Raw genomic sequence first — 57,671 nt, 5'->3', positions numbered from 1 at the left:
ACCGGCTCGGCCGCCCAGGCCTCGCGAAACGCCGCGCGGGCCGCGTCGTACACCGGGCCGGTGGCGTCGATGGCGTACGGCTCCCCCAGATCGCCCGGCGTGACCGTCACCTGCGCACCCCACGGCGCGTGCGCCTCCAGATGGCTTGTCAGCGCGGCCAAGTGGGCGGCGGCGTCACCGCCGGGAGCCACCCGCATGCTGACCTTCGCCCGCGCCCGCGGGATCAACGTGTTCGACGCCGAGGCGATGGGCGTGGTGTCTATGCCGATGACCGTGATCGCCGGCTTGGCCCACAACCGTTGCGCAGTCGAGCCGGACCCGATCTCGGTAACGCCGTCGAGCACACCGGTGTCGGCGCGCACCCGCTCGGCGGGGAACTCGACGTCGGCCGCGGTGGCTTCGTGCAGACCGGCCACCGCGACGTTGCCCTCGTCGTCGTGCAGGCTGGCCAGGAGTCGCACCAGCGCGCTCAGCGCATCCGGCACGACCCCGCCCCACATGCCCGAGTGCAGGCCGTGGTCGAGCGTGGCCACCTCGACGACGCAGTCGGCGAGCCCGCGCAGCGATACCGTCAGCGAGGGCTGCTCGGTGCTCCAGTTGTCCGAATCCGCGATGACGATCACGTCGGCAGCCAGCAGCTCCTTGTGCGCGGCGAGAAGCGCGCCCAGAGACGGCGAGCCCGATTCCTCCTCGCCCTCCACGAACACCGTCACGCCGACCGGCGGGCGACCGGCGAACGCGCGGATCGCGGCCAGATGCGTTGCGATACCGGCCTTGTCGTCGGCGGTGCCGCGACCGTACAGCCTGCCGTCGCGTTCGGTCGGCTCGAACGGCGCCGACTCCCACTGCCCGCGATCACCTTCGGGTTGCACGTCGTGGTGGGCGTACAGCAGCACGGTCGGAGCTCCCGGCGGTGCGGGGTGGCGGGCGATGACCGCGGGCGCCCCTCCCTCGCTGACGATGCGCACGTCGCCGAAACCCGCCTCCGAGAACAACTTCGAGACGGCCTCGGCACTGCGCTGAACCTCACCGCGGCGGGCCGGATCGGCCCACACCGACTCGATGCGGACCAGATCCTCGAGGTCGGCCCGCACCGACGGAAGCACGTCGCGGACCTTCTGAACCAACTCGCTCATGAGGCCAGGCTAGTGGGTCGCCGACGGTCCCCTGCGGCACCGAAACGGTTACTCGCCTGCCTCCAGCACCGCGACGGCGGCCGCGGTGTCACCCTCGTGGGTAAGCGACAGGTGAATCGCGACGTCCTTGAGGTGCTCGGCGATCGCCCCGCTGAGCCGGACCTTGGGACGTCCCCACATGTCGGTGACGATCTCGATGTCGCGGTGGATCCCCTCGGGCAGCACCGGCCGCTTGGAGAACCGCGACCCCGACCACGCCTTGATCACGGCCTCCTTGGCCGCCCAGCGCGCCGCGAGATGCCGCGCCGCCGAGGAACTCTTGTCCGCGGCGTCGCGGCGCTCGCCCGGTGTGAAGGTCTCGGCGAACACCGTGCCCGGCTGATCGACCTGCTCCGCGAAGTCCGGAATGGATACCAGGTCGATGCCGACCCCGACGATGCTCACGCGGAGAAGCTACCGCAGCTGATCATGTGTTAGTACCAACCGTCCTCGCCCAGTCGCGAATCGGCGTTCAGGAGCATGCTGGCCTCCTGGCGCTTCTCGCTCTCGGGTGCGTCGTGGTTGAAGCGACGATCCGCCGGCTTCTCGTACAGCGCGGGTCCACCGGCGATCGCCGACGCCAGCCTGCGCTGACCTTCGAGCACGCGCTCGCCCGACCGGCGCTGGTAATCCGCACGCTGCTCGGGGCTGAGCGCCGCGAGGAACGCCTGCGGATGGACCAGTGCCACCAGACCGGACACGTGCCCGAAACCGAGGCTGGTGATCAGCCCCGCCTTGAGCGGGAAGCGCTCGCGCATGTGCAGGGTCTCGCGCACCCACACGAAGTGCGACGCGTGCGCCAGTTCCTCGTCGACGCAGTCCAGGCTCCGGTTCGGCGGGATGACCCCGTCGCGCAGGATCTGGCACAGCCCCATCATCTGGAACGCCGCCGCACCGCCCTTGCTGTGGCCCGTCAGGCTCTTCTGGCTGACGATGAACAGCGGGTTGCCGGGCGAGCGACCCAGCGAGGCCGCCAGCCGCTCGTGCAGCTCGGTCTCGTTGGGGTCGTTGGCCAGCGTCGACGTGTCGTGCTTGGAGATCACGGCGATGTCGTCGGCGGTGACGCCCAGCTGTGCGAGCGCCTTGGCCAGCTTCGAGTCCCTGCCACCGCGACCGGCACCCAGCGCGCCGAGTCCCGGTGCCGGGATCGACGTGTGCACACCGTCGCCGAACGAGGAGACGTAACCGACGACGGCCTGGACCGGCAGTCCCATGGCCAGTGCCAGATCACCGCGGGCCAGCAGGATGGTGCCACCGCCCTGACCCTCGACGAAGCCCAGCCGGCGCCGGTCGTTGGCGCGGGAGAACTTCCCGTCGCTGATGCCCTTGGCGCGCATCACCTCGGTGTCGGCGGTGGCCGACATGTCGCCGAAGCCGGTGACGGCCTCCAACGTCAGGTCGTCGTATCCGCCGGCGACCACGAACTCGGCCTTGCCGAGCCGGATCTTGTCGACACCCTCCTCGACCGAGACCGCCGCGGTGGCACATGCGCCCACCGGGTGGATCATCGCGCCGTAGCTGCCGATGTAGCTCTGCACGACGTGACCCGCGAAGACGTTCGGGAGCACCTCCTGCAGGATGTCGTTCGGCTTGTTCACCCCGAGCAGGTTGCCGTGGTACATCGTCTGCATCGACGTCAGGCCGCCCATGCCAGTGCCCTGCGTGCTGGCCACCAGGCTGGGGTGCACCCACCGCATCAGCTCGGACGGCGTGAAGCCCGCCGAGAGGAACGCGTCGACGGTGGTGACGAGGTTCCACAGCGCCACCCGGTCGATCGAGCTCGCCATGTCCTGGCTGACGCCGTACACCATCGGGTCGAACCCGGTGGGGATCTGCGCGCCGACGGTCCGCGACATCTTGACCTTGCGTGGCACCCGAATCTCGGTGCCCGCCTTGCGGGTCACCTGCCAGTCGCCGCTGTCGGGCACCGGCGCGATCAGCGTGTGCTCGGGATCGGACTGCGCGAAGCTGCGGGCCTCCTCCTCGGACGACACCACGAAGGAGAAGTCCTTGTCGAGGAAGACCGAGACCAGCAGCGGTGCAGAGTGATCCGCGGGGATCGCCCCGTCGTCGACGAACTCGCGGATGCCGACCCGTTCGATGACGGCGTCGTGGTAGCGCTCCACCAGCTCACCCTCGTCGACCAGATCGCCCGACGCGGTGTCGTACCAACCCGGCTTGGGATCGTCCTCCCACTTGACCAGGCCGGTGGTCCAGGCGAGCTCCAGCACGCCCGCCGCCGACAGTTCGCCGTCGACCTCGACCTCGAAGCGCGTGCGCGACGAGCCGTACGGTCCGAGTTCCGCGCCGCCGACGATGACGACGAGGTCCTCGGGGGCGACGTCCAGATCCGCCCACTGCGGCGGCGGCGCAGCCGCGTAACCGCGCGGCGGCGAGGGCAGGGCGCGCACGGTGCCCAGCTCCTCCTCGTCATCCGCAGCGCTCTCGGTGACCATCTCCTCGCGCGCCTTCGCGGCCAACTCGGCCATGTCGATGTCGATCTCGCCCAGACCGCCGGTCAGGTCGACGTGCAGCGGCTCACGCGCCGCGGCGACCTTCGACTCGATGTCGCACAGCGCCAACAGCATCGACGCCATCTCCTCGGTCGTGTAGGTGGTGACACCCGCCTCCTCGACCGCTCCGACGATGGCGTCGTTGTGACCCATCAGCCCGGTGCCCTTGGTCCAGCCGATCAGCGCGTGCGCCATCGACACCCGCTGCGACCACGACGTCTCCGCCTTCCAGCGGGTCACGACGGCATCGAGCGCGGACTTGGCCTCGCCGTAGGCGCCGTCGCCGCCGAACATGCCGCGGTTCGGTGAACCCGGCAGCACGACGTGCAGACGCGACGCGATGTCACGCTCCGACCCGATGTGCGACAGCCCGCCGATGAGCCGCTGCACGGCCCACAGCAGGACCTTCATCTCCATCTCGGAACGCGAGCCCGCCTCGGACAGGTCGCCGGCCACGCGCGGCGCGGCGAACGGGAACAGCAGCGTCGGGGTCAGTGCGTCCTTGAGGTGCAGTGCCTTCGGCCCGAGATTCTCGGACTGCTCGTTGCCGACCCACTCAACGAGTGCGTCGATATCCGAGTACGACGCCATGTTGGCGGGGACCACCCAGAGGGTGCCGCCGAACCGGGCGTTGTCGCGGTAGAGCTCCTTGTAGAACGTCAGCCGGTCGTCGTCGAGCTTGGACGTGGTGGCGATGACCGTTGCGCCGCCGTGCAGCAGCTGAGCGGCCACCGACGCGGCGATCGAGCCCTTCGAGGCACCCGTCACGACGGCGATCTCGTTGCAGTACTGGCCCGTTGCGGGGTTCTCGGCACCGGCAGCGGCGCGGCCGTACAGCGTGGCGTGCACGTTGCGGCCTGCGGCCAGGGCCTTGCCCTGCCACCAGTTCGCTTGTGTCGCAACGACATGGCCCGCACCTTCGAAGCGCTCTGACAGCTGCGCCCAATCGGTGTCGATGTCGCCCTCGTCCAGCAACCACAGCCGCGCGAGGTCCTCGCGGGCACTGGCCCACCGGTCGTCGAACAGCACGGCCTTGCGGCCGTCGAACGCCGGTGCGACGAGACGCGGCCAGTCCGATCCGAGTTCGGTGGTGACCAGGTCGATCAGGTCGGCGTCGCTGACGCTCTCACCGACGTTGACCGGGTTGTCCACGCCGAGCTGGCCGAGGATCATCCGGGCGGCGTTGGCGAGCACGCCGTCGCGGCCGGTGACCTTCTCCGCGAACTCGGTCAGCGCGGCGGAGTCGACGACGCCGCCCGCTGCCGCACCCGACGACGGCAGCGACACCGGGATGCCCCTGCGCGCGCCGACAGCGGCGACGGCGCTATCGACGACTTTGTCGAACGTGCCCGCGTCGGGCAGCGCACCGGGGTGCAGTCCGCCGAGGTCGCCGCCGCGGACGCTGCTCCCCTCGCGGGTGCCCAGCGCCAGCTCGGCGGTGACGTGCTTGACCCAGCCCTGGCCCAGCTCCCACGTCTTGGTGACGCGCTCGGCGATGGCGGCGGGCCGCTTGCCGGACGGCCCGAGGACCGTGCGCAGCTGGTCGTTGATCGCGTCGGACAGCACCGGGCCGAACGGCTTGTAGGTGCGGGCCAGCTTGGTCACCTGCCCCTTGAGGCCGGCCAGGTCCGCCTCGGCGGCACCGTCGATGGCGCCGAGGTTCAGTTCGGAACCGAGGTCGACGAGCAGCTGGTTACGACGGGACGACGCGCCGTCGGTGATCGACTCGATGGAGTCGAGCGCCTCGATCTGCTCGATCCGCATCTTCGCCGACAGCGCGATGAGAACCATCGTCGCGTCCGAGGCGTCGAAGGTGATGTCGTCGGGACGCGGCCCGCCGGACGGCGCCGCGGGGGGCGCCGCCGCCGGAGCGGCCGCGGCGGGTGCCGCCTCCGCCGCGGGGGCGGCCGCAGGCGTCGGCTCGGCCGGCTCGTCCTCGGGCTCCGGATCGGTGTCCGTGGCGAACAGCACCGCGGCATCGCGCTCGGAGTTGAGCACCTCGGTGGTGTTGTGCGAGTACTCCGGCAGCTTCAGCGTGTTGGTGGCCAGGCCGGCGACCGTCGGCGCGTTCTTCACGCCGATCTCGACGAACCGCTCGATGCCGAGTCCGCCCGCGGCCTCCTCGATGAAGAGCAGGTCCTGGGTCTCGATCCAGCGCACCGGGCTGGCGAACTGCCACGCCAGAAGCTCGATGACGATCTTGCGCATCAGCTCGCGCGGCCGCTCGTTACGCCAGGTGTCGTAGTCGGCGAGGATCTCGTCGAGAGGCTCGGCGGGCACCAGGTCGCGGATCTCCTGGACGAAGTCGCGATCGAGCGTGAACGGTCGCGGCACCAGGTTCGGGATGTACTTGCCGATCAACAGGTCCGGATCGGCGTCCTGGGGCATGACGCGCTCGAGCGAGCGACGGAAGTCGGCCACACCGACCCGCAGCACCTCCGAGTGGAACGGCACGTCGATACCGGGCACGAGGATGAACGACCGCTTGCCGCCGCTGATTTCGCGACGCCGCTCGATCTCCTCCTCCAGCGCTTCGAGGCCGCGCACCGTGCCGGCGATGGCGTACTGCGAGCCACGCAGGTTGAAGTTCACGATCTGGAGGAACTCTCCGGTGCGCGCACTGATCTCGGCGACGAAGTCGGTGACGTCGTCGTCGTCGAGATCGATCTGCGACGGGCGGATCGCCGCCAGCCGGTAGTTGGACCTGCCGTGCTCGTCGCGGGGCACGATGTCGTGCATCTTGCTGCCGCGGTGGAACACGACCTCGAGCAGTGCCTCGAGCTCGTAGACGCCCGATACGCACGCCAGGGCGGTGTACTCGCCGACCGAGTGACCGCATGCGATCGCCCCCTCGACGAACGCGCCCTGCTCGCGCATCTCGGCGACCTGTGCGGCCGCCACGGTCGCCATCGCGACCTGGGTGAACTGCGTCAGGTACAGCACGCCCTCGGGGTGGTGGTAGTGCACGCCGCTGGCGATGAGGCTGGTCGGGTTGTCGCGCACGACGTGAAGCACCGAGAAGCCAAGCGTGTCGCGAGTGAACCTGTCGGCGGTGTCCCAGACCTTGCGGGCCGCCTTGGACCGAGCCCGGACGTCCATGCCCATGCCCTTGGACTGAATGCCCTGACCGGGGAACGCGTAGACGGTCTTCGGCGCCGCCAGCTGCGCGGTGGCGGCCATGACGAGGTCGTTGTCGACCTTCGCGGTGACCTCGATGATCTCGGCGCCGCGGTCGATGCCGACGCGGTCGACGCGGAACTCGATCTCGTCACCCGGCAGCACCATGCCGAGGAAGCGCGACGTCCAGCCGACCAGTCGGGCGGGCGGGGTGGCCCGGCCGTCGGTGGCGGTGACGACGTGCTGCGCGGCGGCCGACAGCCACATGCCGTGCACGATGGGCGATTTCAGCCCGGCGAGCAGAGCAGCGGCCCGGTCGGTGTGGATCGGGTTGTGGTCGCCGGACACCACGGCGAACGCACTCATGTCGGTGGGCGCGGTGACGACGGCGTCGCGGCGCCGACGGCGCGGCGTGTCGGTGGCGTTGTCGGTGATGGCACCGCCGGCCTTCAGCGGGTCGGTCAGCTCGACGGCGCCGGTGCGGCCGCGGATCGCGAACCGCTCCTCGAGGGTGGCGAGTTCGGTGCCGTCCGCGTCGCTGATCGTGACGCTCACGGGGATGACACGACCGACCTCGGTGTCGAACGCGGTCGAAGCCGTTGCGGTGACGGTCAGTTCGGCCTTGCCCTTGGGCATCGGCGCCAGCAGGTGCGCGGCGTGGTCCAGGTGGACGAGGCTCAGCAGGCCCTCGATGACCGGGAAGCCGGCGTCGGTGGCCGCCGACCCGATGACCGAGAACACCGCGGGCCAGCACCGGCCGACGAGTGCGTCGGGAACCAGGGTGAGACCGGGCGCCAGCGGAGCACCGAACGTGGCGGTCACACCGGTGTGGTCGGCGACCTCCTCGGGATCCCACGAGACGGTGACCGTGGTCGAGCCGTCGACAACGGGCGGAAGCGCCTCCGGCCCTTCGACGTTCGCGGCGATCGCCAGCACGGCGCGCATGGCCGACGCGGCGTCGTCGGCGGTGACGAGCGGCATACCGCCGTCGACGGTGCAGTCGGGCAGCGTGAAGCGGATGGTGATCCAGATGTCCGACAGCGGCACCGACAGCGTGACCACGCCGTCCGCGAGCTCGAGCCGCGAACCCGTCGAAGGGTGTGTCGCCGTGCTGGCATCCCCGGTCGCTTCGCTCCTGCCCTCCGAATCCCGGTTCACGTGCACTTGCCACTCGCTCGGCTCGCCGATGCGGTGCACCGGGTTGATCGAGGTGCGACCCGCCCACAGCACGTCGGGCGAATCGAGCACGACGGCGAGCGGCCCGGTGATGTCGGCGCGCGCCTGCCTGCGCGAGACGGCCTGCACGGGCGCGGCGCCGGTCGCGACCACCTCGTCGATGGCGGCCTGCTCGAAACGGTCCAGCAGCTCACCCACCGGCTCGTCGACGCGGGTGATGCCCGCGACCGCCGCCGTGCCGGGGATGATGCACACCTGATCGGCGTCGTAGCGAGCGTCGTGCGCCTGCCACAGGGAGTCGCTGCGCCACCAACGGCGCACGTCCTTGTCGATGACCGGCACGAAGTTGACCGGCTTGCCGAGCGTCTTGCAGAGCGTGATGAAGAACGGCACGTCGGCCGGGTGCAGCTTGACGGTCTCGGCGTCCGGGTAGCGGCCCAGCAGCGCGGTGATCGCGGCTTCCGGATCCTCAAGCAGCGCTTCGCCGTTGGCGTCAACGGTGTACAGCGACGGGATCGGCCCCGAGTCCTGCGGGTGCAGCCGCGCCTCCGCGCGCTGCAGCATCTCCTCGAAGCGGTCGCGCCAGCTGATGTCCAGCCACGGCGAGCCCGCCTTCTTGGTGTCGGCCGTGCTGGAGCCGTCGCCGATGGCGAGCTCGACGTAGCGCCGCAGCCACTCCAGGTAGGTCATGTCGGCCACGTCGCCGAAGTACGGCTTGGCGGTGTCCGCCATCGCGGCGATGATCTCGTCGCGGCGCTCGGCCACGGCGTCGCCGTCACCGGCCACCTCGTCGAGCAGGCGACCGCAGCGCGAGGCGGTGTTGTCGATCTCGTGAATGTCGGCGCCGAGCTGACTGCGCCCGGATGCCATGCCGCCCTGGGCCTTTCCTGCGCCCACCCACACGTCGGTGCCGTGCGTGTCGACCAGCAGCTGCTTCACCTGAGGCGACGTGGTGGCCTCGAGCGTGGCCATCGCCGCGGTGCCGACCAGGATGCCGTCGACCGGCATGTCGGGGAAGCCGAAGCGGCGCGCCCAGCGGCCGGAGAGGTACTCGGCGGCCTGCTCGGGCGTGCCGATACCGCCACCGACGCAGACGGTGATGTTGGGGCACTTACGCAGCTCGCCGTACGTCGAGACCAGGAGGTCGTCGAGGTCCTCCCAGGAGTGGTGGCCACCGGCGCGGCCGCCCTCGATGTGAACGATGACCTCGCGGTCGGGCACCTCGGCGGCGATCTTGATGACGGACTTGATCTGGTCGACGGTGCCCGGCTTGAAGCACACGTGGCTGATGCCGACCTCGTTGAGCTCCTCGATGATGTCGACGGCCTCTTCGAGCTCCGGGATGCCGGCGCTGACGACGACGCCGTCGATCGGTGCACCCGACTGACGCGCCTTCTGCACCAGGCGCTTTCCGCCCACCTGCAGCTTCCACAGGTACGGATCGAGGAACAGCGTGTTGAACTGGATGGCGCGGCCCGGCTCGAGCAGCTGGGTGAGCTCTTCGACGCGCGCGTCGAAGATCGGCTCGGTGACCTGGCCACCACCTGCGAGCTCGGCCCAGTGGCCGGCGTTGGCGGCCGCCGCGACGATCTTGGCGTCGACGGTCGTGGGCGTCATGCCTGCGAGCAGGATCGGCGACCGGCCGGTGAGCCGGGTGAACTTGGTCGATAGCTTGACCGAGCCGTCGGGCAGCGAGACCGTCGACGGCGCGTAGCTCGACCACGCGGGGGCCACCTCGGGCGCGGCGCCGACGGTGAACAGGTTGCGCTGGCCGACGCGCGTCGCGGCGGGCACCAGGCCGACACCGAGACCGCGGACCACGGGTGCGGTCACCCTGGTGGCGACGTCGCTGGGGCCGAGGTCGACGATCCACTTGGCGCCGGCGTCGACGACGCGCTCGATCTCGCTGACCCAGTCCACCGGGTCGACGAACACGGCCTTCGCGAAGTGGTGGGTGAGGTCGGCGTCGATGCCGGGTGTCCGTGCGGCCCAGGTGTCGATGAGGTCGACGGCGTCGGCCAGGCGCGGGGTGTGGAAGCCGACCTCGACCTGGATGGCGTTGAACACGGGCGAGAAGACGGCGCCGCCGCGCGACTTGTTCTTGCGCTCGGCCTCCTCCTTCTCGGTGATCTTGCTGCAGTACAGCTCGAAACGGGCCAGCTGCTCGGGCGTTCCGGTGATGACGACCGAGCGCCTGCCGTTGCGGATCGACAGCACCGGCGGCAGCACCGTGCGGACGTCGGTCGAGAAGTCCTCGAGCAGTTCGACGATCCGGTCGGGGTCGGCGTTGGTGACCGACACCATGGGCGACTTGTCACCGCGTCCGACCATGCCGCGCCGCCGCGACATCAGCGAGCCCGCGGCTCCCATCAGCTGCAGGATGGCGAGCAGCTCGGCGTCCCTGGTGCCCTTGGCGCGGACGGCCTCGCACGCGACGATGCCCTGCGAGTGCCCGGCCATGGCGACGGGAGCGGCGCCGTAGAGGTCGAGACCCTGCCGGACGACGGCGCGGGTGGCGGCGATCTGCGCGAGCAGGATGCCGGGGCCGGAGATGGCGGTGCTGATCAGCTGCTTGGTGGTGGGCAGTGGCTCGTCGGACGCCAGCGCGCGCACCCACTTCATCGGCTCGAAGCCGATCGGGCGGACGACGACCAGTTCGCGGGCCACCGGCTCCAGCAGCAGCTCGGCCTCACCGACGACCTCGCTGATGTCGGATTCGATACCCGCCGAGCTGATCAGCTCTTCGAGGTTCTCCAGCCAGTTGCCGCCCTGGCCGCCGAACGCGACGGCGTAGGGCTCACCCGCGTTGAGAAGGTCGACGAGCGCGTGGGCGCCGGCTGACGTGGCCTTGTTCGGTCGGCCGGTCGTCACTCTGTCATGTTCGTGGATCGTCACGTCTTGCCATCTCCTCGGTGCGCTCTGGCGCGTCTCGCTCGTACTCCGGCGTGTCGTCTGTGTGGGCCTCGACCCCGGCTCCGTGGGCGGGGTCGTGCGATTCGGCGTCGAATCCGTGTTGGCTCCCGTCACCCACCGGGTCCCGACCACCCCCGTGGGAGCGCCCGGCGGACAGGTCCAACCTCAATAAGGTTGTCATAAGAGCTAGGACCATTTTCGGGTCTTGAATGGTTACTGGCGAGTTCTACGCTCGGGTAACCACAACTTGGATAACGTCGCATTCCGAAGGTGCTGACGGCTTGCGGGACAAACGTCCTGCGTGCGGGTGGTTACGCTTGAGTAGGGATAACAGTGCAGATCAAGGCATTACTGTTACCAAATCGTTATGTTGATTTTTCGACTGTCGTTACGCCGCTCGCCCGCGCCGCAAAAGACGACAATCGGCGCCCGGCTGTCTACCGCCGCGTACCATTTGCGCCGTATTGTTTGCTGAGCTTTATTACTGATCGGTAAGGTTTAGTCCCACTGGCCGAACCGCGGCTTCAGAACGTGGTTGATGTCGACGCCGATGCCGGCTACGGACCGCTTGTCGATCTCCACCTGATGCAGGGCCGCCGCGGGATGCGTGTAGCCCTTGGGCGAGCCCCAGTTGTGCTGCCAGAAGTACGCGCCGAGACCGTCCTGGGCAGCCCACTCGATCGTTTTCGAGTTGGCGTATACACCTACCCTCTGGTGCCCGAGCACCGATTCCCAACCCCGCAAATACGGGGCCACCTGCTCCCTGTACTGCTTCAGCGACGGGTCGTCGTCGATCGAGGTGTAGATGGGAGCACCGTAGGACCCGCCGGCGGCGACGTGCAGGGCCCACCCGCGCTTCGCGTGCGCGACCCCGGCGCTGTGACCTCCCAGCCAGTCGGCGGTGTCCTGCTTCCCGTACTGGTAACAGGACACGATCTTCATGCCGTTCCGATAGAGATCCCTGGCTTCGGGCAACTGGATCGGCTTGCCCAGCATCCACGCACCGCCCGGCCTGCGGTCCGACACGTAGCGAATGGCACCCGCCGCCCCCGCGGCCTTGATGTCGGCGGCTTTGATCACTCCGGCCGCGTAATCGAGCAGGATCCCCAGAGGCGCGGCCGACGCGGTCGCCGGCGTCAGCGTCGCCGACAGTGCGCCGCCGAAACCCGCCACCGCCGGCGCCGCAGCCACGTACTTCAGCACGTCGCGCCGGGATACGGACATGACCCCAGGGTATGACAATCACCTCAGTATTCTCGTGAACGCCACTGGTCACATGTATCTCAGCTTTCTCAGAAACCACCCGACTCACAGCTGACCTGCTAGCTGTGCGAGTTAGCCGAGGTCGGGTTGGAGCACGCTACTGCTGGGCGAGCGCCCAGCCCAGCACAGCGCCGGGTGCGGATCCCGTCGAGGAAGTTCACAGGTTGCGCGGAATGCGCGACTACGCTGCGCGTTGGCTGAGGAATTCTTAGGATCAGCGCCATGCCCGCCGACGTCCCCGCCATCCCGCGCATCGAATTGGCCGGGGTCCGCAAGGTGTTCGGCGACCGTGGCGGCGACATCATCGCAGTCGACAACGCGGATCTGACGGTGGACGACGGTGAACTGTTCGCGATCCTCGGCCCGTCCGGCTCCGGCAAGACCACGGTGCTGCGGATGATCGCGGGCTTCGAACAGCCCACCTCCGGTGTCATCCGCCTCGGTGGCGTCGACGTCACCGGCGTGCCGGCGCGACTGCGCGACGTGAACACGGTCTTCCAGGAGTACGCCCTCTTCCCCCACATGACCGTCGGACAGAACGTCGAGTACGGCCTGCGCGTGCGCGGCGTCGGCAGGGCCGAGCGGCGCAGTCGCACCGCGGACGCGCTCGACATGGTGTCGCTCACCGACCAGGCGTCCCGGCGGCCCGCACAGCTGTCGGGCGGCCAGCGCCAGCGGGTCGCGCTGGCCCGTGCCCTGGTGGGCCGGCCGCGTGTCCTCCTGCTGGACGAACCGCTCGGCGCACTCGATCTCAAGCTGCGCGAACGAATGCAGTTGGAGCTCAAGGCGATTCAACGGGAATTGGGCATCACCTTCGTCATCGTGACCCACGATCAGGACGAAGCGCTTACCCTGTGCGACCGGCTCGCCGTGTTCAACGACGGTCGGATCGAGCAGGTGGGGCGAGCCCGCGACGTGTACGAGCGGCCGGCCAACCGCTTCGTCGCCGACTTCGTGGGCACGTCCAACGTCCTGGACGGCGACGCCGCCGAATCGCTCGTGGGCAGGTCCGGCCCGCTCGCCGTGCGGCCGGAGCGCATCACCGTCCTCGCACCCGGCGCACCCGCCGAACCGGGCGCGCACGCGGTGCAGGCGACGGTCCGCGAGGTGATCTACGCCGGGCCGACCACACGCGTGGCCGCGGCGACCGCCCCCGGCGTCACCCTCACCGCAACGGTTCTCAACGCCAGCGCCTCGCTGCCGCCCGACCTGGACCACGGCAGCTCGGTCACGCTCACCTGGTCCGACGCCGCCGTCCACGACCTGTCCAGCTGAACCCGGTCGGATCAACCGAGATTGGAGCTCTCCATGAAACCCACACGTCTGCTGCGACTGGGCTTCGCGCTCACCGCGTGCACCGCCCTGGTCGTCGGATGTTCCAGCTCGGACACGGCGGGCGGCGGCGAGAACCCGCCGTCGATGGAACCGCAGTCGTCGGTCGGCGACGGCGAGGGCCAGCTCAACCTCATCGCGTGGGCGGGCTACGCGGAGAACGGATCCAACGACCCGGCGGTCAACTGGGTGACACCGTTCGAGCAGAAGACCGGTTGCAAGGTCAACGTCAAGGTCGGCAACACCTCCGACGAGATGGTTCAGCTCATGAGAACCGGTCAGTACGACGGTGTTTCGGCGTCCGGTGATGCGACGCTGCGGCTCATCTACGCCGGCGACGTCGCTCCCGTCGACACCAACCTGGTGCCCAACTACGCGACGATCTCGGAGTTCCTCAAGGATCGGCCGTGGAACTCGGTGAACGGCCAGATGTACGGCATCCCACACGGGTGGGGTGCCAACCTGCTGATGTACAACATCGCGGTCGTGACCGACGCGCCCGACTCCTGGGGCGCCGTGTTCACCGATGCGGGCAAGTACAAGGGCAGGGTCACCGCGTACGACTCACCGATCTACATCGCCGACGCCGCGCTGTACCTCTCGAAGACCAAGCCCGAGTTGGGCATTGAGGATCCCTACTCGCTGACGCCCGAACAGCTCGACGCCGCAGTCGAATTGCTCAAGGCGCAGCGCGAGAACATCAGCGAGTACTGGTCGGACTACACCAAGGAGGTGCAGGCTTTCGAGTCCGGCACCTCGGTGATCGGCACGACGTGGCAGGTCATCGCCAACACCATCGGCGCCGACAACAAGGTTCAGGTCAACACCGTGCTGCCCAAGGAGGGCGCCACCGGATGGTCGGACACCTGGATGGTCTCGTCGAAGGCCGCGCATCCCAACTGCATGTACAAGTGGATGGACTGGATCGCGTCCCCCGAGGTCAACGCCCAGGTGGCCGAGTACTTCGGTGAGGCACCCGCGCAGACCAAGTCCTGCGACCTCACCGCCGAGAAGGACTTCTGCGAGATCTACCACGCGACCGACCCGGACTACGCCGAGAAGATCCACTACTGGACCACACCGCAGAAGCAGTGCGTCGACGGCAGCGGTGACGGTTGTACGACCTACGACGAGTGGGTCGACAAGTGGCAGCAGATCAAGGGGTGACGGTAGCGCCACCGCGGTCGGTCGGCCGTAGGGCGGCGCTCGCCTTCCTGCTCGTTCCGCCCATGGCCTGGCTGGTGGTGGCGTACCTGGGTTCGCTTGCGGTGCTTCTGGTTTCCGCGTTCTGGAGCAAGAACGCGTTCACCGGGGCGGTGGTGCACACATTGACGGTCGACAACGTCAGCAGGCTGTTCACCGAGGACGTGTACCGCGTGGTGACCCTGCGCACCATCGGTGTCGCCGCACTGGTGACCGCCTGCTGCATCGTCCTCGCGGTGCCGCTCGCCCTGTTCATGGCCAAGGTGGCCTCGCCACGCCTGCGGTTGGCCCTGGTGGTCGCGGTGACCACGCCGCTGTGGGCGAGCTATCTGGTGAAGGCCTACGCGTGGCGCGTACTGCTCTCACCGGAGGGCCCGCTGCAGTGGGGTACCGGGTACACGCCCGGCTACGGCTTGACCGCGACCGTCATCACGCTGACCTACCTGTGGTTGCCGTACATGGTCATCCCGGTGTTCGCGGCCTTCGAGCGGGTGCCGGACAACCTCATCGACGCCAGCTCGGACCTCGGGGCGTCGGATGGCGCCACCCTGCGAAGAGTACTGGCGCCGTTGGTGTTCCCCGGTATCGCGGCAGGCTCGATCTTCACGTTCTCGCTATCGCTCGGCGACTACATCACCGTGCAGATCGTCGGCGGTACGAACCAACTGCTCGGCAACCTCATCTACGAGAAGATCACGAACAACCAGCCGATGGCGGCGGCGCTGTCCCTGATCCCGTTGACGGCCATCGTGCTGTACCTCTTCGCGATGCGGCGCACCGGCGCATTGGAGAACGTCTGATGCTCTCCCCCGGCGGCCGTCGGGCCCTGACGGTGTGGGCCGCACTGGTGATGGTGTTCCTCTACGCACCGCTGCTGCTCGTCGTGCTCAACGCGTTCAACGCATCACGCACGTTCGCTTTTCCTCCGAGCGGATTCACCCTGCGCTGGTGGAGTGTCGCCTGGAACAGCGACGGAATGTGGGAGTCGTTGGCCAACTCGGTCGTGGTCGGGCTCGGGGCCACCGCGATAGCTCTGGTGCTGGGCACCATGGCCGCGTTCGCCGTCCAGCGGTACGACTTCTTCGGCCGCAACACCATCAGCTTTCTGATCGTGCTGCCGATCACCCTGCCCGGCATCGTCACCGGCATCGCACTGAACGCGACCTTCACCTCTGCTCTGGGCGTCACGCTCGGACTGGCCACCGTCATCATCGGACACGCGACGTTCTGCGTCGTCATCGTGTTCAACAACACCCAGGCCCGATTGCGCAGGCTGGGAACGCATCTCGAGGACGCGTCGGCCGACCTCGGTGCGACGACGTGGCAGACGTTCCGCTACGTCACCTTCCCGATGATGCGCGGCGCCCTGGTCGCCGGCGCGATCCTGGCGTTCGCCCTGAGCTTCGACGAGATCGTCGTGACGACGTTCACCGCGGGGCCGTCAGTGCAGACGCTGCCCATCTGGATCTTCGGAAACCTGTTCCGCCCCAATCAGGCCCCAGTCATCAACGTCGTCGCCGCCGCACTCACCATCGTCGCGATCATCCCGGTGTGGCTGGCGCAGCGCTTCGGCGGCGACCCCGCCACCACCAGAGTGTGACGCTCACAGCGACGCCGCGTCGTCCTCGCTCGCGATGATGTCGGTTGTGTAATCGGACATCGCCTGCACCAGCCGCCTACGCAGCGACGTGTTGAGATGGACGGCGATCACCCTGGTCGCCAGCTTCCGGTAGTCCCGCACCATCTGTTCCAACTCGGCCATGTCGTCCGGCATCGGCACGTACTTCGGCCCGAAACGCTCCACGACACCGGCGCGGAGCGCGTCGACCACCGCCACGGCCACGTCGTCGAGCAGCGCGGCGGTGCCGTCCGACACCCGCAGCATCGTCTTCAGGTAATCGCGCGGGTCCTCGACGCCGGCGAGGATGTCCGCGGTTCTGGCGTCCCGCCACTGCAGTTCGCCGCCGTCCTCCTGCGCGAGGCCCCTGTCCACGAGTCGGCGTACGTCGGCATCGGTCGGGTCCACATTGCCCGTGCCGTCGCGCTCCCTCGGGTGCACGGTCTCACCGAAGAGAGCCTGCTGGAGGCCGAGGATGTCGGCCAGATTGTGGCCTCGACGCATGGACTCGAAGAACTCGAGGATGTGCGCCGAGGTGTAACCCTTGCCCAGCAGCTCGTTGATCGTCCTGAGCTGAGCCAGGTGGTGGTCGTCGTAGAAGGCGGCGCGCCCCTCGCGCCGCGGCGGATCCAGCAAGCCGCGTTCGCGATACGCCCTGACGTTGCGGGCGCTCACTCCGGACGCGGTGGCCAGTTCGCTCAACCGGTAGTCAGCCAACTAGATTTATAACCTAACTTATGGTCAGGATGCGGGAAGGCAGTTCTCGCTACTGGGCACGATGCTTACTGTAACCCGTAGCGGATGTTTGCGAGAACAACACGGACCCGTAATCGATTAGCGCTGGAGCCTATCCGTAGGAGAGCATGCGTCAAGTGCGCGCGTGGATCATCTGGGCGACGGGGCTACTGGCCTACATCGTCGCCGTTCTGGATCGCACGACGCTCGGCGTCTCCGGCCTCAACGCCGCGGACAGGTTCGCTGCGACCCCGAGTGTGCTCTCCACGTTCGTGGTTCTGCAGGTGGTCGTGTACGCAGCCGCTCAGGTCCCCGCGGGCGTCCTGCTCGACCGGTTCGGGTCACGCACACTGATCGTCGCGGGCGCACTGCTGATGGCGACCGGCCAGTTCGCGCTCGCCCTCACGACGTCCCTCCCCCTGGCCATCGGGGCGCGCGCCGTGGTCGGGCTCGGCGATGCCGTCACCTTCATCTCGGTGCTGCGCCTGGTGCCGCACTGGTTCGCTCCGAGACGGGTGCCGCTGCTGACGCAGCTCACCGGCATCTGCGGCCAACTCGGGCAGGTGCTCTCGGCGATCCCGTTCCTCGCGCTGCTGACGGGGACCGGCTGGGCGCGCGCCTACCTGTCCGTCGCGGCGCTCGGCGCACTCGGCGCGGTGCTCGCGCTGATCGTGGTCAAGGACACCCCGAGCGGCCGCGTCGTCGCGGCCGAGACGATGTCGATACGGGCGACGCTCGCCAGCGTCAAGACGGTGTGGTTGCGACCGGGAACCCGACTCGGCTTCTTCACCCACATGGGCACGCAGTTCTCGGTCACGGTGTTCGCGCTGATGTGGGGTGTGCCGTATCTGACCGTGGCACAGGGACTGTCGACGGCGGTCACCGGCGGTCTCCTCACGGCATCGGTGGTCGCCGCGATCTCGTCGGGCATCCTGATCGGCCTGGTGACCGGACGTTATCCGCACCGGCGGTCCTGGATCGTGCTGGGCATCATCGTGAGCAACGCGCTGGCCTGGTCGGTGGTGCTGGCGCTCCCCGATCGGGCGCCCCTGTGGCTGCTGCTGGTGCTCATCCTGGTGATATCGGTCGGCGGGCCGGGGTCGATGGTCGGATTCGACTTCGCCCGCACGTTCAATCCCAGTGCGACGCTGGGCACCGCGCAGGGCATGGTCAACATGGGCGGCTTCATCGCCTCGCTGCTCGTCATGCAGGCGATGGGGCTGATTCTCGATGCGGCGGGCGGGTTCTCGTTCGAGTCGTTCCGCGTGGCGTGGACGGTGCAGTACGTGATCTGGGTGTTCGCGATCGTCGGCATCGTGATCACCCGGCGCAAGGCGCTGAAGTCGATGCGGGCCGCCCCGCAGACCGACGAGGAGCGCTCACTGCTGGAGTTCTTCGAGAACCGCTAACGCCGCCGCGCGGTCTCCCTGCGGTTGGCCTTCTTGATCGCGTCCACCAGCTCGGCCTTGCTCATCGACGATCGACCCGCGACGTCGAGACGGCGAGCGAGGTCCATCAGGTGCTTCTTGGTCGCGTTGGCGTCGACGCCCTCCTCCGAGTCGCCCCTGCCGCTGAGCCCGCCGATCTCAGCGCGCTCGTCGGAGGGGCCCTTCTCGTCCTTGGGTTCCCAGTGATCGCCGACCTTCTCGAAGCTGTGCTTGACGGCGCTGAACGCGACTCGGTGGGCGCGCTCCGGATCGCCGTACTGCTCCTCGGCCGCGTCGTGGGCCTTGGCGAAGGTGCGCTGCGCTTTCGGCGGTGACTTGCGCAACGTGCTCGGCAACTCGGACTTCTTGGCTCGGCCGCCTTTTCCGGTCTTGGGCATGACGTCGGCATACCCTGCGAGCAGGCGCCGAATCAGTGCGCGTCGGACAGGCGGGCCTCGATGGCGGCGGCGGCGTGCCGGTGCCCGATCCATTCGAAGCCGACGACGCTGACCACCGGGGCCGCCGTCGCGATGAGCAGGCAGACCGCCATCGGCACGCCCGCGGCGGCGGCCACCACCGCCCCGACGAGAACCGCGCCGGTCAGCGCGAGCAGCACCAGGTGGAAGGCATCCCACGTCTTCACCATGAGCGCGTAGACGACGTAGACCAGCGCGACGAAGACCCCGATCGGAATCACCACCGAGAACACCGTGCCGATCGAACCGATGTCCGAATGCCCCTCGACGTAGTAGGCCGCCGTGTGCAGGCCGGCACCGGTGGCGACGATCGCGGCGAACAGCGGAATGTGCACATAGCCGAAGGCGAACGACCGCTCTCGGCGCGCGTGCAGCAGGTCGGCTGCGGGCACGGCGAAGTAGACCCACCACAGGGCGAAGGTCAGCCCGGTTCCGGCGACGACCAGGAAGACGGCGTCGGTGGTCCAGCCGTGCTCCTGGACAACCGCGGTCAGGGACGCCACCGTGCCCACCACGCCTTCACCGAGCGCGATGATCGCGAGCAGTCCGTACCGTTCGGCGATGTGGTGCGCGTGCCACGGCGTGACCACGTTCCGCCGCTCGGCCAGCCACGGCCCCAGCATCTCGAGGACGGCGAGCACGGCGAAGGCGATCAGTCCGGGGACCACCGTCAGCGGCAGGAAGATCGTCGCAATCCACCCGATCTGCAGGACCGTGATGACTCCTGCGTACGTCAGAGCCGCCGACCGGTGCTGGGGATCCTGTTTCGCCGCGCGTAACCACTGCCCCACCAACGCGATTCGCATGACGACGTAGCCGGCGACGACGACCTCGTTGTGCAGCCGCTCACCGTGTTCGATCGACGCGAAGAACTCCGGTATGCCGAGCGCGAGGATCACCACGCCGACCATCTGCACCATGGTCGCGAGTCGGTAGATCCAGTCGTCGGTGTCGTAGGCCGAGGAGAACCAGGTGAAGTTGATCCAGGCCCAGCACACCGCGAAGGTCGCGAACAGGAAGGCGGTCACCCCGACGCCGACGTGCCCGGCGGCCAGTGCGTGCGCCAGTTCGGACGCGGCGATCCCGAACGCCACGACGAAGGTCAGGTCGAACAACAGCTCCAGCGGGGTGGCGGCACGATGGTGCTCGTCGGGGTCCCGGCCCGTCATCGGCGTCAGACGATGCGCTGTGACACCGGTCGGCGGACGGCCGGCGCCATCTCCGGGATCGCTCATGTTCCTACTCCCTCCAGCCGCGGTGACGGTACCGGGTCGCGTAATCGCCCGCTGAAGCAGGTAGTGCGCTACGCGTGTGCTCTGCGCAGCGCGGATGGACCATCGGTTCATGACGAACTTCGCTTCCATCGGGACCCGCCCGTGAGCGGCCTGATCGCGGCGGTGCTGACCGCCGTCGCGGTGCTGACCGCGATCACGGTCTTCCAGGTGCAGAGCCGTCTGGAGGAGTGGGACTACGAGCGTCACGTCGAAGACTGACGCCTTGCGCGCGGCCGGGGCGTTGAGGGGGCGCCCCGGCCGCGACCCGCGTCCGGCTCGGTTCGGCGGCGCCGCGCGCTAGCGTGAACGCCATGAGCGATCGGGCCGGTGCCGTCGGCGTGGTGCTCGCCGCCGGGATGGGGACCCGCGTCGGCGCGGACGGCAACAAGGCCTACCTCCGGTTGGCGGGCCGCAGCATGGTGTCCTGGTCGGTCGAGGCGGTGGCGCGCACACCCGACATCGACCGCACCGTCGTGGTGTACCGGCGCGGCGAGCTCGATCTCATCGCCGGTACGCTCTCCACCGAGTTGCCCTCGACCGCAATCGAATTCGTCGAGGGTGGCGAGACCAGGCACGGCTCCGAATGGAACCTGCTGCAGTATCTGGCCGACGCCGTCGACTCCGGTTCCGTTGACGTCGTCTTGATCCACGACGCCGCCCGCCCGCTGGCCGATTCCGGGTTGATGAGCACCGCGCTGGCGACGGCCCGCGCCCACGGCGGCGCGATTCCCGGCGTCCCGGCGTACGACGCCATGCGCGTCACCGCCGACGGCCTCACCGCAGCCGGTCCGCTGGTGCGCGTGCAGACCCCGCAGGCGTTTCTCGCGCGCCCGCTGCTGCACGCCTACCGCGCAGCCGACGCTGCGGGTTTCGAGGGCACCGACACCGCATCGTGCATCGAGCGCTTCGCCGATATCGCCGTTCACGTCTTCGACGGCGCGGCAGCCAATTTCAAGGTGACGTTCGCCCCCGACGTGCTGGTCGCCGACCGGCTGCTGAGCGGCCGCGTCACCGACGGCTGGTGATGATCGCCTCCAGCAGTGCGGCGTCGGCGGGTAGGGTGAAGCGACCCGCGTCTGCGTGACCGTCGACCGTCACGACGGACTCGCCGGCGTCCAGAGCGGCCGCGACGGGGTCCGCGCCGCGGGTCAGGAGGTCGGCCAGCGTCGCTGCGGCGAAACCGCGCGGGTACTGAACGTTGCGTAGCGTCGAGCGGTCGACGGTCGCGATCACCGCGCCGTCGGCGTCGACCTCCTTGACGCTGTCGGTCACCGCCGTCACCGGTACCACGACCCGGTGACCGGCCGTCAGCTCCGCGACGACGCGGTCGGTCACGTCGGGAGGGACGAGGGGATGCCGCCAGTCGTGCAGGAGAACGGGCGAGAGCGACTGCGCAGCAAGATAATCCAGCCCCGCACGGGTCGACGCGCGCCAATCGCCCGCCGGATCGACGGGGATGACGACGCACAACGAACCGACGAGTTCGGTGACAGCCGCCCGGAAGGGCTCGGCGACGGCCACCACGATGCGGGACGCGACCACTCGGTGCAGCGCACCCAGCGCACGCACCACCGACGCCTGTCCGGCGATCGGCACGCAGGCCGACTCCGGGTTCAGTTCGAGCGACAGGGGAAGGACCGCGGAGAGTTCCGGTGCCGAGCGCTCGGTCACGTTCCCGCCGAACGGAACCGGCGCCGATACGCCGCCCAGTTCCACGTCGACAGGAAGTCTCGGCCCGCGGCGTACCCCTTCGCGTAGAGCGCCTCGACGTCGGCATCGGAGATGTCGAAGTCGAGGAATCCGACGTCGGTGGAGTCGACCCGGATGGTGCGGGCACTGACCCACGGCTGACTGAGGTAGGCCTGATCCCGACCCACCAGCACCGTCGTGATGACGTCCTCGAGCACACGCGGCGGACCGAGCCACCGCAGCGCGTCGAGGGCCGGGATCAACCTGTCGTTGCCCTGCGGCAGGTTCGGCAGGACCGTGACGCCGAAACTCGGCCACCGGGGTGCGCCGCCGTCGCGACGGTCCAGTGAGTCGATCGGGAAGTTCGACAGCAGCCCGCCGTCCATCAGCGTGGAGGTGAGCCCCGCGGCGCTGGTCAACGTCACCGGACGGAAGAAGAACGGTATCGACATCGAGGCGCGCACGGCGTCGGCGACCGACTGCTCGTCGGGGTCGAGCCCGTACACCCGACGGTAATCCCATGGCAGCCGGACCAATTGACCCGTGGTGACGTCGGAGACCGTGACCACCAGGCGGTACCGCTGTTCGGGCGGCAACTCGTCGTCGTCGATCGCGAGGTCGCCGAACGTCGTGACACCGAGGCCTCGCAGTTGGTCGTGCACCCAGTCGCGGGCGTAGTCACCCCGGTAGATGCCGTTGCCCCTGACGAGGGCCAGCGACGGTCCGAGGAGAGGTACCCGCTCCAGCGTGCCGGGATCGGTGAACCTGCGGTAGTCGAGCTGCAGCGCAAGCTCTTTGACGTCGGATCCGGTGAGCTTGCCCGACTGCGCTGCAGCCGCGACGACGGCACCCACGATGGACCCGGCCGAGGTCCCCGAGACCCGCTGCACGGCGTAGCCGGCGTCCATCAGCGCGACAACCGCGCCGACCAACCCGACGCCCTTCACACCACCGCCCGACAGCACCAGGTCGGCGCGCTTGGGTGTGCGGGGCATGACGGGTGCGAAGGGGGTTTACACCGGGTCGAAGGACGAGATCAACCAGTCGTTTCCGACCTTGGTCAACTCGACCTTGACACTGCTCGCGGTGAACGAGCCGTCGGGGTTCTCCTTGCTGACCGTCTGCTGGTTGATGAACAGCAGCACTTGGGCCTTCGTCGGTTCCAGGTTCGACAGTGCCGAGCGCACCACCACGGCCAACGTCTTCACGGACTTCTGCTTGGCCGCCGGGGTCACGATCTCCTGCGTGAACCGCGTGTAGTAGTTCAGAAACTCGCCGGTGAGCTTCGATTTGGCGGCCGTGAAGTCCTCGTCCAGCGTCTCCGGCGTGTACGACAGCAGCGCGACGGCGCCATCGGACGCGGACTGGATGACGCGGGCGGCGACCGCCTGATCGACCTTCTGATCCGGCTGGTAGGTCGCGAAGTAGAACCAGGCCGCCAGGGCGGCGGAGGCGAGGAGCGCGACGGCCAGCGCGATCGGCAGGATGAGCCGCCGTGACGACCGTCCGGTTGCCGCGGTTCCCTCGTCCGCGTTCTGCACGGTGTCTTCATCGACGGCCGCGGTGTCGTCGACGTCGGTGGTCAGAGTGTCGTTGTCTTCGGTCACGGCACGAACTCGACTTTCGCAAGCTTGATCTGGTCGCCGTCGCGGGCCACGTCGACCGACAGCCGCCACGCTCGCGGTTCCTGTTTCTCGCTGGCGGTGTTCGACACCGTCGAGATCGCGGCGATCGCCACGGTGGCGGTGTCGTCGGTCATCTTCTGCACGGCGATCGCGTTGACGGTGACCGTCGTGACGACCTTGTTCTGCACGGCCACCGTGACCATGTCCGCGGCCTGGCTCTCGAAGTCCTTCTTGAAGTCACCCGTCGTGATGGCGATGATCCGGTCGACGTCCTGCTGCGCCCTGGTGTGATCGAGCGACATGAGGGTCACCACACCCTGTCGCGCCGCGGCCTCGAACTCTGCGGACTTCCGCTGCTGCGTCTGGACGTTCCGGTGGCTGACGTACATCGCGGCACTGAGGGCCAGCAGTCCGACGATGACGATGGCGGACACGACCGTCGCGGCCACTTTCCACAACGCCGCAGGCGGGCGGCGGCGAAACCGCCGTCGCATCGGCGTATCGACGACGTCGGGGTCGGCCGAAGGCACGGCATCGGTCGTCTCGACATCGGCATCGGACGTCTCGACGACCGGCGTCTCCGATGACGTGTCGACCTCGGTGGTCGCGCTCGACTCATCCAGCGAGATCGCGCTCGACTTGTCCAGCGAGATCGCGCTCGGCTTGTCCAGGGAGACCGTCGAGGACACCACGTCGGTGGCCCCGGTGCCGGTGGCCTCGCTCTCCGCGGCTTCGGTCTTCGCGGCCGCGGCGTCGGCTTCCCTGCGCAACCGCAGCGCTCGCGCTCGAGCCCGTGCGGCGACGACCACTGCCTCTGCTTCAGCGGCCTCCGCCTCGGCCGCTTCGGCCGCGGCGAGGGCGTCGTCGGCGTTGGTCACGGAAGAGGCCTCCAGGATGCTGAGATGAGAATGGCGTTTTCAATTTTCGCTATCGACCCGACGATACCCCATCGGCCAACGGGCCCATTCAGCGTTCTTTCCTGCGGAAATGCTATTTCCGCGCTGTACGTGCCGCTAGCGCAATCGGTCCTTGACGACCTTGCCCGTCGCGTTCATCGGCAGTTCGTCGAGGAACTCTACATAGCGCGGCACCTTGTAACCGGCCATTCGGTCACGACACCAGGCTATGAGCTCATCGGCTGAGGACTGCGTGCTGGCACCGTCGCGGAGGACCACGAACGCCTTACCGACCTGGCCCATCCGGTCGTCGGGCACACCGATCACCGCGGCCTGCGCGACGGCGGGGTGCTGCAGCAGGAAGCCCTCGATCTCGGCCGGATAGGCGTTGAAACCGCCGACGATGTACATGTCCTTCTTGCGGCCGACGATGCGCAACCGGCCAGTCGCGGTGAACTCGCCGAGGTCGCCGGTGTGCAACCACCCGTCCGGATCGATGGCCTCGGCCGTCGCCGCCGCGTCGTCCAGGTAGCCCCGCATGACGTTGTACCCGCGCACGAGCACCTCGCCGTCGTCGGCGATGCGGACCTCGACGCCCTCGCACGGGACACCCGCGGTGGTAGCGACGTCTTCAGCGCTGTCGCCGGGCCGCGAGAGCGTGACATTGCCCGCCTCGGTCAGGCCGTAGCCCGTCATCAACGACTGGAAGGGCAGCTCGTCGCGGATACGCCGAATGAGTTCCACGGGGATGTCGGCGGCTCCCGTGACGGCCGCGCGCAGCGACGCGAGCCTGTCTTTGTCGGCCACCGTCAGCAGCGAGTGATACAACGTCGGTGGACCCGGCAGCATCGTGATGCGCTCGCGCTCGATCAGATCCACCACGGCGTCGACGTCGAAGACCGCGACCGGCAGCATCGTCGCACCCCGCAGGAACGAGGCGACCAGACCCGCCTTGAGGCCGAAGGTGTGGAAGTACGGGTTGATCATCAGGTAGCGATCGCCCTCGCGCAGGTCGGCGAGCGTCGCCCACTCCTCGTACATCCGCAGGGTCTGCGAGTGACAGAGCATCGCGCCCTTGGGCCTGCCGGTCGTGCCCGAGGTGTAGATGACGTCGGACACGTCGTCACCGGCCAGCCATTCGGCCGGCGCGCGATCGAAAGGCGCTGCGCTGGTGAGGAAGTCCGACTTCAGGTCGATCGTCGGTACGTCGAGTGCCATCGCGTAGTCGTCACCGAGGAAGCCCCGCTGGACGAGTACCGCTTTCGCCCCGCTGCGAGTCACCACGTCGGCGGCCTCGTCGGCCTTGAATCGGGTGTTGACCGGCACCAGCACACCGCCCGCGGTCATCACGCCGAACGCTGCGACGATCCACTCCGCCGAGTTCGGCGCCCAGAGCGCGACGCGATCGCCCTTGCGCACCCCGAAGGCGGCTAACGCGCCCGCCGCCGTGCGAATGCGATCGGCGACCTCGGCGAAGGACAGCCGCAGCGAACCGTCGACGACGGCCTCGGCGTCGCCGAACCGGTCCGCTGCGCTCAGGACCATCTCGGGGATGGTCCGCCAGGTCATATGTCGCTGCTCCTCAACGGGCGCTGGGCGCCCTTGGTCGTCACAGCGAGTGTCACGTGGTGACGAGGCGACCCAGGTTGCCGCCCATGATCTTCGCCTGATCGTCGATCGACAGGTGCTCGAGGGCGGTGACGTAGTGGGTCGGTTCGGCCAGGCCCTCGGGATGCGGCCAGTCGGAGCCGTACAGCACCTGGTCGACGCCGATCAGGTTGATCAGGTCGTCGATGCCCTCTTCGTAGAACGGGCTGACGTAGATGCGGTTCTTGATCTCCTCGATGGGATTGCCCAGGAACGCCTCCGGCGCCTTCTTCCAGACCTCGGCCATGGAGTCGAGCAGCGGGAACATCCACTTGGAGCCGGCCTCGACGATGCCGACCTTCAGCTTCGGGTGCCGGAAGAGCGCGCCGTGGATCACCCAGGAGGCGACCGCGTCCTGGATCGGGCGCCACTCGTTGAGGATGGACATCGCATTGGTCTGGAACGGCAGCATCTCCTGCGCCGCACCGTCCCATTCCGAGGTGTAACGCGAATAGCCGCTGTCGGACGAGTGCATGCCGACGAACACGTCGTGGGCGACGCAGCGCTCCCAGAACGGGTCGAACTCCGGCAGCGCGAAGGACCGCGGGCCGCGGAACCCCGGGACCGGCGCGGGGCGGATCAGGATGGCACGGGCACCGCGAGCGACCGCCCACTCCAGCTCCTCGATCGCCTTCTCGACGATGGGCAGCGTGATGACGGGTGTGGTGAAGATCCGGTTCTGGTAGTTGAAGCCCCAGACCTCGTCGAGCCACTCGTTGAGCGCGTGCACGATCACGTGGATGGCGACCGGGTCGTCGCTGAGCCGTTCCTCGATGAGGCTGGCCAGCGTGGGGAACATGAGCGTGCGATCGAGGCCGAGCTCGTTCATCTTCTCGATGCGCGGGCCGGGCTCGAAGAACGCCGGGATGGCGCGCATCGGCTCGCCGAACAGCTCGCGCTTGCTCTTGCCGTCGGGGTTGCCGAACTTGAAGTACTCCTCCCAGGCGCCCGGCTGGGCGACCACGGAGAACGTGGGGTTCGGGATGTAGTTGCTGATCTGGCCCTTCAGGGCGATCTTGGTGCGGCCGTTGATCTCCACGTACTGGACGATGTCCTTGTACTCCTTGGGGAGGAACTTGGTCATCGCCTCAGGCGGTTCGTAGAGGTGGTTGTCCGCGTCGAAGAGCGGAAACGGGATGTCGACTCGGTGTGAAAGCTGACCCATTGGAATACTCCTTATCCTCTTGCGAGAATCCTATTCTCCTGCTGCCACCGTAACAAGGTTTTCGGTCGTAGTGGTAACGAGGTTCTCACTCACGGCCCGCGGCCCGGCCGCGGATGTCCTGGCGGACGCGGAACTTCTGGACCTTCCCGCTCGCGGTACGGGGGAAATCGGTGTCCGCCGGCACCTCGTGCAGTTCCTCCGGCCATTTCTGCCGGGCCACGCCGGAGGCGTCGAAGTGCGCGCGCACCGCCTCGAGGGTGGGCATCGACGCACCCGCGCGCAGCCTCAACACCGCGGCGGTGCGCTCCCCCAGCCGCTCGTCGGGGGCCGCCACGACCACGGCTTCGACGACCTCCGGCATGGCGAGCAGCACCTCCTCCACCTCGAGCGCGCTGATGTTCTCGCCGCCGCGGATGATCACGTCGGCTTTGCGGTCGGTGATCGTCAGGTAGCCGTCCTCGTCGAGCACGCCGATGTCGCCGGTGTGGTACCAGCCGTCGGCGTCGAACGCCTTCGCCGTCAGCTCGGGGTCGGTGTAGCCGAGGCACAGATCCGGCCCGCGGCTCACGATCTCGCCCTCGTCGGTGAGCTTCAGCTCCACGCCCGGCCGAGCGTTGCCGTCGGTGTAGAGCCGCTTGTCCTCGGCGGCGTCGGCGCCCGAACCGGTGATCGACGGGTGCTCGGTGCTGCCGTACGAGCGGAACACGAAGACGCCGTAGTCGGCCAGCCGCCGGGTGACCGCCGCGGGCACCGTCGACCCGCCGAGCCCGCACGTCTTGATGTGCTGCCGGTGCTCGTCGGTGCAGTCGGGATGGTCGAGCAGGCTGGTGACGAAGTACGGCGGGCCACCGCCGATCGTGATGCCGTCGGACTTCATCAGGGCCAGCACCGCCGTCGGATCGAACACGTCGGCGAGGTCGATCGGCGCACCTTCGAGCACCGGGATGAGGAACGCGCTGAGCATTCCGATGAAGTGCCCGACGGGCGTCGCGGTGAGCTGCCGCCCTCGATCGGCCGGGTAGTTGGCCAGCAGCTGACGGGTCTCGAACCCCAGGGTCTGGTGACTGTGCACGACGCCCTTGGGGTCACGCGTGGTGCCCGAGGTGAAGGCGATGAGGGCAGGCGCGGCGGCGTCGGTGCGCAGCGTCCCCGCCATCGGCTCGTCGGCGAGGACGTCGTCGAACGCCGCCTCGTTGCCGCGTTCTGCGGTGCCGTTCACCAGGACGACGATCGGCACGTCCGCGCAGAGATCGGGCTGGTAGGCCATCCGCCCGAACTCCGGCGTGGTGACGAACACCTTCGGCCGCGCGGCCGCGACGATGTGCCCGACCTCCTTGCGCCCGTAGAAATGGACGATCGGCACGGTGACCGCGCCCAGCAGCGCGGACGCCCAGAACGCGGCGGCCGCCTCCATCCAGTTGGGCAACTGCAGCGCGACGACGTCGCCCGCGCCCACCCCGCGCTCGCGCAGTCCGGCGGCGAGCCGGCGTGCCACGGCCTCGACGTCGCGGAAGGTCCCGGTGTACGGCCGCACCTCCGAGTGCACGTGGAAACCTGCCTCGGGAGCCGCGGCCAACCCCCGTGCCACCAGGTCACCGAGGGTGTCGGGGGTCCACCACCCCTCGGCCTCGTATCTGGCGACCAGGTCTGCTGGGATGGTCCGGAGGGTGCTCCAGTACGCCCGGTTAGACACTCCGATGATGCTATTCTCCCGAAACGAGAATGCCAATACCGCAAAGGGAGAACGACTTGGCGAGCAGCCCGATGGTCCGTCTCGAGATCGAGGACGGGTTGGCGGTCGTGACCATCGACAGGCCGCACGCGCGGAACGCGATCTCGCTGGAGACGATGGACCGTCTCGACGAGGCCCTCGACGGCGCCACCGGTGCCAGCGCGCTGGTCATCAAGGGCGCGGGTGACAAGGCGTTCGTCTCCGGCGGCGACCTCAAGGAGCTCGCCGCGTTGCGCACCGAGGAGGACGCCGCGGCGATGGCCCGACGCATGCGGGGCGTGTGCGATCGGATCGCGGCGTTCCCCGGCCCGGTACTGGCGGCGCTCAACGGGCACGCGCTCGGCGGTGGCGCCGAAGTCGCGGTGGCCGCCGACATCCGGATCGCCGCCGACGACGTCAAGATCGGCTTCAACCAGGTGGCGCTCGAGATCATGCCCGCATGGGGTGGCGCGGAGCGACTCGCCGCACTGGTGGGCCGAAGCACGGCGCTTCTGCTAGCCGGCACCGGCCAGATCCTCACCGCGGCCGAGGCCGAGCGCGACGGCCTCGTGCAGCGCGTCGTGCCGCGCGCCGAGTTCGAGGACGCGTGGCGCACCGTCGCGCGCAAGTTGGCGCACCGCGCCGCGGGTGAGATCAAACGCGTCGTGTCGGGGGCATCGCCCGAGGAGGCCGTCGCGGCGTTCGCGCGGTTGTGGGTCGACGACGCGCACTGGGCCGCTGCCGACAAGGTGATGAATCGCCCGAAATAACGGGTCGGATGTTTTCACACGGTCGCAGAGAATTGGACCGGCAAAATCACTGATAGACTGCGTACACGGTCGGCTTTCTATGTCGGCCGAGGAAAATCAAGAAAGTAGAAAATCAGCATGACGCAAGGCACTGTCAAGTGGTTCAACGCCGATAAGGGCTTCGGTTTCATCACCCCGGACGGCGGGACCGAGGACGTGTTCGTCCATCATTCCGAGATCAAGAGCGAAGGCTACCGCTCGCTCGACGAGAACCAGCGCGTCGAGTTCGAGGTCACCGCAGGCGCCAAGGGCCCGCAGGCCTCCAGCGTCACCACGATCTAGAGCAGTAAAACGGTTCTGCGCCGCTGTCGAAATCGCTCATGCGAAATCCAGCGGCGCAGAATTTTTTTGCGCCTCCAGCAAACGCAATTCCGTGCTCATTTCTCGGTGAGCAAACGCAAAATCAGCCCATCAACACGCGGATCGGGTCGCTGCCGTCCCAATCGGCCGCAGCCGAGCGCACCAGCTCGGCCAGGCCGACGGTCGCGTCGGTGCGGGCGGTGATCTCCGCGATCGGCGCGCCGACGGGCGGCTCGGCGTAGGCGAACCGCACGCTCTCACCCTCACCGCCCTCCCAGACCACCGGCCAACCGGCGGCCCGGACCTCTGCCATCGTGGCGTCGAAATCGTCTGTCCACCAGCACAGCTGGTTGAATCCGGGGCCGTACTCAGCGAGGAACTCGGTGAAGACACTCGGAGTGTCGTCGGTCTGGTGGATCAGCTCGAGTTGCATGTCGCCGCTGTTGGCCCACGCCAGCGACAGCGTCACCGAACACGGCTCACTGCGGTAGCGCACGGTCTGCTGTAGCCCGCGCATGACGAACCACGGCCCGACACCCAGCGCCAGCCAGTCCGCGATGGCGGCGTCCAGGTCGGTGACCACGTAACCGATCTGCTTGATCGGGCCGGGCAGGATGGGAGACATTGCGGGACGGGTCCTTTCGTCAGCCCGGATGGACGACGACGCGGGGCGGCCCCTGCGAGCGTCGCACCTGATCGATCGCGTCGGGCACGTCGTCGAGGCCGATGGTCCGGCCGATGCTCGGCAGCGGATCCAGCCTGCCGTCGGCGACGGCGTCGAGCGTGCCGTACCAGTCCTGCGGCAGTGGTCCCCCGCCGAACTGCATCGTCATGCCCTTGTGCGTGGCGGCGGTGCAGTCGATGGTGCCCGCGTCGTACCAGCCTCCCGCGGCGTAAACGCGCGCCATGAACTCGCAGGAGTCGACGACCTGCTGCAGCAGTCCGTTGGCGCCGACGCACTCGAAGATGACCTGCGGGGTCTGAATGTGGTTGGCGTGGAACGTCTCCCGATAGACGTCGTAGGGATTGCGGTCAGCGGGGTTGACCAGCACGTCGGCACCGAAGGTCGCCGCGTAGGCCAGTCGGTCGGCACTGAAGTCGGCGACCACGATCGGTCCGACCCCGCGGGCCTTCAATGCGGCGACCGCGGACAGCCCGATGGCGCCGGCACCGATGACCAGCGGCAGGTCGCCGGGTCCGACGCCCGAGCAGCGCACGTAGAACTCGCCGACCGCGAAGGCGTCCACCAGCGCCACGGCGTCGTTCGGAACACCGTCCGGGACGGGCCGCGACATGATCTCCGAGACGATCATCAGCTCGCCGAACGCGCCGGGCGCATCCGGGTGGTGTCCGATGACGAGCGGCTCGACACCCGCGCGGATCAGGATCGGCATGCTCGTCACCCGCGACCCGACGGGGAACTCCTCGGAGCAGCCCGGTCCGTGCCCCACCACCTCGCCGATGAACTCGTGACCCATCACGGTGTCGCGGTCGGCGTCCCACACGAAGCGCTCGGCGGAGTTCGGATGGTCCATGTAGTGCACGTCCGACGCGCAGATCGCGGCGGACAACGGTGTGATCAGCAGCTCGCCCGGACCGGGTACGGGGTCGGCCGTCTCGCGGACCTCGAGTTCGTTGTGCCGCAACACGACAGCACGCACGTCAGCCCCTCCGCTTCGCCGCGAAGTCGGTGGACGCAGCGCTCATCATCGTGACCAGCGCACGCCGATCGATGGTCCAGACCTGCGAGGCGATGGCCCGGTTGTGCTCGCCGACGACGTACACGGGACCGTCGCCGATGTGCTCGACGATCTCGCGCGCGACGTCGTCGGCGGTCATCTGCGCGGCCTCGTCGCGCTCGACGCCCATCCGCTCCAGCGCCGGCGTCCAGGTCATCCCGAGCGGCGTGCACACGACGTCGACGCCGTGCGGCGCCAACTCCGCCCACAGCCCTTCGGAGAAGTTGTGCTGGAACGCCTTCACCCCCGAGTACATCGCGAGCGTCGCCGACCCCGCCACGCACGCCAGCGACGCGACGATCGCGATGCCGCCCCTGCCGCGGTCCCGCATCGCCGGGCCGAAGTGCCGCGCCAACGCAACGGGACCGACGACGTCGAGCTTGATCTGCTTGAGCGAGTAGTCGATCTCGTTGTCGAGGAACTCCGAGGTGCGGTCCGACGCGCCCGCGTTGTAGACCAGCAGGCCGATCTCCAGGCCGTGCGTCGCCGCCGCAACGCGTTCGGCGACGTCGTCGACGGTCAGGTCGAGCACCAGGGTCCGAACCTCGACGCCGTGCCGCGAGCGCACCCCGGCGGCGACGTTGTCGAGGAGTGCGCCGTTGCGCGCGATCAGCACCAGATCCACTCCGCGTGAGGCGATTTCGTCGGCCAGACACGCGCCGATCCCCTCGGACGCGCCCGCGACGATCGCCCAGCGGCCGTACTTCGCCGCGAACTCGGTCACGCGCCGCCCCCGGTCGTGATCCGCGGTGTCCTGGTCACTCGCTTGCGGATGCGCCAACCGTCGGCGGTGCGGGCCAGTACGTCGTCGTAGTGTCCGACCGCCTCGACCCACTGCGCGTTCGGGTCGTCGGTCATCATCAGCACCGCCCGGACGTAGGTACGCGCCGTCGCGGTGTCGCCGCCGACCTCGACGACGAAATTGGACAGCCGGTGGTACGTGGGCCCCATCGGATCGTGCAGTTGAGAGAACAACTGCGTGAACGCATCCGGGTCGGTGAAGTGGCCGACGTCGCCGTAATCGAGGTCGACCTCATCGGTCCAGCAGGACCGGAACAGCGGCCAGTCGCAGAAGTCGATTCCGGTGGCGTATCTCGTCAGAACCTTGATGATCTCAGCTTCATCAGGATGCACGGCTCCCGACGCTAAACGATAAATTAGACTTCGGTCAACACTGAACTGGACCTGGAAAGCGGCTCACATGGCGATAACTGCGCGCAACGGCGAAGCTGACCGTGGTCAACGTCGCGCCTCGTTCCATCAGGCGCGCGCCCACCAGACGAAGCAGGCGCTGGTGGAGTCGGCGTTCATGCTGTGGCGGGCGAACGGATACCAGGAGACGACGGTCGCCGACATCTGCCGCGCCGCCGGGGTGTCGAAGGCGTTGTTCTACTTCTACTTTCCGCGCAAGGAGGACGTGCTCTTCGAGTTCGTCGCCGTCTCCAGGGAGGCGGCGTACGCGGCGACGCTGCCGCTCCTCGACCGCCCCTACGAGCTCGCCGATGTCATCGCGGCCGCACTGACGAGCCTCGAGTCCCACATGCGCCGCAACACCCCGGAACTCATCATCCGGACGATCGTCGAGGGTTACCGCCGCGTCGTCGGCGAGGGCTCCCCTGGAACCACCCGCCCCGAGTGGACCGGCGACCTGTTCGGCGCACTGTTCGAACGCGCCAGGGCCGACGGCAAGCTACCCGCGCACCTCGGCGCGGCAGACGTGGCGCACCTCGCGGGAGTCGCGCAGTCGCTGGTGTCCGAGGGGGCTCGGAAGTGGGCCGCCGGTGCCTACGGGACTCGATCGTTCGCCGACGTCGTCGGCCGCGACATCGGCGCTCTGGTGGCGGGGTACTCGATAGCGCCGCCGAGCCGGGACGACGCAGCCGACGACCCGGCGTTCGCGGCCAAACGGACCCGCCCACGCGAACGTCGTTCTAAAATTCGGAAATGATGTTCACGCGTGGTCTCGCCGTGTCCGCACGGGCGCTCGTCGGTGCCGTCCTGGCGACAACGCTGCTGATCACCGGGGTCGGTGCACCGTCCGCCGCGGCGGAGCCGCCGCTGCGCCACGTCAAGTACACGGTCTTCACCGAGACTCCGTACGCCGGCGCCGAGATCTACTACCGGGACGTCGACCCGCCCAACTTCGCGGAGTACAGCCACAATCCGTATCTCTACAGCCCGAACGTGGAAGCGGACCTGGGACCGAACCAGATGTGGACGCTGGACGTGATGCTGGCCAACCCCGACCAGTGGGCGATGGTGACGGCCACCAGTCTCGACTCACCGCAGCGCCCGAACTTCCACTGCGTGCTGGCGGTCGACGGCGTGGTCGTGGCGACCAATCAGGGGCCCAAGGGCGCGCTCTGCTCCATTCGGCACTGGTAGCGACGTCAGGACTGGATCGGGTCGCCCTCCAGGGCGCGGATCTGGTCTTCCAGGAACTTGAGGATGTCGGTGTGCCCCTCGGTCATGCCGAGACTGCGCTCGAAGACCAGCACCTGCGAGGCGCCGGTCGCGAAGAACGTCCACACCACCGCGGGCACGTCGGACATGTCGATGCTGTACCGCTCGAGAATCGTCGTGAGCGCTTTAGTCTGCTCCTCGCGCGCCCGTTGGGCGTACACGGCGATCTCGGCGTGCAACGCCTTTCGATGGTTGGCGAGGCCCATGAACTCCAGCGTCAGGCGGGTCGCCGAGGGATCCGTCATGAACCGCCACAGCGCCCACAGCGGTTGGGGGGATTCCAACGCCAGCGCCTGCGCGGCCATCCCCTGCTCGGCACGTCGCCGGAACAGCGCGAGGAACAAGTCGTCCATCGTGCGGAAGTAGTAGTGCACCAATTGGGGCTTCAGATCGGCTTTCTCGGCGATGCGCCGGGACGTCACCGCGGCGTAGCCCTCGTCGATCATCAACTGCTCGGCGGCATCGAGGAGGACGACGCGGTTCTTCGCATCGGGCGCACCGAGCCTTCGTGGAGAAGTCATCTCCCCCCCATCCGTTCGCGTGTCGAGTTCCGACGATCCCGAGGTCGTCGGGAATCTTAGCCGCAGCTAAGTGCTGTGACCTTGACCACGACAACGACAGTACGTCATGCTAAGCAGGCGCTCAGCACTTTCAGCCCATCGATCGATGCCGACCGCCGCAGTACGCCTGACGACCGCCCCGAAGGGACGCACCACCAGATGACCGATTTCGACACCGTCGACTACTTCACCGACCCGTCGCTGGTCCCCGACCCGCACCCCTACTTCGACCACCTCCGTGGCAAGTGCCCGATCGTGAAGGAACCCAACTACGGCGTTCTGGCGATCACCGGATACGAAGAGGCCGCCGTCGTGCTGAAGGACACCGACACGTTCTCGTCGTGCATCGCGGTCGCGGGTCCCTTTCCGCCGCTGCCGTTCACTCCGGAGGGCGACGACATCACCGAGCAGATCGCCGCACACCGCTCGCAGATGCCGATGTTCGAGCACATGGTCACCATGGACCCGCCGGACCACACCAACGCCCGCTCGCTGCTCAACCGGTTGCTCACGCCGCGCCGGCTGAAGGAGAACGAGGACTTCATGTGGCGGCTGGCCGATGAGTGTCTCGACGACTTCGTCGCCAACGGGTCGTGCGAATTCCTCTCCGCCTACGCCAAGCCCTTCTCGCTGCTGGTGATCGCCGACATGCTCGGGGTTCCCGAGCAGGACCACGAGGAGTTCCGCATCGTGCTCGGCTCCCCGCGCCCCGGCGCCATCGTCGGCTCACTCGACCACACCGACCTGGTGGGCCTGAATCCGCTCGAGTGGCTCGACGAGAAGTTCGTCGGTTATCTCGAAGACCGCCGCGCCAATCCGCGCGACGACGTCCTCACCGCGCTGGCAACCGCCAACTACCCCGACGGTTCCGTGCCGCCGGTGCTCGAAGTCGCGCGGTCGGCGACGTTCCTGTTCGCCGCGGGTCAGGAGACCACCACGAAGCTGCTGTCGGCGTCGATGAAGGTGCTCGGCGACCGTCCCGACGTCCAGCAGGCGCTTCGCGACGACCGCAGCCGCATCCCGGTGTTCGTCGAGGAATCGCTGCGCATGGACGCGCCCGTCAAGAGCCAGTTCCGGCTCGCCAAGAAGAACACCACGGTCGGCGATCTGGACGTGCCCGCGGGCACGACGTTGATGGTGTGCCCCGGTGCGGTCAACCGCGATCCCGGCCGTTTCGAGAACCCGCACGAGTTCGACCTCGACCGCAAGAACGTCCGCGAGCACATCGCGTTCGGCCGCGGCGTGCACTCCTGCCCCGGCGGGCCGCTCGCCCGAGTCGAAGGCCGGGTGTCGATCGAACGCATCCTCGACCGGATGGCCGACATCACGATCGACGAGGACAAGCACGGTCCGGCCGGCGATCGCAACTACACCTACGAGCCGACGTTCATCCTGCGCGGGCTCACCGAGATCAACATCAGGTTCACCCCCGTCAGCTGACGGGGGTGCCCCCCGGCGCGGTCAGGCGATCCGGCTGATCTTCACGGGCAGGGTGAGTACGACGGACTTGTTCCTGCCGCACGCACCGCTCTCACCGGTCGTCTGATCCTCGCCGACGTACAGGTCCGTGTTGTCGGTCTTCATGCCCTCTTCGTCGGCGGAGTAGAAGCGGTACACCTGCAGGCCGGGTCCCCTGGTGCCGTCGGGGCACGGAATCCAGTCGGACACATAGTGTTTGACATACCATGAATCGTTGGTCTTGTAGATGTCCTCAGTCCAGCCGAGGCTGCTGGTCACCTTTCCCGCACAGGTGAACGCACTGGTGCAGGTGGTGTTGACGGTCCAGGTGCTCCTGACCGACGGTTCGTCCTGGTATCGATCGTTCGTCCGGGCCCATTCTCCGTTCGAGACGACGTAGTACGTCCCGTTGGGAGCGTACTGCTCGTACTCGGCGGCGGCCGTCGGCGCCGTCAGCACCGGTGCGGTGGCGAGCATCGCCGCCGCCGCGATCACTCTGACTACGCCCATGAACTGCTCCTTGGGTCTCCATGGCGGCAATGTCGTTCTCACCGTGCACATTAACACCCCAACCCGCAGCTAGACGAGGGAATCCAGCACCGTAGGCGGAGCCGGTCACGGGCCGCGTGCGGGCGTGGGAGCCGGGGATCTTCTCGGAAGAGGAGAATTTCGCTCTCCCATGTGCGACAGTGGATGTCGTGCGAATCGCCCTGTCTGCCGCGGCTGCCCTGCTGGCCGCCGCCGTGCTTTCAGCGCCCCCCGTAGCGGCCGAGCCACCGGATCCCGGCGCACCTGTGCCCGAGTGCAACGATCCCTCGTGCGTGCCGGGCATCCAACCCGGCGCCGTGCTGGGCGCACCGTGCACCAACACCACCTACTACGCCTTCGGCGTGACGTCGTGGGGCCGAGTGGTGTTCTGCGGATCGCCGCGGCGGTACGAGCCACGCTGGTTCCGGTCCACCGAACTCCGCGGCGTCAAGATCGAGGGCAGCAACTGCTCGGGTCGCGACGGCGAGATGGCGCAGGCTCCGGACGGCCTGTTCCTGTCCTGCGACGCCCGCAACGGCGCCTCCACCTGGACGCGCGGCGACATCTGATCGTCCGCGCCGCCGACGAATCGTCCTGCGGCTCAGAACGGAATCAGCGAGAACGTGTACGTGCTGGTACCTCCCGGCGCTCCGTAGCATCCCGCGTTGTACGTCGACGTGATGGTGCCGGCCAGCGACACCGCATCCCAGGAGTAGACGTCGTGGGACGGCAGGTTGTAGCCGATGCAACGCACCCCGTCGATGACGTCGACCGTCAGCGTGTACCTACCGTCGGCCCAGAACGCGGTGTTCTGGAACCGCTGACTCTTGGGCGGTCGAGGAATCGCGATCACGTTGAGGTTGGGTGTTTCCGGATTGATGACGGGGTCGACGAAGAAGGTTGCGCAGTCGGGCGCTCCGCACGAATGCGTCACCGACCAGATCCAGGTGTGGTCGTTCCATCGGTTGTTGGCGACTTCGTAATTGCCGAGCCGCATTTCGGCGTTGGCATTCGCACTCGGGGCGAGCGCCATTGACGACGCGGCCATCACCAGTACCCCGCCCCAGGCTGCCGCTGACCGCAGCGCGCTGACTACCGACATGTCATCTCCTCGTGAATATCACCGTCTACGGCCGCTCACTCCGTGAGCAACAGGTCCTTCCACGTCTTCTCCAGCGGAGAGTCGGCGGCCAGGTTCGTCACCGTGTACAGCTTGCCGTCGGACCCGACGTACTCACCGGTACGCGGATTGTATTGAGCGAAAGCGACACTCGGCCCGTCGCCCTTCTCGCTTCGCCCGAATGCACTGGGCGCCACGGGGATCGCGCCGGCATCGGGTGGCGGCACGACGTCGACCGGGCCGGGCGGCGCTCCCATCGGCTCGGGCACCGGACCCGGCGGCGGCCCCTGCGGCGGGGCGATCGGCACCCCGTTGAGCGAGTTACCCGGTGGCGGAGGCGCCGGCACCGCAGCGGCGAGAGGTGCCTCCAACGGCGAAACCGGCTGCCCCGGAGGGGTTCCCGCAGGTGCCGCCCCCGGCGGAAGTGGCGTGCCCTCCACCGGCGCGTAGATGTCCTCGTTGAGGGTCGCACGGTCGTCGATCGGAATGCCCTGCGCGATCAGGCTGGGATCGAGCGGCGCCGCACCGAGGGCGTGCTGCCGCATCGCCAGCGGTTCGTACGGCTTGTCGCTGTTGCAGATCTCGACGGTGGGGGCCCGCTTGCCGGGATGCCTGATGCAGGGGAAGTTGCGTGCACCGCGCACCGCGATCGGAGAATCCTGCGGCAGCTTGCAGTAGATGTCATCCGGCGTGTCGATGTCGGACTCGTCGGCTGGCGAGCGCCAGGACGACGGCGGCAGGAACCCCACGGTGCAGGCGGGCGGGTCGCTGACGGTGACCGCGAAATCGCCACGCGCGCCGCCGGTGGAGTCGCTCGTCAACGAATACGACTGCTGCTGAGCGAAATACGGCGGTAGCAGCACCAGCAGCTGTTCGAGTGACGCGTTGTACGTCATCAGAATCTCGCTGACGGTTCCGAGATTGGCGAGGAGCACCGGCAGCGTCGGCTTGAGCTCGTTCAAGAAGCTCGACACCTCGTCGGAGAAACCGGGGAACGTCTGCAGCACGGTGCGGAGCTGCGGGTCGCTCGCGGCGAGCTGACCGGTGAAGCCCGCGAGACTGCGCGCCCAAGTCCGGATCGAGTCCGCGGTTGCCGCCTGACCCTCGAGCAGCGGCCTGCTGTCGTCGGCGAGGAGACGGGTCTGGTCGGCCACGCCGTTGAGATCGTTGGCCAGCGTCGCGCCGGAGTCCAGCAGCGAGCCGAAATCGAATCCGGCGCCGTTGAATCCCTCGTACGTCTCGTCGAGCAGATCACCCAGCCGGTCCTTGGGGAACGTCTCGACCAGCTTGCTCACCCGGTCCAGCACGGGCCCGATCGGAGGCGGCAGCGAGACGTTCTCGCCGGTGATGACCGAGCCGTTCTGCAGATAGGGCCCCGAGTCGGTGCGCGGCCGCAGATCGACGTACTGCTCGCCGACGGCCGAGACGCTGCGGACGTCCGCCTGGAGGTCGGCCGGGATCTTCGGTGACGTGCCGATCGACAGCGTCGCCTCGGCGCCGCCCTTGACGACCCTGATGTCGGTGACCTTGCCGACTTCGACGCCCCGATACGTCACGTTGCTGAATCGGTAGAGCCCGCCAGATGTGGGCAACTGAAGTTTCACCTCGACCCGGCCGATGCCGAGCAGCGTCGGCACCTGCACGTAGGTGTACGCCATCACGGCGACGCCGATCACGGACACCACCGCGAAGACCGCCAACTGAATCCTGACGAAACGCGTGAGCATCAGCTACCTCCGGCTGTCGGTGCTGCGGGCGGCGGTGTGCCGCCGGCGCCGTAGGGTCCCGCGAAGATCGGCCCACCCCCCGGCTGAGTGGTGTCCGTCGCCGTTCCGTCCGCGCGTGCCTGCGGCACGACGGGCAGCACGGGGCCTGTGGGTGCAGGCATCGGAGCCGCTTCGGGCGGAGGCGCCGGCAGTGCGGCCGGGTACGAACCCGGTCCCGGCAGACTCCGCGCGGCGCCCGGCGGATCCGGGTTCAGACCGGGGTTGTCCGGTGGCACGGGCCCCAGCGGTCCACCGGCGGGGGCCGGCGCGAGCGGACGACCCAGCGGATCGTAGGTGTAGCGCTGGAAGAACGTCTCGCCCGGTAGCGGCACCAGGTCGCGGCCCTCCTGGCCGACTCGGGTGCCCAGGAAGAACGACTTGCGCAGTCGCGGGCCGGAGATGTCGATCGTCGCGAAGAGGTTGATGAAGTCACCCCGGACGGCGCGGTCGATGAGATTCTGACCGTAGGGGAACACGGTCGCGTAGGCCAGGGCCGCGTCGAGGTCGGGCCCCACGTCCGCCAGCGCCTTGATCGTGGGCTGCAGGTTCTGCAGGTTCGTCACCAGTTCGGTCTGGGTGTCGTTGACCAGTCGGTTGGCGGTGTCGCTGAACTCCCCCAGCCTGGTGAGCGCCGTGGTGAGCTGCGGGCGTTGCTGATCCAGCACCTCGAGTGCGCGCGGAATACGTTGCAGCGCAGCGCTGATCACGCCTCGGCGGTCGGCGAACGTGGTGGCGATCCGGTTGAGCGCCTCGATGGTGGCGACGAGGCTCTGCCGCTGCTGATCGAGCGTGCCGATGAACTCGTCTAGCCGGGTCAGCAGATTGCGCCAGTCCTCTTCCCTGCCCGAGAGCGCCTCGTTGAAGGTGTGGACGACCTCGCCGATCTGACCGAGCCCACCCGCGTTGACGACCACGGACAGCGACGAAAGCGTCTGCTCCGTCGTCGGGTAGGTCGACGAGTCGTTGAGGCCGATGGTGGCTCCCGGAGGCAACGCGCCCGCAGGCGCCTCGCCCACCGGAGGGTTGAGCGCGACGTGCATGGAGCCGAGAAGGCTCGTCTGTCCCACGCTGGCCACCGCGTTGGCCGGAACGGTCACGCCCGGCTGCACCGAGATCTCCACGTTGGCGTGCCAGTCCTGCACGTCCATGCGTCGCACGCTGCCGACGACGACGTCGTTCATCAGCACGGGCGAATTCGGTTCGAGCGTAGCGACATTCGCGATCTCCACGTGGTAGATCGCCGCGTCGGAGCCCCGTCCCACCGCACCGGGAAGGGGCAGGGAGTTGACGCCCTCGAATGCACACCCGGACACGGTGAGCAGCACGCAGGTGCCGACCGCGAGGACACGCTTCGTCGAAGTTCCACTCATCATGACGGCGGCGCTCCCTCGGCGGGCAACAGTGGACCTGGCGGTGGCGGCGGGGCGGCCTCCGCGGGCAACATCATCGCCGGCAGGCCGGACGGACCGGGCAGGGGTCCCGACGCCGGCGGTGGCAGCGGCGGCCCGATCCGCGAGGGCTCCGTCGGCACCGGAGCACCGGGATACAACGCGGGAATCGGGAAGTTCTCCCGCCGATTGGGGGCTGAGAACGGGCCGTCGGGCGGCGGTCCCATCCCCGGCGGCAGCGGGACGTCTCCGTCGAGTCCGGTGTAAGCGGAGATGTTGGGCAGGTTCTCCGGCACCCTCGGGACGCCACCTTCGCCACCGGGGGCGAGCTTCGGGTCCGCGTAGACGATGTTCTCCGGGCTCGCCGACTTCGCCAGGTACGGGGCGATCGGTACCGGGATGTAGTTCAGGTTCAGCAGTCGCAGCGCGGGCCCGAGGTAGTCGTTGCACAGCTTGGCGGTCTCGGGTGCCGTCGTGTTCTGGGTTGCGCCGATCATCCCGCAGACGAACTGCATGGGGCTGGCCAGGTTGGGAATCGAGAAGCCACCGCGGGGGGTGCCCGTGTCCGGGTCGTAGATGTTGTACGCGTTGGCGAAGGAGTTGGGTGCCACGTGCAGCACCTGCTCCAGATCGTCCTTGACGTCGACGAGGGTCTGCGAAACCTGTAGCAGACCGTCGAGTTGCTCCACGGTCTGGTTGCGGGTGCCCTTGACGAAGCGCTGCACGTCGGTGATCGCCACCGACAGATCGGTCAGGGCCGCGTCGAGATCGGACTTGCTGCCGTCGAGCACGCTGGACAGGGTGGCCAATCGGTCGTTGAACGACACGATCTGCTCGTTACTCCCCTTGAGCGCCGTCACGAAGATCTGCAGATTCTTGATCACGCTGACGAAGTCGCCGCTGCCCTCGGCCAGCACACGGGTCACGCCGGAGAGTTCCGCCAGCGTCTGTCGCAACTTCACGCCGTTGCCGTCCAAGGCGTTGGCGGCGCTGTCGATGAACCGACCCACCGACGTCGTCGACATGTCACCGCTGGGTCCGAGGTCGGTCGCCAAGCGCTCGAGTTGCTTCTTCACCTCGTCCCATTCGACCGGCACGCCGGTGCGCTCGAGTGGGATGACCGCGCCGTCCTCCAGCCTCGGTCCGCCGGTCGCCGAGCGGTACGCGGGTGTCAACTGCACGTACCGGGCGGCCACCAGGTTCTGCGCGACGATCACGGCCTTCGCGTCGGCGGGCACGGGAATTCCGCGGTCCACTTCGATCGTCATCTTGGTCTGAGTGCCCTGCGGCTCAATCGATTCGATCGTGCCGACCCGCACGCCCGAGACTCGCACGTCGTCACCGGGGTAGATCGCCGTCGCCGTCGGGAACAGCGCCGTGATCGTCATCGGGCCGAACAGCAGGGCGCGCGCGGCGAGGAAACCTCCGCCGATCAGGGCGACCGCCAGCACGACCGCGAGCGTGGGCACCAACCACTTCCGGGACGCCGCCATCACCGCGAACCGCCCGGAATCGCGTTGTACGGCAACGGGAGCTCGGCCCTCGGTCCCGTGAGGTCATTGGTCGGCGGTGCCCCGGAGCCGAACGGGCCCCGGCGGAAGCCGAAGGCGTAATCGAGGAACGGCTGGAGCAACTGCGCCGGCTGGAAGTTCGGCACGTACGCGGTGTAGTAGAAGCCGCTGGACACGGCCTCACCGAGGATCGTCTGGTACTTCGCCGCGCCGGGAATGGCCTTGGCGAGGTTGTCCCGATTGCGCACCAACACCTCGTTCACCTTGTTGAGTCGTTCCAGAGTCGGCGCGAGTTCGGCCTCGTTGTCCGCAACCAGACCCGTCAGCTGTTTCGAGACGGCCGAGGTGTTGGCGAGCAGATCCACGATCGCCTGGCGCCGCTCGACGAGCACCGCCAGCAGGTCGTTGGCGTTGAGGATCAGGCTGTTCACCTGCTGGCTGCGTTCCGAGAGGATCCCCGTCACGTCGGAGGCCGTCCTGAGCAGCTCACCGAGCGTGCCGTCCCGGCTGTTGAGCGCCTGCGACAGTCGGGTGAGCCCGTCGAACGTCGGGCCCAACCGCGGCGCGATCTGGTCGAGCGTCGTCGACAGCGTGTCCAGCGACTGGTTCAGTTGCGCGGTGTCCGTGCCGCCGGTGTTCTCGGTCAGCTCGCCCACCGCGTCGCTGAGCGAGTAGGGCGACGACGTCCGGGACACCGGAATCGGCTCGGCGCGGTTCATCGCCTCGTCACCCGCCGTCTCGACGGTCAGCACCCGCTCGCCCAGCAGGGTGCCCGTCTTTATGTGCGCGGTCGTCTCCGAACCGAGCGGGTACTTGCTCGCCACGGTGAACTTGACGACCGCGTCGCCGTCGTCGAGCGAAACACCGGTCACCGAACCGACTTTGATGCCGGACAGCGTGACGTCGTTCCCGACGGTGATGCCGCCCGCTTCCGCGAACCTCGCCTGATACTGCAGCGAGGTGGCGTATGCCAGCAGCCGCTCGGGCTGGAGCCCGACGGCGATGACCAGCATGATGAGCACGACGCCCATGAAGCCGGCGCGCGCGAGTCTCACTCCACGGTATTTGAGCATTACGGCTCAGCGCACCTTCCGTTTTCCTGCTTGACGAAGGGGAAGAACGAGGCTCTGCCCTGCAGATCGGTCACCTTGATGGAGAGTTCGCAGATGTAGTACTGAACGAACGCGCCGTAGGCGCCGATGCGGGCCAGCTTGCGGTAGTTGCCGGGCGCACGGGTCAGCGCGCCGTCCAGGTATCCCTTCCCGCTTTCGAGGTTGGGGGCCAGCCGGTTCAGCTCGTCGACCGTCCCCGCCAGCGGCGGTCGGGCCTGGGTCAGCAGGTCGGCGATGGACGCGGTGCCGTTCTCCAGGGACGAGATGGCCGTGGCGATCGGATCCCGGTCGGTCGACAGGCCGGAAATCAGCTTCTCGAGACGGTCGATCGCGGCCCCGAAGTTGTCGCCGTCCTTGGAGACGGTGTCCAGCACGGTGTTCAGGTTCTGGATCAGGTTCTCGACGGTCTGGTTGTTGTCCGCGAGCGTGTTCGAGAACGACGACGTCTTCGCGAGCAAGGAGTCGAGCGTGCCCTCCTGGCCCTGGAACACCTGCACGAGAGCCTGGGTGAGCGAGTTGACGTCGGCCGGGTTGAGCCCCTGAATCACCGGCTTCAGCCCGCTGAGCAGTAGATCCAGGTCGAGGGCCGGCTGCGTGCGCTCGATCGGAATCTGCGTTCCCTGCGGCATCAGTCGCGTCGAACCCGGACCGTCGACCAGTTCGAGGTAGCGGTCACCGGTGAGGTTGAGGTAGCGGATCGCGGCTTTGGTGCCGTCGGTGAGCTTGATTTTCTGATCCGCGTCGAACTCGACGAGGACTCGGCGGTCCGGCTGCAGGGACACCCCGGTGACGGTGCCGACCCGAATCCCGGCCACCCGCACGGTATCCCCCGCCGCCAGTCGCGAGGCGTCCTTGAAGACCGCGGAGTAGCCACCCGTGGAACCGGTCCGGTACTGCGCGAACGTGACGAACAGGAACGCGGTGAGCAACACCATGACGACGGCGAAGACGCCGAACTTTACGTATGTGCCCGTCGCGCGCGTCATCCGGGCATTCCGATCTGCGCGCTGTTCCTGGGCGGTCCGTCGATCGGCCCGAACAGGGCCTCCTTGAGCGCGTCGGAGTTGAGCAGGATGCCCTGGTTGCCGTACGCCCATGGGTTGGCGCCGACGTCGGCGACGAGGAACGGCGGGCGGAAGTTGTTCGGCACCAACGGCAGTCTCTGTTGAGCGCAGGACGGTCCGCTCTTCGCAGCGACCTTGGGCAGATCCTGCGGGTAGCGGTAGCGCTCAACGCCCAGGGTGAAGTTGGCCGTCACGGCGACACCGGGCCGGTCGAGGGGCGGGGAGTGCACGAAGGGAATAAGACCCTGTAGGCCACAGCGCAGGTTCTCCTGGTACTGGCTGGCGGTGCCCAGCGTGGGCACCAGCATGTTGAGGACGTCGGTCAGCGGTTGCCGATTCTCGGAGACGACGTTGTTGCCCGTGTCGGCCAGCCCGATTGCACTGACCAGGAAGGAGTCGAGGTTCTGCTCCTGGTCGACGAGCGTGTCGCCGACGCGGGTGGTGCTGTCGAGAACGTCGACGAGCGCGGTGGCGGAGTCCGCGTAGGCGCCGAGTGCGACCGGTGCGACCTCGAGGTCGCGGCTGATGTTGCCCAGGCTCGGATTGATCCGATTGAGCAGGTTCGAGAAGTCGGTGACCGTCTGTCCCAGCTGCTCGCCTCGGCCGTTCAGCGCTCCCGAGATCGCCGCCAGCGTTTCGTTCAGCTTCACCGGATCGATCGCGTCCAGGACGTCGGTGAGCTGTTGGAAGACGGTGTTGACCTCGACGGTGACGCGCTGCGCGCTGAGCTGCTGGCCCTTGGCGAGGGGGGTGGCCGAGGGGTCCTTCGGCGCCACCAGTTCGACGAACTTCGCACCGAACACGGTGGAGGACGTGATGTTGACGTCGACGTTGTCCGGGATCGCCGCGAGTTGGTCGGGATCCATCGCGAGATGCAATACGGCGGTTCCGTTGGGCTGCGTTTCGATGGACTCGACCTGCCCCACCTGAACGCCGTACATCTTCACCTTGGCTTCGGGATTCATCACCAGGCCGGCCCGCTCCGCGACGATGCTCACCGGCACGGTGGTTCCGAATCCGCCCCTGAACATGCCGACGGCGAAGAACACGATGCCCGCGAGGACGACGACGGTGAGTAGGCCGGCCAGTGGGCGCGCGAGCGGTTTCGACATCAGGTGCTCCCCTCCTATCCGGACAGGTTGAAGTTGCCGTTGGAGCCGTAGACGGCCAACGAGACGAGCAGGGTGACCGAGACGACGACGATCAGGGAGGTGCGTACGGCGTTGCCGACCGCGACGCCGACCCCCGAGGGTCCGCCGGAGGCGAAGTAGCCGTGGTAGGTGTGGATCAGCAGGATCGTCAACGCCATCAGGAACGCCTGCAGAAACGACCAGAGCAGGTCGATCGGGTTGAGGAAGGTGTTGAAGTAGTGGTCGTAGAGGCCGCCGGACTGCCCGAACAACACCACCGTGGTGAACCGGCTCGCGAGGAAGGACAGGATCACCGCGATGGAGTACAGCGGGGTGATCGCGATCATCCCGGCCAGCAGCCGGGTGGAGACCAGGTACTCGATCGGCGGGATGCCCATCGACTCCAGGGCGTCGATCTCCTCGTTGATCCGCATCGCACCCAGCTGCGCGGTCACCCCCGCCCCGAACGTCGCGGCCAGGCCGATCCCGGCGATCACCGGGGCGGCGATGCGCACGTTGATGAACGCCGAGAGGAACCCGGTGAGCGCCTCGATGCCGATGTTGCCCAGCGAGCTGTAGCCCTGCACCGCCAGCGTGCCGCCGGTGGCCAGGGTCAGGAACCCGACGATGACCAGCGTGCCGCCGATCATCGCCAACACCCCCGCGCCCATGGAGATCTCGGCGATCAGCCGCACCAACTCCTTGCGGAAGTGCACGAACGCGTGCGGGGTCCCCGCGATGGCGCGGCCGAAGAACAACGTCTGATCGCCGATGCGCCCCAGCACCCCGACCGGGCGACTGAGCCCCCGGAACGCCCGCGGATAGGCCGAGCGCAGCACCTGCATCGTTCCCACGCCGGCCGCCCTACTTCGCCGTCAACTGAATGCCGATCGCGGTGACCACCACGTTGATCACGAACAACGCCATGAACGCGAACACCACCGTCTCGTTGACCGCGTTGCCCACCGCCTTGGCCCCGCCACCGGTGATCGACAAGCCGCGGTAACACGCCACCAGACCGGCGATCAACCCGAACAACGCCGCCTTCACACACGAGATCGCCACCTCGGGCACCCCGGTCAACAGGGTGATGCCCGCGGCGAACGCGCCCGGGTTCACGTCCTGGACGAACACCGAGAACACGTAACCGCCCACGATCCCGATGATCACCACGAAACTGTTCAGCAGCAGCGCCACCAGACCCGAGGCCAGCATGCGCGGGGTCACCAACCGCTGCACCGGGTTGATCCCCAACACCTCCAGGGCGTCGATCTCCTCGCGGATCGTGCGCGACCCCAGATCCGCGCACATCGCCGTCGCACCCGCCCCGGCCACGATCAACACCGTGACCACCGGACCGACCTGCGTCACCGCCCCGAACGCCGCACCCGCACCGGACAAGTCGGCCGCACCCAACTCCCGAAGCAGGATGTTCAGCGTGAACGACACCAGCACCGTGAACGGGATCGCCACCAACAGCGTCGGCGCCAGCGACACCCGCGCCACGAACCACGACTGCTCCAGGAACTCCCGCCACTGAAACGGCCGCACGAAGATGAACTTGACCGCGTCCACACCCATCGAGAACAACCCGCCGACGGCCTGCATCGCCCCCGACGCGCCCTTCGGTATCGCGAGGCCGGTAGACCAGCGCTCAGGTCCCTTCACAGCCATGTGGCCTCGGTCCCTTCAGAAGTCGTCGCGGGTGATGTGGCTATCGAGCCGTCGATGCTTCGCGTTAACACACGGGTTGGACCGTCCCCGAAGCGGACCCGTCGTCGCGCCTGATGGAACGACTCGACGCACTGTGCCATAAGTGCGCCCTTGCGCGGGTCCTGTTTGACGCTTCCGTCATAAGACGGATTCAGCAAAGCGCTTACGAGACTGACAGTCTCGTAAGACCGCTGAAGCGCAATCGCCGCGCCCCTCGTGCGGGGCGCGGCGTCCGTGTCGACGTAACTCATTGCGAGCGTCAGCCTTCCGACCACTAGGTGACCGCCCCGACGGTCTTGAGCTCGATGATGCGGTCCCAGTCCAGCCCCAGCTCCTGCAGGATGTCGTCGGTCTGCTCGGCGAAGCCCGGTGCGGGACCACTGACCGGCGCCGTCACATCGAACTGCACCGGATTGGCGACCAGCTCGAGTTCGCCTGCCTGCACTAGGTATTCGTTCGCGCGGATCTGGGCGTCGTCGACGGCCTGGAGGGTGTCCTGCACCGGCGCCCACGGCCCGGCCAGCGTCGCGAACCGCTCACTCCACTCGGGCAGCGTGCGCTTCTGCATGGCCGCGGCGAGGATCTCGTTGGCGGCCGCGGTGTTCTCCGCGATCGACTCGGCGGTGGCGAAGCGCGGATCGTCGATCAGGTCCTCGAGGTCCATGTGCCTGCAGACGTCGGCCCAGAACTTCGTGGGCTGCATCATCACGAAGGAGATGTACCTGTCGTCGGCGGTCGGATACAGCCCGACGAGCGGGTTGAACGGCGATCCCTGCGTCCCCGGCGGAAAGGCCTCCATGCGCTGCCCCAGGTGCTTGGTCAGTGCGACGGTGTGCCCCAGCGACCACAGCCCGCTGCCGAGCAGCGAGACGTCCACCACCGACGCCTCGCCGGCGCGCTCCCGCTTCAGCAGCGCTGCCGCGATGCCACCCGCGAGGTTCGTACCGGAGATGGTGTCGCCGTAGGCCGGTCCCGGCGGACCGACCATTCCCGGCGTCCCCGGCGGTGTAATGGTGGCGGCCGTTCCGGCACGGCACCAGAACGCGGTCATGTCGTAGCCGCCCTTGACCGATTCCTCGCCTCGGGGTCCGAGCGCGCTGCCGCGGGCGTAAACGATGTTCGGGTTCACGGCGCGAATGTCGTCGACGTCGATCCCGAACTTCTGCCGGTGGCCGGGCAGGAAACTGGTGAGGAAGACGTCGGCGCGGCTGGCGAGCTCCAGCAGCACCTCGCGCCCCTCGGGCACCGACATGTCCAGACCGATGCTGCGCTTGAGGCGGTTGGCGTGCTCGATGTTGGGGTTCGGATCGCCCTCGACCCGCAGCAGGCCGGTCTGGCGCAGGCCGCGCTGCGGATCTCCGGTGACGGCGTGCTCGACCTTGATGACGTCGGCCCCCCATTCGGCGAGCACGGCGCCCGCCGACGGGACGAACCCGTACATGGCGACCTCGAGGACGCGGATGCCGTCCAGCGGCCCAGTCACATTCCCCCGGTCGCTTCGCTCCTGCCCGCCGCTCCTCACGAGGTCACCACCGTCGCGTACGTCTTTCCCTCGAGGAACTCCTCGAGTCCGGCCTTCCCCATCTCGCGGCCGATGCCGGACTGCTTGAACCCGCCGAAGGGGCTGTCCGGGCTGAAGTAGTTGCCACCGTTGATGGAGAACGTTCCGGTGCGAATCCGACGAGCCACGGCCAGCGCGCGCTCCTGGCCGCCGAACACCGCGCCGGACAGTCCGTAGATGGAGTTGTTGGCGATGCGCACCGCGTCGTCGTCGTCGTCGTAGGCGATCACGACGAGAACCGGCCCGAAGACCTCCTCCTGCGCGATCTCGGCGTCCGGGTCGACGTTCGTGAGCAGCGTGGGCGTGTAGAAGAAGCCGGGGCCCTTCTTCTCTCCACCGGTGACCAGTGTGGCGCCGGCCTCGACGGCGCGTTTCACCATGCCGTCGACCTTGTCGCGTTGCGCCTCGCTGATGAGCGGACCCATGTAGGTCGCGGGGTCGTTGGGATCGCCGTAGCGGACGTGGCCGAAGTTGGTCTTGATGAGTTCGACGATCTCGTCGTGGTGCTTGCGCGGCACCAGGATTCGGGACGTCAGCGCGCAACCCTGACCGGCGTGGGTCACCATGCTGAACGCGGAGAAGACCGCGGCGGTGCCGAAGTCCGCGTCGTCGAGCACGATCGCGGCGGACTTCCCGCCGAGCTCGAGGAAGACCTTCTTCAGCGTCTCGCTGGCGGCCGCCATGATGCGGCGGCCGGTGGGGGTGGATCCGGTGAACGTCACCATGTCCACATCGGGGCTCGTGGTCAGCACCGCGCCGACCGCGGGGTCGGACGAACTGAGGACGTTGACCACGCCCGGGGGGATGTCGGTGTGGTTGGCGATCAACTCACCGAGCGCCAGTGTCACCAGGGGCGTGTCGGGGGCGCCCTTGAGGACGACGGTGCACCCGGCCGCGAGTGCCGGTGCGAGCTTCGCCAGCGCCAGCTGGTTGGGGTAGTTGTAGGCGATGATCGCCGCGACGACGCCACCGGCTTCCTTCTCCACCCAGCGGTGGTGCTGCATGCCGCGGCTCTCGATGTTCCCGAGGTCCTCGGTCAGCGGGTAGTCCTTGAGCAGCTCCGCGTAGTACCGGACGATGTCGATCGGCTGATCCAGTTGCGCGCCCTGGTTCAGGGCCGGCGTCGCACCCACCTCCGCCGTGGTGAGCGCGGCGAGCTCGTCGCGGTGCTCGACGAGGGCTCGGTGCAACTGCTCCAGGCAGCGGACGCGGAGGGCGACGTCGGTGGCCCAAGTACCGGAGCCGACCCCCCGGTCGCTGCGCTCCTGCCCACCGGTGTCGAACGCGCGGCGCGCGGCTGCGACCGCGGCCTCGGCGTCGGCCACGGAGCCGTCGGGGGCGTATCCCAGAATCTCCCCGGTGGCCGGGTTCAGCGACGCGAATGTCCGGTCACCCGCCACCAACCGGCCGTCGATGAGCATCCGGCGGTCGGGGGTGCCCTGACCAGCGTCGACCTGCCCGCCGCCTGAGATCGTTGACGCCTGCGTCACACACCGCTCCTCACTGTGATGGAAATTTCATTCTCATCATCGGCGAATCTTACATTCGCTGGGCGAGAACTCAAGAAAGGCTAGACTACCTAGTCAGGTTGGTGGAGCGCACTCGGGCAGCCCTCGGGCACGTTGTCGCAGCGCCCGCCGTATCTTGCGGTTTCACCCAAGGCGAGAGTACGGTTCTCATAATCGGAATCGAGATTCTTAGTCTTCGAAACGACCGTCATGATGACCCCGCCCGCAGGAGGATGCACCACGTGAAGAACGCCGTCGTGACCGGTGGTGGATCGGGTATCGGCCAGGCGATCGTGAACCGGCTGCGCGCCGACGGTCATCACGTCGCCGTGCTCGATCTAAAGCCCGGCGACGACGAGTTCGCCTTCGCCGCCGACGTCACCGACCGGGCCGCCGTCGACGACGCGCTGGCCGGTGTGCGCGCGAAGCTGGGTCCGGTGTCGATCCTCGTCAACGCCGCGGGCCTGGACAGCTTCAAGAAGTTCCACGACGTCTCATTCGAACGCTGGCAGCGCGTCATCGACGTGAATCTGAACGGGGTCTTCCACACCATCCAGGCCGTGCTGCCGGACATGCTGGAGGCGGGGTGGGGACGGATCGTCAACATCTCGAGTTCGAGCACGCACTCCGGCGCGCCGTACATGTCGCCCTACGTCGCGGCGAAGTCCGCGGTCAACGGGCTGACGAAGACGCTCGCACTCGAGTACGGGCCCAACGGCATCACCGTCAACGCGGTGCCGCCCGGCTTCATCGACACGCCGATGCTCCGCGCCGCCGCCGACAAGGGCTTCCTCGGCGACATCGACCAGACCATCGCCGCCACGCCGGTGAGGCGCATCGGCCGGCCCGAGGACATCGCCGCCGCGTGCGCCTTCCTGATCTCCGAGGAGGCCGGCTACATCACCGGTCAGATCCTCGGGGTCAACGGCGGACGCAACACGTAACCGACACATCAAACAGCTGAAGGGACAACCAGTGGGACGCGTTTCAGGCAAGGTCGCATTCATCACGGGCGCCGCGCGCGGCCAGGGTCGCAGCCACGCGGTCCGACTGGCGGAAGAGGGCGCCGACATCATCGCCGTCGACCTCTGCGAAGACGTCGACACCATCGGCTACCCGATGGCGACGCAGGCCGATCTCGACGAGACGGCGGCGTTCGTGGAGAAAACCGGACAGCGGGTCTTCACCGCGAAGGCCGACGTGCGAGATGCCGCGCAGCTCAAGACGGCCCTCGAGGAGGGCATCGCACAACTCGGCGGGCTCGACATCGTCGTCGCGCAGGCGGGTATCGCGGGCATGAAGGGCCAGCCGCCCCTTCAGGCGTGGACCGACGTGATCAACACGAACCTGATCGGCACCATCAACGCCATCCACGTCGCGCTGCCGCATTTGAAGGAGGGCGCGGCGATCGTCGCCACGGGCTCGACGGCGGCGCTGATGGACGCGCACAACAAGCCGAACCCCGGCGCCGACCCCGGCGGCATGGCCTACATGACGTCCAAGCGCCTGCTGTCGCAGTTCGTCCACGACCTCGCCACCGAGCTGGCGGTTCGCGGGATCCGGGCCAACGTCGTCCACCCGACCAACTGCAACACCGACATGCTGCAGAGCCCGCCGATGTACAAGTCGTTCCGGCCCGACCTGGAGAACCCCACCCGCGCCGACGCCGAGCCCGTGTTCGGCGTGCAGCAGGCGATGAAGGTCAACTTCATCGAGCCGGAGGACATCAGCAACGCCATCCTGTGGCTGGTGTCCGACGAGGCCCGCTACGTCACCGGCATGCAGTTGCGCGTCGACGCCGGCGGCTACCTCAAGTGGTACGACTACCACGCTTGATCCGGAAGGGGTTGCGCTAGTGAAGGTTTCGGTTGACGCCACGAAGTGCCAAGGGCACACGCTGTGCGCGATGATCGCGCCCGACTCGTTCGTCCTCGACGACGTGGACGGGCACGCGTCACCGGTCGACGACGTGGTCCCCGCCGACCAGGAGGATGCGGTCGCCGAGGCGGCGCACTCCTGCCCCGAACAGGCCATCGTCATCGAATGACGTTGCGTTTGAACGCCGTACGATAACTGCTAGGAGACACCGCCGTGAGCATCGACGACGTCACCACCGACGACGACCGCAAGAAGAACACCTTCCACTTCGACCGCCACACTCCGGAATACCGTCTGCAGTTCGACGAGATCACCGCCGAGATGCAGTCGAAGTGCCCGATGGCGTGGACCGACGTGTACGGCGGTCACTGGGTGGCCGCCGACAGCAAGCACGTCTTCGAGCTCGCGCGCTGCCCGGCGGTGTCCAACGACCACGACATCAACGGTGAACGCAAGGGCTATCAGGGCATCACCATCCCCAAAGCCCAACGGGCAACTGTGGTTCGGGGCGGCATCCTCGAGATGGACGAGCCCGAGCACAGCATCTACCGCGGCGCGCTGAACCCCTACCTGTCCCCCGCCGCGGTCAAGCGGTGGCAGCCGTTCGTCGACGAGGTGGTGCGCGCGTCGCTCGACGAGAAGTGCCAATCGGGGCGCATCGACTTCGTCGACGACCTCGCCAACATCGTGCCCGCGGTCCTCACGCTGGCGATGATGGGCATCGAACTCGAGAAATGGCCGGTCTACAGCGAGCCGGCCCACCTGTCGGTGTCCACGCCAGAGCACTCGCCCGACGCCCCGCGCGTCGCCGAGATGAGCCGGCAGATGGGCATCGACATGATCCAGGCGATGATGGCGATCCGGGAGAACCCCCGGCCCGGTCTGGTCAACGCCCTGCTGCAGTTGCGCATCGACGGCGAGCCGGCGCCGGACCTGGAGATCCTCGGCAACCTCGGTCTCATCATCGGCGGCGGCTTCGACACCACTACCGCACTCACCGCGCACTCGCTGGAGTGGCTGTCGGAGCACCCCGACCAGCGCGAGCTGCTCAGCCGCGAGCGCGACACCCTGCTCAACCCCGCCACCGAGGAGTTCCTGCGCTTCTACACGCCGGCCCCCGGCGACGGGCGGACGTTCTCAGAGGACGTCGAGGTCGAGGGTCAGCGGTTCAAAGAGGGTGAACGGCTCTGGATCTCGTGGGCGATGGCCAACCGCGACCCGTCGGTGTTCGAGAAGCCGAACGAGATCGTCTTGGACCGGAAGGGCAACCGGCACTTCAGCTTCGGCATCGGTGTGCACCGCTGCGTCGGATCCAACGTGGCACGCACGGTGTTCAAGTCGATGCTCACCGCGGTGCTGGATCGCATGCCCGACTATCGATGCGATCCCGAAGGCACCGAGCACTACGAGACGATCGGTGTCATCCAGGGCATGAAGCACCTGCCCGCGACGTTCACCCCGAGCGAACCGCTGGGGCCCGGCCTGGACGCGACGCTGAAGAACCTGCAGCGGATCATCGACGAGCAGCAGTCCGCGCGGCCGATCACCGAGCACAAGGACGCCGTCGTCATCGACTGATCGCGACCGCGGCGGGCGGCAATCTGATTTGCTGGAACCATGAAGCCGATCAGGGCCGTCATAGCCGCGGCCGCGCTGGCAGCGACGACCGTGCTGGCCGCACCTCCCGCCGAGGCCGCGATGACGCTCGGTAACTACGACCTGCTCACCAACCGCTACGACCGCGCGTCATGGGTGTGGTTCGTCACGCCGTGTCTCCCCGATAAGAGGCCCGACTGCGTCAACGTCAGCGCCGGCCCTCGGCTGACCAGGTACTACGCGTACTACGACGGCCAGGCGACGCTCGTCGACGGTCGGTACAGCCTCACCGTCGACGTGCCCGACGGTCTGCGCTGCTTCGGGCAGAACCTGCCGACGCGCGACACCTACACCTGGGAGGGCACCACCCTCGTCGGGGAAATCGTGTCGCGCTACGACGTCGGCTGCTTCAACGGCCCACCGGGCGAGCAGTTCTGGACCTTCGCCCTGCAGCGCCTCTAGCCCTAACGACGGGGCAGTCCGAGCACCTGCTGCGCGATGATGTTGCGCTGGATCTCCGACGTGCCACCGGCGATGGTGCCCGAGAAGCTTCTGGCGTAGCGCTCGAACCACGATGCGAAGTAGTGGTCGAGGTTCATGTGGGCGTACGGGCCCGACGTGGCCGGGTGCACCAGCCCGTCCGGACCCGCAGCCTCCAGCGCGTGCCGCAGTGCGTGCATCTCCGCCTCGGCGCCGAGCAGTTTGGGGATGGACACCGAGGCGACGTCCACCTCACCGCGTGCCGCCTTCGCGATCCCCACCGAGCCGAGCAGGCGCAGCGCTTGGTAGTCCATGATCGTGGTCGCCAGTTGGTCGCGCTCCAGCGCGTTCGTCGGGTGAAAGTCGGCGATGGAGTTGGCGATTCGGTCGGCGAAGCCCAGCCACATCATGGTGCGCTCGTGGCCGAGCGAGCCGTTGGCGACACCCCAGCCGCCGTTGAGCGGGCCGACGAGGTTCTCCGCGGGCACCCGCACGTCGGTGAAGAAGACCTCGTTGAAGTCCTTGTTCTCCTCGCCCTGGCCGCAGATGTCGGCGAACGGCCGGCGCACCACACCGGGCAGATCGGTCGGGATGAGCAGCACGCTGATGCCCTTGTGCTTCGGCGCGTCCGGGTCGGTGCGCACGAACGTCAACAGGAAGTCGGCGTCGTGCGCGCCTGACGTCCAGACCTTCTGACCGTTGACGACGAACTCGTCGCCATCGCGAACTGCCCTGGTGCGCAACGACGCAAGGTCCGAACCGGCACTCGGTTCGCTCATACCCAGCGATGCGGTGCGCTCCCCCTTGAGCACGGGAACGGCCCACTGGTGCTTCTGCTCGTCGCTGCCGAACGTGATGAGGGACGCGGCGACGATGTTGACGCCCTGCGGGTTGAAGCTGTGATAGATCCGGCGCCGGCTCAGTTCCTCGGCGTGCACGAAGGTCTGCAGAACGCTGGCGTTGCGGCCGCCGAACTCCGGCGGCTGAGCGGGCAGCAGCCAGCCGTTGTCGAAGAGCAACCGCTGCCAGTCCCGCGCCCACTGCGGCATGTGTGACACCGAGCGCGGCCGTTCCAGGGTGTCGGACGCACTGGGCGTGTGCTCGTCCAGGAACGCGGCGAACTCGGCGCGGAACTCCTCGACGTCGGGGTCGAAAGCCAGCTGCATCAGTAGTCCCCCCGGTATTCCTCGGCGATCATCGCGCGATGCTCTGCGGCACCGCCCAGCATCAGCTCACCGGCCTTGGCCCGTTTCAGGGCGAACTGCAGGTCGTTCTCCCACGTGAAGCCCATCGCACCGAACGTCTGCAGGCCGTGCCGGAACACCAGCGCCTGACACTCCCCCGCGGACGCCTTGGCCATCGCCGCGGCGAGGCGGCGGCGCGGGTCGTCGGCCGCGATGGTCAGCGCCGCGAAGTAGCACAGCGCTCGGGCGCGCTCGATCGCGACGTGCATGTCGGCGGCCTTGTGCTGGATCGCCTGGAACGTGCCGATGGCGACGCCGAACTGCTGGCGGCTCTTGGCGTGCTCGAGTGCGAGGTCGAGGATCCGCTGGCAGGCGCCGACCATGGTGATGGCCATACCCATCAGTGCGATGTGGCGCGCGCGCTCGGTGTCGACGGGCAGCCGGTCGGCGTCGGCCACGTGCACCCCGGCGAACGACACCTCGGCGACGTGCAGCACCGGGTCGAAGACGTCGACGCGCCGCGCGGTGACGTCCTCGGCGTTGACCAGAAACACTCCGGCCGGCGTGACGACCGCCAGCCGTTCCGCGCGGTCACCGTCGAGCACGAAGCGGTCGGTACCGCTCAGCACCCAGCCCCCGGAGTCGCGGACCGCGGTGACGCCGGTGTACACGGCCGCGCCCGCGCTGAGCGGATCGAACCGGTCTCCGACGAGCGGTGCGAACTGGGTCAACGTCGCCAGGTACGGCGTTGGGTCGGTGGCCCGGCCGAGCTCCTCGAGCACGATCGCCAGTTCGACGGCGTTCTCGGTGTCGGTGAGTTCCGTCCACCCGGCTTCCGCGTACGTCTTCCACAGCGGCGTCGGGTCGACGCCGTCCTCGGCAACACTGCGCACCAGCGTCGGCGCACAGTTCTTCCCGACGGCGTCGCGCACCGTCTCCTGCCATAACCGCTGATCAGCATCAAACTCGAGTAACACCCGCGTCGCCTCCTGTGACCGCCTACGTCCAAGACGAGAATAGCATTCTCGCAATCGGTGTCATCATTCTCGCCGCACGACTGTTCATTCTCGTCGATGTCGCGCTGAGCGATCGACCAGCATGGGCGTTTACCTGTGCAGATGTTAAGCGACGTGCTGGAGAACAGAATTCTTGATATCGAAGAACAACGATCTATATTGGGATGACGACCGGCGGCACCCTCCGTCGGTCCGCACTACGGACGGATTGGCGTGAAGCGACCGTGAAAGAGCTCATCGACGAGGCAGGCAACACCGTCGAAGTCCCGGTGATCGACGCCAGCGTGCACGTCTTCACCCAGTCGAACAAGGACCTGCGAAGGAACTTCATGCAGGAACCGTTCCGCAGCCGGGGCTTTCCCGACTACGAGATGGACTGGTACGGCGCGCCCGGCGGCGAGTACGCCGACCATACGGAGGGGCCCGACGGGCAGTATCCCGGCTCCGATCCGGCGCTGACCGCCAAGCACCTGTTCACCGACCGCGGTGTCGACATCGCCGTCCTGCATCCGATGACGCGCGGCATCATGCCGGACCGGCATCTCGGCACCGCCATCGCCGCGGCGCACAACGAGATGCTGGTGACGCGCTGGCTCGACGATGCCGAGTTCGGCGAGAGGTTCCGCGGCACCATCCGGGTGAACCCCGACGACATCGCGGGCGCGCTGCGGGAGATCGAGAAGTACAAGGACCACCCGAGGGTGGTTCAGCTCGGCATCCCGCTGCAATCCCGCGAGCTGTACGGCAAGCCGCAGTTCTGGCCGCTCTGGGAGGCTGCCGTCGATGCCGGCCTGCCCATCTCGGTGCACTTCGAGGTCGGGTCGGGTGTTCA

51 protein-coding genes (2 of these 51 running past the window's edge) are annotated in these 57,671 nt (G+C 67.9%); 18 read left to right on the top strand and 33 right to left on the bottom strand.

What is annotated here, in order from left to right; all coding sequences use genetic code 11:
- The 4 genes from NM203_RS14370 to NM203_RS14355 form a co-directional block, all read right to left on the bottom strand.
- Positions 1-1,136: the 5' portion of a dipeptidase gene (locus NM203_RS14370; RefSeq protein ID WP_255060660.1), read on the bottom strand. The gene continues 196 nt to the left of window position 1, outside the view; only the first 1,136 of its 1,332 coding nucleotides appear in the window; it begins with the start codon at positions 1,134-1,136; its stop codon lies beyond the left edge, outside the window.
- Positions 1,137-1,184: 48 nt separating this feature from the next.
- Positions 1,185-1,580, bottom strand: a complete 396-nt coding sequence (gene acpS, locus NM203_RS14365; RefSeq protein WP_255060657.1) for a holo-ACP synthase AcpS — start codon at positions 1,578-1,580, stop codon at positions 1,185-1,187.
- Positions 1,581-1,609: 29 nt separating this feature from the next.
- Entirely contained in the window at positions 1,610-10,876 is a 9,267-nt protein-coding gene (locus NM203_RS14360) for a type I polyketide synthase (protein ID WP_255060656.1), read from the bottom strand.
- Positions 10,877-11,392: 516 nt separating this feature from the next.
- Positions 11,393-12,118 carry a DUF1906 domain-containing protein gene (locus NM203_RS14355; RefSeq protein ID WP_255060655.1) on the bottom strand — a complete coding sequence of 242 codons (726 nt, stop codon included), beginning with the start codon at positions 12,116-12,118 and terminating at the stop codon, positions 11,393-11,395.
- Positions 12,119-12,379: 261 nt separating this feature from the next.
- On the opposite strand from NM203_RS14355, the gene NM203_RS14350 reads away from it, so the two are divergent.
- The 4 genes from NM203_RS14350 to NM203_RS14335 are packed head-to-tail and all read left to right on the top strand — an operon-like array spanning position 12,380 to position 16,292.
- Positions 12,380-13,432, top strand: coding sequence for an ABC transporter ATP-binding protein (locus tag NM203_RS14350; RefSeq protein WP_255060654.1), 1,053 nt, complete (start codon positions 12,380-12,382; stop codon positions 13,430-13,432).
- A gap of 33 nt (positions 13,433-13,465) precedes the next feature.
- On the top strand, positions 13,466-14,656 hold the full coding sequence (locus NM203_RS14345; RefSeq protein WP_255060653.1) for an ABC transporter substrate-binding protein: 1,191 nt from the start codon (positions 13,466-13,468) through the stop codon (positions 14,654-14,656).
- Positions 14,653-15,492: an ABC transporter permease gene (locus NM203_RS14340; protein WP_255060652.1), complete on the top strand. Its 840-nt coding sequence runs from the start codon at positions 14,653-14,655 to the stop codon at positions 15,490-15,492. Before NM203_RS14345 ends, NM203_RS14340 begins: the two co-directional genes overlap by 4 nt.
- Positions 15,492-16,292 carry an ABC transporter permease gene (locus tag NM203_RS14335; protein ID WP_255060651.1) on the top strand — a complete coding sequence of 267 codons (801 nt, stop codon included), beginning with the start codon at positions 15,492-15,494 and terminating at the stop codon, positions 16,290-16,292. The genes NM203_RS14340 and NM203_RS14335 overlap by 1 nt, the downstream gene beginning before the upstream one ends.
- Before the next feature lie 3 nt (positions 16,293-16,295).
- On the opposite strand, the gene NM203_RS14330 is transcribed toward NM203_RS14335, so the two are convergent.
- Positions 16,296-17,027 carry a MerR family transcriptional regulator gene (locus NM203_RS14330; protein ID WP_255060650.1) on the bottom strand — a complete coding sequence of 244 codons (732 nt, stop codon included), beginning with the start codon at positions 17,025-17,027 and terminating at the stop codon, positions 16,296-16,298.
- A gap of 155 nt (positions 17,028-17,182) precedes the next feature.
- On the opposite strand from NM203_RS14330, the gene NM203_RS14325 reads away from it, so the two are divergent.
- On the top strand, positions 17,183-18,454 hold the full coding sequence (locus NM203_RS14325; RefSeq protein ID WP_255060854.1) for an MFS transporter: 1,272 nt from the start codon (positions 17,183-17,185) through the stop codon (positions 18,452-18,454).
- On the opposite strand, the gene NM203_RS14320 is transcribed toward NM203_RS14325, so the two are convergent.
- Both NM203_RS14320 and NM203_RS14315 read right to left on the bottom strand, forming a co-directional pair.
- Entirely contained in the window at positions 18,451-18,870 is a 420-nt protein-coding gene (locus tag NM203_RS14320) for a ChaB family protein (RefSeq protein WP_255060649.1), read from the bottom strand. The genes NM203_RS14325 and NM203_RS14320 overlap by 4 nt on opposite strands.
- Before the next feature lie 32 nt (positions 18,871-18,902).
- The gene (locus NM203_RS14315) at positions 18,903-20,183 is read right to left on the bottom strand and encodes a low temperature requirement protein A (RefSeq protein ID WP_255060648.1); all 1,281 of its coding nucleotides are present in this window, start codon (positions 20,181-20,183) and stop codon (positions 18,903-18,905) included.
- 350 nt (positions 20,184-20,533) lie between these two features.
- Here NM203_RS14315 and NM203_RS14310 point away from each other — a divergent pair, with 350 nt between their 5' ends.
- Positions 20,534-21,247 carry an IspD/TarI family cytidylyltransferase gene (locus tag NM203_RS14310; RefSeq protein ID WP_255060646.1) on the top strand — a complete coding sequence of 238 codons (714 nt, stop codon included), beginning with the start codon at positions 20,534-20,536 and terminating at the stop codon, positions 21,245-21,247.
- Here NM203_RS14310 and NM203_RS14305 read toward each other — a convergent pair.
- From NM203_RS14305 to NM203_RS14275, 7 genes are all read right to left on the bottom strand, one after another.
- Positions 21,231-21,893, bottom strand: a complete 663-nt coding sequence (locus NM203_RS14305) for an IspD/TarI family cytidylyltransferase (RefSeq protein WP_255060645.1) — start codon at positions 21,891-21,893, stop codon at positions 21,231-21,233. The two genes, NM203_RS14310 and NM203_RS14305, sit on opposite strands and share 17 nt — an antisense overlap.
- The gene (locus NM203_RS14300) at positions 21,890-22,906 is read right to left on the bottom strand and encodes a patatin-like phospholipase family protein (protein WP_255060644.1); all 1,017 of its coding nucleotides are present in this window, start codon (positions 22,904-22,906) and stop codon (positions 21,890-21,892) included. The genes NM203_RS14305 and NM203_RS14300 overlap by 4 nt, the downstream gene beginning before the upstream one ends.
- 18 nt (positions 22,907-22,924) lie before the next feature.
- Entirely contained in the window at positions 22,925-23,518 is a 594-nt protein-coding gene (locus tag NM203_RS14295) for a twin-arginine translocation pathway signal (RefSeq protein WP_255060643.1), read from the bottom strand.
- On the bottom strand, positions 23,515-24,414 hold the full coding sequence (locus NM203_RS14290) for an Rv1363c family protein (protein WP_255060642.1): 900 nt from the start codon (positions 24,412-24,414) through the stop codon (positions 23,515-23,517). The genes NM203_RS14295 and NM203_RS14290 overlap by 4 nt, the downstream gene beginning before the upstream one ends.
- A 135-nt stretch (positions 24,415-24,549) precedes the next feature.
- Positions 24,550-26,001, bottom strand: a complete 1,452-nt coding sequence (locus tag NM203_RS14285) for a FadD3 family acyl-CoA ligase (protein WP_255060641.1) — start codon at positions 25,999-26,001, stop codon at positions 24,550-24,552.
- Positions 26,002-26,053: 52 nt separating this feature from the next.
- A complete protein-coding gene (locus tag NM203_RS14280; protein ID WP_255060640.1) occupies positions 26,054-27,244 on the bottom strand; it encodes an amidohydrolase family protein in 1,191 nt (396 codons plus the stop codon).
- 85 nt (positions 27,245-27,329) lie between these two features.
- Positions 27,330-28,937: an AMP-binding protein gene (locus tag NM203_RS14275; protein WP_255060639.1), complete on the bottom strand. Its 1,608-nt coding sequence runs from the start codon at positions 28,935-28,937 to the stop codon at positions 27,330-27,332.
- A gap of 71 nt (positions 28,938-29,008) precedes the next feature.
- On the opposite strand from NM203_RS14275, the gene NM203_RS14270 reads away from it, so the two are divergent.
- Positions 29,009-29,725 (top strand): enoyl-CoA hydratase/isomerase family protein, encoded by a 717-nt coding sequence (locus tag NM203_RS14270; protein ID WP_255060853.1) that lies wholly within the window; start codon positions 29,009-29,011, stop codon positions 29,723-29,725.
- A 117-nt stretch (positions 29,726-29,842) separates the two neighbouring features.
- Positions 29,843-30,046: a cold-shock protein gene (locus tag NM203_RS14265; RefSeq protein ID WP_255060638.1), complete on the top strand. Its 204-nt coding sequence runs from the start codon at positions 29,843-29,845 to the stop codon at positions 30,044-30,046.
- Positions 30,047-30,167: 121 nt separating this feature from the next.
- Here NM203_RS14265 and NM203_RS14260 read toward each other — a convergent pair whose 3' ends face one another.
- From NM203_RS14260 to NM203_RS14245, 4 genes are read right to left on the bottom strand one after another with little or no spacing between them, the layout of a single operon-like run.
- Positions 30,168-30,689 (bottom strand): VOC family protein, encoded by a 522-nt coding sequence (locus NM203_RS14260; RefSeq protein ID WP_255060637.1) that lies wholly within the window; start codon positions 30,687-30,689, stop codon positions 30,168-30,170.
- 19 nt (positions 30,690-30,708) lie between these two features.
- Positions 30,709-31,725: a zinc-binding dehydrogenase gene (locus NM203_RS14255; RefSeq protein ID WP_255060636.1), complete on the bottom strand. Its 1,017-nt coding sequence runs from the start codon at positions 31,723-31,725 to the stop codon at positions 30,709-30,711.
- Position 31,726: 1 nt separating this feature from the next.
- Positions 31,727-32,527: an SDR family NAD(P)-dependent oxidoreductase gene (locus tag NM203_RS14250; protein ID WP_255060634.1), complete on the bottom strand. Its 801-nt coding sequence runs from the start codon at positions 32,525-32,527 to the stop codon at positions 31,727-31,729.
- Positions 32,524-32,937, bottom strand: a complete 414-nt coding sequence (locus NM203_RS14245; protein ID WP_255060633.1) for a nuclear transport factor 2 family protein — start codon at positions 32,935-32,937, stop codon at positions 32,524-32,526. Before NM203_RS14245 ends, NM203_RS14250 begins: the two co-directional genes overlap by 4 nt.
- Before the next feature lie 67 nt (positions 32,938-33,004).
- Between NM203_RS14245 and NM203_RS14240 the strand changes: the two genes are divergently transcribed.
- Positions 33,005-33,751, top strand: a complete 747-nt coding sequence (locus tag NM203_RS14240; RefSeq protein WP_255060632.1) for a TetR family transcriptional regulator — start codon at positions 33,005-33,007, stop codon at positions 33,749-33,751.
- Positions 33,748-34,188: an Rv2576c family protein gene (locus NM203_RS14235; RefSeq protein WP_255060631.1), complete on the top strand. Its 441-nt coding sequence runs from the start codon at positions 33,748-33,750 to the stop codon at positions 34,186-34,188. Before NM203_RS14240 ends, NM203_RS14235 begins: the two co-directional genes overlap by 4 nt.
- 5 nt (positions 34,189-34,193) lie before the next feature.
- Here the strand turns inward: NM203_RS14235 and NM203_RS14230 are convergent, their stop codons facing one another.
- Positions 34,194-34,787 carry a TetR/AcrR family transcriptional regulator gene (locus tag NM203_RS14230; RefSeq protein WP_255060629.1) on the bottom strand — a complete coding sequence of 198 codons (594 nt, stop codon included), beginning with the start codon at positions 34,785-34,787 and terminating at the stop codon, positions 34,194-34,196.
- A 198-nt stretch (positions 34,788-34,985) separates the two neighbouring features.
- On the opposite strand from NM203_RS14230, the gene NM203_RS14225 reads away from it, so the two are divergent.
- A complete protein-coding gene (locus NM203_RS14225) occupies positions 34,986-36,266 on the top strand; it encodes a cytochrome P450 (protein ID WP_255060628.1) in 1,281 nt (426 codons plus the stop codon).
- A 21-nt stretch (positions 36,267-36,287) separates the two neighbouring features.
- Here the strand turns inward: NM203_RS14225 and NM203_RS14220 are convergent, their stop codons facing one another.
- On the bottom strand, positions 36,288-36,794 hold the full coding sequence (locus NM203_RS14220) for an Rv2253/PknI dimerization domain-containing protein (protein ID WP_255060627.1): 507 nt from the start codon (positions 36,792-36,794) through the stop codon (positions 36,288-36,290).
- 188 nt (positions 36,795-36,982) lie between these two features.
- Between NM203_RS14220 and NM203_RS14215 the strand changes: the two genes are divergently transcribed.
- Positions 36,983-37,381, top strand: coding sequence for a hypothetical protein (locus NM203_RS14215; RefSeq protein WP_255060626.1), 399 nt, complete (start codon positions 36,983-36,985; stop codon positions 37,379-37,381).
- A gap of 32 nt (positions 37,382-37,413) precedes the next feature.
- Here the strand turns inward: NM203_RS14215 and NM203_RS14210 are convergent, their stop codons facing one another.
- From NM203_RS14210 to NM203_RS14160, 11 genes are all read right to left on the bottom strand, one after another.
- Positions 37,414-37,914, bottom strand: a complete 501-nt coding sequence (locus NM203_RS14210) for a hypothetical protein (protein WP_255060625.1) — start codon at positions 37,912-37,914, stop codon at positions 37,414-37,416.
- A 35-nt stretch (positions 37,915-37,949) separates the two neighbouring features.
- Positions 37,950-39,659 (bottom strand): MCE family protein, encoded by a 1,710-nt coding sequence (locus NM203_RS14205; RefSeq protein WP_255060624.1) that lies wholly within the window; start codon positions 39,657-39,659, stop codon positions 37,950-37,952.
- On the bottom strand, positions 39,659-41,071 hold the full coding sequence (locus NM203_RS14200) for an MCE family protein (RefSeq protein ID WP_255060623.1): 1,413 nt from the start codon (positions 41,069-41,071) through the stop codon (positions 39,659-39,661). Before NM203_RS14200 ends, NM203_RS14205 begins: the two co-directional genes overlap by 1 nt.
- Positions 41,068-42,579: an MCE family protein gene (locus tag NM203_RS14195; RefSeq protein ID WP_255060622.1), complete on the bottom strand. Its 1,512-nt coding sequence runs from the start codon at positions 42,577-42,579 to the stop codon at positions 41,068-41,070. The genes NM203_RS14200 and NM203_RS14195 overlap by 4 nt, the downstream gene beginning before the upstream one ends.
- On the bottom strand, positions 42,579-43,670 hold the full coding sequence (locus tag NM203_RS14190; protein ID WP_255060621.1) for an MCE family protein: 1,092 nt from the start codon (positions 43,668-43,670) through the stop codon (positions 42,579-42,581). The genes NM203_RS14195 and NM203_RS14190 overlap by 1 nt, the downstream gene beginning before the upstream one ends.
- On the bottom strand, positions 43,670-44,695 hold the full coding sequence (locus tag NM203_RS14185) for an MCE family protein (protein ID WP_255060620.1): 1,026 nt from the start codon (positions 44,693-44,695) through the stop codon (positions 43,670-43,672). Before NM203_RS14185 ends, NM203_RS14190 begins: the two co-directional genes overlap by 1 nt.
- Entirely contained in the window at positions 44,692-45,885 is a 1,194-nt protein-coding gene (locus NM203_RS14180) for an MCE family protein (protein WP_255060619.1), read from the bottom strand. The genes NM203_RS14185 and NM203_RS14180 overlap by 4 nt, the downstream gene beginning before the upstream one ends.
- Positions 45,886-45,899: 14 nt before the next feature.
- Complete coding sequence (locus NM203_RS14175) at positions 45,900-46,748, bottom strand: MlaE family ABC transporter permease (protein ID WP_303624656.1); 849 nt, start codon at positions 46,746-46,748, stop codon at positions 45,900-45,902.
- Between the two features lie 19 nt (positions 46,749-46,767).
- Entirely contained in the window at positions 46,768-47,577 is an 810-nt protein-coding gene (locus tag NM203_RS14170; protein ID WP_255060617.1) for an MlaE family ABC transporter permease, read from the bottom strand.
- Between the two features lie 313 nt (positions 47,578-47,890).
- Positions 47,891-49,099, bottom strand: coding sequence for a CaiB/BaiF CoA transferase family protein (locus NM203_RS14165; protein ID WP_255060616.1), 1,209 nt, complete (start codon positions 49,097-49,099; stop codon positions 47,891-47,893).
- Between the two features lie 35 nt (positions 49,100-49,134).
- Entirely contained in the window at positions 49,135-50,667 is a 1,533-nt protein-coding gene (locus NM203_RS14160) for an aldehyde dehydrogenase family protein (protein WP_408633350.1), read from the bottom strand.
- Positions 50,668-50,927: 260 nt separating this feature from the next.
- Between NM203_RS14160 and NM203_RS14155 the strand changes: the two genes are divergently transcribed.
- The 5 genes from NM203_RS14155 to NM203_RS14135 are packed head-to-tail and all read left to right on the top strand — an operon-like array spanning position 50,928 to position 54,621.
- Positions 50,928-51,629, top strand: a complete 702-nt coding sequence (locus tag NM203_RS14155; RefSeq protein WP_255060615.1) for an SDR family NAD(P)-dependent oxidoreductase — start codon at positions 50,928-50,930, stop codon at positions 51,627-51,629.
- 31 nt (positions 51,630-51,660) lie between these two features.
- Entirely contained in the window at positions 51,661-52,521 is an 861-nt protein-coding gene (locus NM203_RS14150) for a mycofactocin-coupled SDR family oxidoreductase (RefSeq protein ID WP_255060614.1), read from the top strand.
- 19 nt (positions 52,522-52,540) lie between these two features.
- Positions 52,541-52,732, top strand: coding sequence for a ferredoxin (locus tag NM203_RS14145; RefSeq protein WP_255060613.1), 192 nt, complete (start codon positions 52,541-52,543; stop codon positions 52,730-52,732).
- 44 nt (positions 52,733-52,776) lie between these two features.
- Positions 52,777-54,141, top strand: a complete 1,365-nt coding sequence (locus tag NM203_RS14140; protein WP_255060612.1) for a cytochrome P450 — start codon at positions 52,777-52,779, stop codon at positions 54,139-54,141.
- Between the two features lie 39 nt (positions 54,142-54,180).
- Positions 54,181-54,621, top strand: a complete 441-nt coding sequence (locus NM203_RS14135; RefSeq protein ID WP_255060611.1) for a hypothetical protein — start codon at positions 54,181-54,183, stop codon at positions 54,619-54,621.
- 2 nt (positions 54,622-54,623) lie between these two features.
- Here NM203_RS14135 and NM203_RS14130 read toward each other — a convergent pair whose 3' ends face one another.
- Complete coding sequence (locus tag NM203_RS14130) at positions 54,624-55,805, bottom strand: acyl-CoA dehydrogenase family protein (protein WP_255060610.1); 1,182 nt, start codon at positions 55,803-55,805, stop codon at positions 54,624-54,626.
- Positions 55,805-56,800 (bottom strand): acyl-CoA dehydrogenase family protein, encoded by a 996-nt coding sequence (locus tag NM203_RS14125; RefSeq protein ID WP_255060609.1) that lies wholly within the window; start codon positions 56,798-56,800, stop codon positions 55,805-55,807. Before NM203_RS14125 ends, NM203_RS14130 begins: the two co-directional genes overlap by 1 nt.
- Before the next feature lie 263 nt (positions 56,801-57,063).
- Between NM203_RS14125 and NM203_RS14120 the strand changes: the two genes are divergently transcribed.
- Positions 57,064-57,671 carry the 5' portion of an amidohydrolase family protein gene (locus NM203_RS14120; RefSeq protein ID WP_255060607.1) on the top strand. The gene runs 505 nt beyond the window's last position, so only the first 608 of its 1,113 coding nucleotides appear in the window; it begins with the start codon at positions 57,064-57,066; its stop codon lies off the right edge, out of view.

Source organism: Mycolicibacterium arenosum (genome assembly GCF_024320865.1).
In the GTDB taxonomy this organism is placed as follows: domain Bacteria; phylum Actinomycetota; class Actinomycetes; order Mycobacteriales; family Mycobacteriaceae; genus Mycobacterium; species Mycobacterium arenosum.
The sequence above is the reverse complement of the archived record's forward strand: the minus strand, read 5'-3'. Positions and strand labels throughout refer to the sequence as shown.

What these genes read in the sequence shown, in the direction of transcription:
- NM203_RS14355 (WP_255060655.1), bottom strand. Translation starts at nt 12,118, where the DNA reads ATGTCCGTATCCCGGCGCGACGTGCTGAAGTACGTGGCTGCGGCGCCG.
- NM203_RS14350 (WP_255060654.1), top strand. Translation starts at nt 12,380, where the DNA reads ATGCCCGCCGACGTCCCCGCCATCCCGCGCATCGAATTGGCCGGGGTC.
- NM203_RS14345 (WP_255060653.1), top strand. Translation starts at nt 13,466, where the DNA reads ATGAAACCCACACGTCTGCTGCGACTGGGCTTCGCGCTCACCGCGTGC.
- NM203_RS14335 (WP_255060651.1), top strand. Translation starts at nt 15,492, where the DNA reads ATGCTCTCCCCCGGCGGCCGTCGGGCCCTGACGGTGTGGGCCGCACTG.
- NM203_RS14320 (WP_255060649.1), bottom strand. Translation starts at nt 18,870, where the DNA reads ATGCCCAAGACCGGAAAAGGCGGCCGAGCCAAGAAGTCCGAGTTGCCG.
- NM203_RS14315 (WP_255060648.1), bottom strand. Translation starts at nt 20,183, where the DNA reads ATGAGCGATCCCGGAGATGGCGCCGGCCGTCCGCCGACCGGTGTCACA.
- NM203_RS14310 (WP_255060646.1), top strand. Translation starts at nt 20,534, where the DNA reads ATGAGCGATCGGGCCGGTGCCGTCGGCGTGGTGCTCGCCGCCGGGATG.
- NM203_RS14300 (WP_255060644.1), bottom strand. Translation starts at nt 22,906, where the DNA reads ATGCCCCGCACACCCAAGCGCGCCGACCTGGTGCTGTCGGGCGGTGGT.
- NM203_RS14285 (WP_255060641.1), bottom strand. Translation starts at nt 26,001, where the DNA reads ATGACCTGGCGGACCATCCCCGAGATGGTCCTGAGCGCAGCGGACCGG.
- NM203_RS14280 (WP_255060640.1), bottom strand. Translation starts at nt 27,244, where the DNA reads ATGGGTCAGCTTTCACACCGAGTCGACATCCCGTTTCCGCTCTTCGAC.
- NM203_RS14270 (WP_255060853.1), top strand. Translation starts at nt 29,009, where the DNA reads ATGGTCCGTCTCGAGATCGAGGACGGGTTGGCGGTCGTGACCATCGAC.
- NM203_RS14265 (WP_255060638.1), top strand. Translation starts at nt 29,843, where the DNA reads ATGACGCAAGGCACTGTCAAGTGGTTCAACGCCGATAAGGGCTTCGGT.
- NM203_RS14260 (WP_255060637.1), bottom strand. Translation starts at nt 30,689, where the DNA reads ATGTCTCCCATCCTGCCCGGCCCGATCAAGCAGATCGGTTACGTGGTC.
- NM203_RS14240 (WP_255060632.1), top strand. Translation starts at nt 33,005, where the DNA reads ATGGCGATAACTGCGCGCAACGGCGAAGCTGACCGTGGTCAACGTCGC.
- NM203_RS14235 (WP_255060631.1), top strand. Translation starts at nt 33,748, where the DNA reads ATGATGTTCACGCGTGGTCTCGCCGTGTCCGCACGGGCGCTCGTCGGT.
- NM203_RS14230 (WP_255060629.1), bottom strand. Translation starts at nt 34,787, where the DNA reads ATGACTTCTCCACGAAGGCTCGGTGCGCCCGATGCGAAGAACCGCGTC.
- NM203_RS14225 (WP_255060628.1), top strand. Translation starts at nt 34,986, where the DNA reads ATGACCGATTTCGACACCGTCGACTACTTCACCGACCCGTCGCTGGTC.
- NM203_RS14220 (WP_255060627.1), bottom strand. Translation starts at nt 36,794, where the DNA reads ATGGGCGTAGTCAGAGTGATCGCGGCGGCGGCGATGCTCGCCACCGCA.
- NM203_RS14210 (WP_255060625.1), bottom strand. Translation starts at nt 37,914, where the DNA reads ATGTCGGTAGTCAGCGCGCTGCGGTCAGCGGCAGCCTGGGGCGGGGTA.
- NM203_RS14205 (WP_255060624.1), bottom strand. Translation starts at nt 39,659, where the DNA reads ATGCTCACGCGTTTCGTCAGGATTCAGTTGGCGGTCTTCGCGGTGGTG.
- NM203_RS14200 (WP_255060623.1), bottom strand. Translation starts at nt 41,071, where the DNA reads ATGATGAGTGGAACTTCGACGAAGCGTGTCCTCGCGGTCGGCACCTGC.
- NM203_RS14195 (WP_255060622.1), bottom strand. Translation starts at nt 42,579, where the DNA reads ATGGCGGCGTCCCGGAAGTGGTTGGTGCCCACGCTCGCGGTCGTGCTG.
- NM203_RS14190 (WP_255060621.1), bottom strand. Translation starts at nt 43,670, where the DNA reads ATGCTCAAATACCGTGGAGTGAGACTCGCGCGCGCCGGCTTCATGGGC.
- NM203_RS14185 (WP_255060620.1), bottom strand. Translation starts at nt 44,695, where the DNA reads ATGACGCGCGCGACGGGCACATACGTAAAGTTCGGCGTCTTCGCCGTC.
- NM203_RS14180 (WP_255060619.1), bottom strand. Translation starts at nt 45,885, where the DNA reads ATGTCGAAACCGCTCGCGCGCCCACTGGCCGGCCTACTCACCGTCGTC.
- NM203_RS14175 (WP_303624656.1), bottom strand. Translation starts at nt 46,748, where the DNA reads ATGCAGGTGCTGCGCTCGGCCTATCCGCGGGCGTTCCGGGGGCTCAGT.
- NM203_RS14170 (WP_255060617.1), bottom strand. Translation starts at nt 47,577, where the DNA reads ATGGCTGTGAAGGGACCTGAGCGCTGGTCTACCGGCCTCGCGATACCG.
- NM203_RS14135 (WP_255060611.1), top strand. Translation starts at nt 54,181, where the DNA reads ATGAAGCCGATCAGGGCCGTCATAGCCGCGGCCGCGCTGGCAGCGACG.
- NM203_RS14130 (WP_255060610.1), bottom strand. Translation starts at nt 55,805, where the DNA reads ATGCAGCTGGCTTTCGACCCCGACGTCGAGGAGTTCCGCGCCGAGTTC.